71 protein-coding genes and 1 other annotated feature (1 of these 72 only partly in view) are annotated in these 55232 nt (G+C 47.6%); of the genes, 4 read left to right on the forward strand and 67 right to left on the reverse strand.

Annotation, left to right across the window (positions count from 1 at the left end; genetic code table 11):
* Window positions 1-474 carry the 5' portion of a stage II sporulation protein M gene (locus MKY48_RS30090; protein ID WP_339268294.1) on the reverse strand. It extends 135 nt beyond the left edge of the window, so 474 of the gene's 609 nt are visible here — the first part of the coding sequence; its start codon is at window positions 472-474; the stop codon falls past the left edge of the window.
* Between the two features lie 95 nt (window positions 475-569).
* Here MKY48_RS30090 and pdaB point away from each other — a divergent pair, with 95 nt between their 5' ends.
* Window positions 570-1373 (forward strand): polysaccharide deacetylase family sporulation protein PdaB, encoded by an 804-nt coding sequence (pdaB, locus tag MKY48_RS30095; RefSeq protein WP_076326205.1) that lies wholly within the window; start codon window positions 570-572, stop codon window positions 1371-1373.
* 44 nt (window positions 1374-1417) lie between these two features.
* On the opposite strand, the gene MKY48_RS30100 is transcribed toward pdaB, so the two are convergent.
* Window positions 1418-2011 carry a KinB-signaling pathway activation protein gene (locus MKY48_RS30100; protein ID WP_076326206.1) on the reverse strand — a complete coding sequence of 198 codons (594 nt, stop codon included), beginning with the start codon at window positions 2009-2011 and terminating at the stop codon, window positions 1418-1420.
* 245 nt (window positions 2012-2256) lie between these two features.
* Between MKY48_RS30100 and gerD the strand changes: the two genes are divergently transcribed.
* Complete coding sequence (gene gerD / locus MKY48_RS30105; protein WP_339268295.1) at window positions 2257-2961, forward strand: spore germination lipoprotein GerD; 705 nt, start codon at window positions 2257-2259, stop codon at window positions 2959-2961.
* 66 nt (window positions 2962-3027) lie between these two features.
* Here gerD and MKY48_RS30110 read toward each other — a convergent pair whose 3' ends face one another.
* From MKY48_RS30110 to cysE, 61 genes are all read right to left on the reverse strand, one after another.
* Window positions 3028-4122 carry an Mrp/NBP35 family ATP-binding protein gene (locus MKY48_RS30110; protein ID WP_339268297.1) on the reverse strand — a complete coding sequence of 365 codons (1095 nt, stop codon included), beginning with the start codon at window positions 4120-4122 and terminating at the stop codon, window positions 3028-3030.
* A gap of 64 nt (window positions 4123-4186) precedes the next feature.
* Complete coding sequence (gene cwlD, locus MKY48_RS30115; protein ID WP_339268299.1) at window positions 4187-4960, reverse strand: N-acetylmuramoyl-L-alanine amidase CwlD; 774 nt, start codon at window positions 4958-4960, stop codon at window positions 4187-4189.
* A 70-nt stretch (window positions 4961-5030) separates the two neighbouring features.
* Window positions 5031-6200, reverse strand: a complete 1170-nt coding sequence (sat, locus tag MKY48_RS30120) for a sulfate adenylyltransferase (protein ID WP_339268301.1) — start codon at window positions 6198-6200, stop codon at window positions 5031-5033.
* Window positions 6201-6257: 57 nt separating this feature from the next.
* A complete protein-coding gene (locus tag MKY48_RS30125; protein WP_339268303.1) occupies window positions 6258-6950 on the reverse strand; it encodes a phosphoadenylyl-sulfate reductase in 693 nt (230 codons plus the stop codon).
* A 190-nt stretch (window positions 6951-7140) separates the two neighbouring features.
* Window positions 7141-8790 carry an MDR family MFS transporter gene (locus MKY48_RS30130; protein WP_339268305.1) on the reverse strand — a complete coding sequence of 550 codons (1650 nt, stop codon included), beginning with the start codon at window positions 8788-8790 and terminating at the stop codon, window positions 7141-7143.
* A gap of 16 nt (window positions 8791-8806) precedes the next feature.
* Window positions 8807-9259 (reverse strand): MarR family transcriptional regulator, encoded by a 453-nt coding sequence (locus MKY48_RS30135; RefSeq protein WP_076326213.1) that lies wholly within the window; start codon window positions 9257-9259, stop codon window positions 8807-8809.
* A gap of 328 nt (window positions 9260-9587) precedes the next feature.
* Complete coding sequence (gene rpsI, locus MKY48_RS30140; protein WP_006212891.1) at window positions 9588-9980, reverse strand: 30S ribosomal protein S9; 393 nt, start codon at window positions 9978-9980, stop codon at window positions 9588-9590.
* Window positions 9981-10000: 20 nt separating this feature from the next.
* Window positions 10001-10438: a 50S ribosomal protein L13 gene (gene rplM / locus MKY48_RS30145; RefSeq protein WP_076326214.1), complete on the reverse strand. Its 438-nt coding sequence runs from the start codon at window positions 10436-10438 to the stop codon at window positions 10001-10003.
* A 309-nt stretch (window positions 10439-10747) separates the two neighbouring features.
* Window positions 10748-11530 (reverse strand): tRNA pseudouridine(38-40) synthase TruA, encoded by a 783-nt coding sequence (truA, locus tag MKY48_RS30150; RefSeq protein WP_339268307.1) that lies wholly within the window; start codon window positions 11528-11530, stop codon window positions 10748-10750.
* A gap of 451 nt (window positions 11531-11981) precedes the next feature.
* The gene (gene rplQ / locus MKY48_RS30155) at window positions 11982-12347 is read right to left on the reverse strand and encodes a 50S ribosomal protein L17 (RefSeq protein WP_071221011.1); all 366 of its coding nucleotides are present in this window, start codon (window positions 12345-12347) and stop codon (window positions 11982-11984) included.
* Between the two features lie 39 nt (window positions 12348-12386).
* Window positions 12387-13331, reverse strand: a complete 945-nt coding sequence (locus MKY48_RS30160) for a DNA-directed RNA polymerase subunit alpha (RefSeq protein ID WP_071221012.1) — start codon at window positions 13329-13331, stop codon at window positions 12387-12389.
* Window positions 13332-13465: 134 nt separating this feature from the next.
* Window positions 13466-13861 carry a 30S ribosomal protein S11 gene (gene rpsK, locus MKY48_RS30165; RefSeq protein ID WP_006212896.1) on the reverse strand — a complete coding sequence of 132 codons (396 nt, stop codon included), beginning with the start codon at window positions 13859-13861 and terminating at the stop codon, window positions 13466-13468.
* Between the two features lie 19 nt (window positions 13862-13880).
* Window positions 13881-14249, reverse strand: a complete 369-nt coding sequence (rpsM, locus tag MKY48_RS30170) for a 30S ribosomal protein S13 (RefSeq protein ID WP_006212897.1) — start codon at window positions 14247-14249, stop codon at window positions 13881-13883.
* Window positions 14250-14269: 20 nt separating this feature from the next.
* The gene (gene rpmJ / locus MKY48_RS30175; protein ID WP_003333770.1) at window positions 14270-14383 is read right to left on the reverse strand and encodes a 50S ribosomal protein L36; all 114 of its coding nucleotides are present in this window, start codon (window positions 14381-14383) and stop codon (window positions 14270-14272) included.
* Window positions 14384-14514: 131 nt separating this feature from the next.
* Window positions 14515-14730 (reverse strand): translation initiation factor IF-1, encoded by a 216-nt coding sequence (gene infA / locus MKY48_RS30180; RefSeq protein WP_006212898.1) that lies wholly within the window; start codon window positions 14728-14730, stop codon window positions 14515-14517.
* 2 nt (window positions 14731-14732) lie between these two features.
* Window positions 14733-15044, reverse strand: coding sequence for a KOW domain-containing RNA-binding protein (locus MKY48_RS30185; RefSeq protein ID WP_339268310.1), 312 nt, complete (start codon window positions 15042-15044; stop codon window positions 14733-14735).
* 4 nt (window positions 15045-15048) lie between these two features.
* The gene (map, locus tag MKY48_RS30190; protein WP_339291809.1) at window positions 15049-15801 is read right to left on the reverse strand and encodes a type I methionyl aminopeptidase; all 753 of its coding nucleotides are present in this window, start codon (window positions 15799-15801) and stop codon (window positions 15049-15051) included.
* A gap of 5 nt (window positions 15802-15806) precedes the next feature.
* Window positions 15807-16451, reverse strand: coding sequence for an adenylate kinase (locus MKY48_RS30195; RefSeq protein ID WP_009589204.1), 645 nt, complete (start codon window positions 16449-16451; stop codon window positions 15807-15809).
* 89 nt (window positions 16452-16540) lie between these two features.
* A complete protein-coding gene (gene secY / locus MKY48_RS30200) occupies window positions 16541-17839 on the reverse strand; it encodes a preprotein translocase subunit SecY (protein WP_076326217.1) in 1299 nt (432 codons plus the stop codon).
* Window positions 17839-18279: a 50S ribosomal protein L15 gene (gene rplO / locus MKY48_RS30205; RefSeq protein ID WP_006212903.1), complete on the reverse strand. Its 441-nt coding sequence runs from the start codon at window positions 18277-18279 to the stop codon at window positions 17839-17841. The genes secY and rplO overlap by 1 nt, the downstream gene beginning before the upstream one ends.
* 46 nt (window positions 18280-18325) lie before the next feature.
* Window positions 18326-18511, reverse strand: a complete 186-nt coding sequence (gene rpmD / locus MKY48_RS30210; RefSeq protein WP_076326218.1) for a 50S ribosomal protein L30 — start codon at window positions 18509-18511, stop codon at window positions 18326-18328.
* 12 nt (window positions 18512-18523) lie between these two features.
* Window positions 18524-19021: a 30S ribosomal protein S5 gene (gene rpsE, locus MKY48_RS30215; protein WP_009589212.1), complete on the reverse strand. Its 498-nt coding sequence runs from the start codon at window positions 19019-19021 to the stop codon at window positions 18524-18526.
* A gap of 26 nt (window positions 19022-19047) precedes the next feature.
* Window positions 19048-19416 carry a 50S ribosomal protein L18 gene (rplR, locus tag MKY48_RS30220; RefSeq protein WP_076326219.1) on the reverse strand — a complete coding sequence of 123 codons (369 nt, stop codon included), beginning with the start codon at window positions 19414-19416 and terminating at the stop codon, window positions 19048-19050.
* 111 nt (window positions 19417-19527) lie between these two features.
* The gene (rplF, locus tag MKY48_RS30225) at window positions 19528-20070 is read right to left on the reverse strand and encodes a 50S ribosomal protein L6 (RefSeq protein WP_076326220.1); all 543 of its coding nucleotides are present in this window, start codon (window positions 20068-20070) and stop codon (window positions 19528-19530) included.
* A gap of 29 nt (window positions 20071-20099) precedes the next feature.
* Window positions 20100-20498, reverse strand: a complete 399-nt coding sequence (gene rpsH, locus MKY48_RS30230) for a 30S ribosomal protein S8 (protein WP_006212908.1) — start codon at window positions 20496-20498, stop codon at window positions 20100-20102.
* A 33-nt stretch (window positions 20499-20531) separates the two neighbouring features.
* Entirely contained in the window at window positions 20532-20717 is a 186-nt protein-coding gene (locus MKY48_RS30235) for a type Z 30S ribosomal protein S14 (RefSeq protein WP_074961883.1), read from the reverse strand.
* 46 nt (window positions 20718-20763) lie between these two features.
* Window positions 20764-21306 carry a 50S ribosomal protein L5 gene (rplE, locus tag MKY48_RS30240; protein ID WP_076326221.1) on the reverse strand — a complete coding sequence of 181 codons (543 nt, stop codon included), beginning with the start codon at window positions 21304-21306 and terminating at the stop codon, window positions 20764-20766.
* 28 nt (window positions 21307-21334) lie between these two features.
* Window positions 21335-21691: a 50S ribosomal protein L24 gene (gene rplX, locus MKY48_RS30245; protein ID WP_076326222.1), complete on the reverse strand. Its 357-nt coding sequence runs from the start codon at window positions 21689-21691 to the stop codon at window positions 21335-21337.
* Between the two features lie 78 nt (window positions 21692-21769).
* The gene (rplN, locus tag MKY48_RS30250; RefSeq protein WP_006212911.1) at window positions 21770-22138 is read right to left on the reverse strand and encodes a 50S ribosomal protein L14; all 369 of its coding nucleotides are present in this window, start codon (window positions 22136-22138) and stop codon (window positions 21770-21772) included.
* 36 nt (window positions 22139-22174) lie between these two features.
* Window positions 22175-22441, reverse strand: coding sequence for a 30S ribosomal protein S17 (rpsQ, locus tag MKY48_RS30255; RefSeq protein WP_009589223.1), 267 nt, complete (start codon window positions 22439-22441; stop codon window positions 22175-22177).
* A 44-nt stretch (window positions 22442-22485) separates the two neighbouring features.
* A complete protein-coding gene (gene rpmC, locus MKY48_RS30260; protein ID WP_007132561.1) occupies window positions 22486-22683 on the reverse strand; it encodes a 50S ribosomal protein L29 in 198 nt (65 codons plus the stop codon).
* Complete coding sequence (gene rplP / locus MKY48_RS30265; RefSeq protein WP_009589221.1) at window positions 22673-23107, reverse strand: 50S ribosomal protein L16; 435 nt, start codon at window positions 23105-23107, stop codon at window positions 22673-22675. The genes rpmC and rplP overlap by 11 nt, the downstream gene beginning before the upstream one ends.
* 2 nt (window positions 23108-23109) lie before the next feature.
* Window positions 23110-23775, reverse strand: coding sequence for a 30S ribosomal protein S3 (gene rpsC, locus MKY48_RS30270; RefSeq protein ID WP_006212915.1), 666 nt, complete (start codon window positions 23773-23775; stop codon window positions 23110-23112).
* Between the two features lie 13 nt (window positions 23776-23788).
* A complete protein-coding gene (rplV, locus tag MKY48_RS30275) occupies window positions 23789-24121 on the reverse strand; it encodes a 50S ribosomal protein L22 (RefSeq protein ID WP_015737624.1) in 333 nt (110 codons plus the stop codon).
* 36 nt (window positions 24122-24157) lie between these two features.
* The gene (rpsS, locus tag MKY48_RS30280; RefSeq protein ID WP_023964919.1) at window positions 24158-24433 is read right to left on the reverse strand and encodes a 30S ribosomal protein S19; all 276 of its coding nucleotides are present in this window, start codon (window positions 24431-24433) and stop codon (window positions 24158-24160) included.
* A 71-nt stretch (window positions 24434-24504) separates the two neighbouring features.
* A complete protein-coding gene (gene rplB / locus MKY48_RS30285; RefSeq protein WP_076326223.1) occupies window positions 24505-25335 on the reverse strand; it encodes a 50S ribosomal protein L2 in 831 nt (276 codons plus the stop codon).
* A 29-nt stretch (window positions 25336-25364) separates the two neighbouring features.
* On the reverse strand, window positions 25365-25658 hold the full coding sequence (rplW, locus tag MKY48_RS30290) for a 50S ribosomal protein L23 (RefSeq protein WP_006212919.1): 294 nt from the start codon (window positions 25656-25658) through the stop codon (window positions 25365-25367).
* Window positions 25658-26281 (reverse strand): 50S ribosomal protein L4, encoded by a 624-nt coding sequence (rplD, locus tag MKY48_RS30295; RefSeq protein ID WP_076326224.1) that lies wholly within the window; start codon window positions 26279-26281, stop codon window positions 25658-25660. Before rplD ends, rplW begins: the two co-directional genes overlap by 1 nt.
* Window positions 26282-26307: 26 nt before the next feature.
* Window positions 26308-26931 (reverse strand): 50S ribosomal protein L3, encoded by a 624-nt coding sequence (rplC, locus tag MKY48_RS30300; protein ID WP_076326225.1) that lies wholly within the window; start codon window positions 26929-26931, stop codon window positions 26308-26310.
* A gap of 41 nt (window positions 26932-26972) precedes the next feature.
* Window positions 26973-27281 carry a 30S ribosomal protein S10 gene (gene rpsJ, locus MKY48_RS30305; RefSeq protein ID WP_006212922.1) on the reverse strand — a complete coding sequence of 103 codons (309 nt, stop codon included), beginning with the start codon at window positions 27279-27281 and terminating at the stop codon, window positions 26973-26975.
* 457 nt (window positions 27282-27738) lie between these two features.
* On the reverse strand, window positions 27739-28929 hold the full coding sequence (gene tuf, locus MKY48_RS30310) for an elongation factor Tu (RefSeq protein ID WP_076326226.1): 1191 nt from the start codon (window positions 28927-28929) through the stop codon (window positions 27739-27741).
* A 95-nt stretch (window positions 28930-29024) separates the two neighbouring features.
* Complete coding sequence (gene fusA / locus MKY48_RS30315) at window positions 29025-31106, reverse strand: elongation factor G (RefSeq protein ID WP_339268319.1); 2082 nt, start codon at window positions 31104-31106, stop codon at window positions 29025-29027.
* 48 nt (window positions 31107-31154) lie between these two features.
* On the reverse strand, window positions 31155-31625 hold the full coding sequence (gene rpsG, locus MKY48_RS30320; protein WP_006212929.1) for a 30S ribosomal protein S7: 471 nt from the start codon (window positions 31623-31625) through the stop codon (window positions 31155-31157).
* A gap of 53 nt (window positions 31626-31678) precedes the next feature.
* The gene (rpsL, locus tag MKY48_RS30325) at window positions 31679-32098 is read right to left on the reverse strand and encodes a 30S ribosomal protein S12 (protein WP_006212930.1); all 420 of its coding nucleotides are present in this window, start codon (window positions 32096-32098) and stop codon (window positions 31679-31681) included.
* Between the two features lie 140 nt (window positions 32099-32238).
* Window positions 32239-32490 carry a ribosomal L7Ae/L30e/S12e/Gadd45 family protein gene (locus MKY48_RS30330; RefSeq protein WP_006212931.1) on the reverse strand — a complete coding sequence of 84 codons (252 nt, stop codon included), beginning with the start codon at window positions 32488-32490 and terminating at the stop codon, window positions 32239-32241.
* A 168-nt stretch (window positions 32491-32658) separates the two neighbouring features.
* Entirely contained in the window at window positions 32659-36273 is a 3615-nt protein-coding gene (gene rpoC / locus MKY48_RS30335; RefSeq protein WP_076326228.1) for a DNA-directed RNA polymerase subunit beta', read from the reverse strand.
* 93 nt (window positions 36274-36366) lie between these two features.
* A complete protein-coding gene (gene rpoB / locus MKY48_RS30340) occupies window positions 36367-39912 on the reverse strand; it encodes a DNA-directed RNA polymerase subunit beta (RefSeq protein ID WP_339268322.1) in 3546 nt (1181 codons plus the stop codon).
* Window positions 39913-40260: 348 nt separating this feature from the next.
* The gene (locus MKY48_RS30345) at window positions 40261-40866 is read right to left on the reverse strand and encodes a class I SAM-dependent methyltransferase (protein WP_339268324.1); all 606 of its coding nucleotides are present in this window, start codon (window positions 40864-40866) and stop codon (window positions 40261-40263) included.
* Window positions 40867-41049: 183 nt separating this feature from the next.
* Window positions 41050-41412, reverse strand: coding sequence for a 50S ribosomal protein L7/L12 (gene rplL, locus MKY48_RS30350; RefSeq protein ID WP_009591984.1), 363 nt, complete (start codon window positions 41410-41412; stop codon window positions 41050-41052).
* A 68-nt stretch (window positions 41413-41480) separates the two neighbouring features.
* Complete coding sequence (rplJ, locus tag MKY48_RS30355) at window positions 41481-41984, reverse strand: 50S ribosomal protein L10 (protein ID WP_090914113.1); 504 nt, start codon at window positions 41982-41984, stop codon at window positions 41481-41483.
* Between the two features lie 58 nt (window positions 41985-42042).
* Window positions 42043-42201 (reverse strand) — a sequence feature (ribosomal protein L10 leader region).
* A gap of 69 nt (window positions 42202-42270) precedes the next feature.
* Window positions 42271-42963, reverse strand: coding sequence for a 50S ribosomal protein L1 (rplA, locus tag MKY48_RS30360; RefSeq protein ID WP_009591966.1), 693 nt, complete (start codon window positions 42961-42963; stop codon window positions 42271-42273).
* Between the two features lie 80 nt (window positions 42964-43043).
* The gene (rplK, locus tag MKY48_RS30365; protein WP_076326233.1) at window positions 43044-43469 is read right to left on the reverse strand and encodes a 50S ribosomal protein L11; all 426 of its coding nucleotides are present in this window, start codon (window positions 43467-43469) and stop codon (window positions 43044-43046) included.
* Between the two features lie 71 nt (window positions 43470-43540).
* Complete coding sequence (gene nusG, locus MKY48_RS30370) at window positions 43541-44074, reverse strand: transcription termination/antitermination protein NusG (RefSeq protein ID WP_006212939.1); 534 nt, start codon at window positions 44072-44074, stop codon at window positions 43541-43543.
* A 21-nt stretch (window positions 44075-44095) separates the two neighbouring features.
* Window positions 44096-44287, reverse strand: a complete 192-nt coding sequence (secE, locus tag MKY48_RS30375; protein WP_006212940.1) for a preprotein translocase subunit SecE — start codon at window positions 44285-44287, stop codon at window positions 44096-44098.
* A 24-nt stretch (window positions 44288-44311) separates the two neighbouring features.
* On the reverse strand, window positions 44312-44461 hold the full coding sequence (gene rpmG, locus MKY48_RS30380; protein ID WP_006212941.1) for a 50S ribosomal protein L33: 150 nt from the start codon (window positions 44459-44461) through the stop codon (window positions 44312-44314).
* A 573-nt stretch (window positions 44462-45034) separates the two neighbouring features.
* On the reverse strand, window positions 45035-45679 hold the full coding sequence (gene sigH, locus MKY48_RS30385) for an RNA polymerase sporulation sigma factor SigH (RefSeq protein ID WP_006212942.1): 645 nt from the start codon (window positions 45677-45679) through the stop codon (window positions 45035-45037).
* A 206-nt stretch (window positions 45680-45885) separates the two neighbouring features.
* Window positions 45886-46404 carry an NYN domain-containing protein gene (locus tag MKY48_RS30390; RefSeq protein WP_076326260.1) on the reverse strand — a complete coding sequence of 173 codons (519 nt, stop codon included), beginning with the start codon at window positions 46402-46404 and terminating at the stop codon, window positions 45886-45888.
* A gap of 5 nt (window positions 46405-46409) precedes the next feature.
* Window positions 46410-47162, reverse strand: a complete 753-nt coding sequence (gene rlmB, locus MKY48_RS30395; RefSeq protein ID WP_076326234.1) for a 23S rRNA (guanosine(2251)-2'-O)-methyltransferase RlmB — start codon at window positions 47160-47162, stop codon at window positions 46410-46412.
* 87 nt (window positions 47163-47249) lie between these two features.
* Complete coding sequence (locus MKY48_RS30400; protein ID WP_339268328.1) at window positions 47250-47693, reverse strand: Mini-ribonuclease 3; 444 nt, start codon at window positions 47691-47693, stop codon at window positions 47250-47252.
* Entirely contained in the window at window positions 47690-49096 is a 1407-nt protein-coding gene (gene cysS / locus MKY48_RS30405; protein WP_098749107.1) for a cysteine--tRNA ligase, read from the reverse strand. The genes MKY48_RS30400 and cysS overlap by 4 nt, the downstream gene beginning before the upstream one ends.
* 58 nt (window positions 49097-49154) lie before the next feature.
* The gene (gene cysE / locus MKY48_RS30410) at window positions 49155-49844 is read right to left on the reverse strand and encodes a serine O-acetyltransferase (protein WP_076326261.1); all 690 of its coding nucleotides are present in this window, start codon (window positions 49842-49844) and stop codon (window positions 49155-49157) included.
* A gap of 181 nt (window positions 49845-50025) precedes the next feature.
* Between cysE and MKY48_RS30415 the strand changes: the two genes are divergently transcribed.
* Complete coding sequence (locus tag MKY48_RS30415) at window positions 50026-50277, forward strand: hypothetical protein (RefSeq protein ID WP_339268331.1); 252 nt, start codon at window positions 50026-50028, stop codon at window positions 50275-50277.
* A gap of 240 nt (window positions 50278-50517) precedes the next feature.
* Here MKY48_RS30415 and gltX read toward each other — a convergent pair whose 3' ends face one another.
* From gltX to MKY48_RS30435, 4 genes are all read right to left on the reverse strand, one after another.
* The gene (gene gltX, locus MKY48_RS30420; protein ID WP_339268333.1) at window positions 50518-51981 is read right to left on the reverse strand and encodes a glutamate--tRNA ligase; all 1464 of its coding nucleotides are present in this window, start codon (window positions 51979-51981) and stop codon (window positions 50518-50520) included.
* Window positions 51982-52050: 69 nt separating this feature from the next.
* Window positions 52051-52539, reverse strand: a complete 489-nt coding sequence (gene ispF / locus MKY48_RS30425; RefSeq protein WP_076326238.1) for a 2-C-methyl-D-erythritol 2,4-cyclodiphosphate synthase — start codon at window positions 52537-52539, stop codon at window positions 52051-52053.
* Complete coding sequence (gene ispD / locus MKY48_RS30430) at window positions 52536-53231, reverse strand: 2-C-methyl-D-erythritol 4-phosphate cytidylyltransferase (RefSeq protein WP_339291810.1); 696 nt, start codon at window positions 53229-53231, stop codon at window positions 52536-52538. The genes ispF and ispD overlap by 4 nt, the downstream gene beginning before the upstream one ends.
* 77 nt (window positions 53232-53308) lie before the next feature.
* Complete coding sequence (locus MKY48_RS30435; protein ID WP_339291811.1) at window positions 53309-54397, reverse strand: PIN/TRAM domain-containing protein; 1089 nt, start codon at window positions 54395-54397, stop codon at window positions 53309-53311.
* A gap of 385 nt (window positions 54398-54782) precedes the next feature.
* Here MKY48_RS30435 and MKY48_RS30440 point away from each other — a divergent pair, with 385 nt between their 5' ends.
* Window positions 54783-55178: a DUF1573 domain-containing protein gene (locus tag MKY48_RS30440; protein ID WP_076326241.1), complete on the forward strand. Its 396-nt coding sequence runs from the start codon at window positions 54783-54785 to the stop codon at window positions 55176-55178.
* Window positions 55179-55232 lie beyond the last annotated feature (54 nt).

Consider the following 55232-nt stretch of genomic DNA (forward strand, 5'->3'; position numbering starts at 1 on the left):
GCCCGTCGCCGTGACACTTCTCAATACCAGCCCGCCAAAAGCAAGACCATATCCGCAAGCAATCACTATGACCGGGATCTCGATGATCCCGTGAGGCAGCAGCCCTTTCACAATCAGATCAAACAGACTCTCTCCGCTCTCCCCCACGACTTTCACTAAGAAACCAATCACCATACCATTGATGATCAAGAAGAAGAACGGTATCACACCAAGCAGCAAACCTGAGAACATGACCAACACACTCTTAATGCTGTTGTTAAGAAAGATAAAGACAAAGAAGCTCCATTCCGGATGATCGGAGGAACCGAGCTGCTGGCTAATCTCCCCTAATCCTTGAAGCTGACCTAGAAGGAATTGCTCGAAACCCTCTGAGCTTGCTCCCGCCACGATTCCGGCTATAAATAAGACCGTTGCCAAGAGCAATGCCTTCCGGATGGATATTAAATCTCTGAGAAAAATGCTAAAACGTAACATTCGAGAACCTCCTAAATTGGTATAACTCGCAAGTACGAGCATATGTTGAAAGTAAACAAGCTATTGCACACTGAAGGGAGAGGGGCGCACGTATTATGAATTCTTTTTATGTATTCAACGGCAGAAAGATTAAGCGGTTTTTCTTTGTCCTTGCCGCGGCGATCTTTGCAATCGGCGTTATTTATGTGGAGAGTGACAACATCTCGGTCTTCTCCGAGAACAACCCGTCAGCGATTTACAGCGTGTCTACGGACAAGAAACAAATCGCGCTAACATTTGACATCAGCTGGGGCGAAAAACGCGCAGAGCCTATTTTACAGGCTTTAAAAGACAATGGAGTTCAAAAAGCAACCTTCTTCCTGTCTGCCCCATGGAGCAAAACCCATCCCGATATTGTGAATGCCATTAAAGAAAACGGGTATGAAATCGGGAGCCATGGCTTCAAGCACGATAATTACAGCACACTCACCGATGAGGAAATACGCAAGCAGATTTCTTCGGCACATACTATTTTAACCGCAATGACCGGACAAGAACCCAAATTAATACGGATGCCTAACGGGGATTTTGACAAAAGAGTGCTCGGTATAGCCCAAAGTCTTAACTACACGGTGATCCAGTGGGATACCGACTCCAGGGATTGGAAGAATATCGGCGTCGACAAAATTGTGGACCGCGTCGTCTCCAAAGCGCATCCGGGAGACATCGTGCTAATGCACGCCAGTGACTCTGTGAAACAAACCCATGAAGCACTCCCTCTCATCATCAAGGAACTTCGTAATAAAGGGTATGAGTTCGTTACGGTAACCGATCTGCTTCAACAGGGCAGCACCCAAGGCACTGAGGTTCGTGATCACGCATCATTGCAAAAGAGCATCGAGGATGCCGGCGGACTATAGAGCCCTGTAATTGAATAATGCTTAACAAAAAAAGAGCTAAGGTGTTAGCTCTTTTTTTCGTCTTGTGTAACTTTATGAAGCGTCAGAATTTGGTATGCATTACAGATCAGCAATGGTACCACCATAAAGATTGTGGCATTGCTGACTCCAATTTGCAGTACACCGATAATCTCCACAATGGAAATCGCCATCATAAAGAAGAGGGTAGGAATCCATGCATTAGCATTTGTACTCTTCACTTTGAGATAAGCAACAACAACGGCAATCACCAAAATGGAAATACCCAAAATCAAATCTTGCTGCAAGCTAGTGGATCCGCCCACAAAGGTACGGAAGAACATCAGCTCCAGCAAGGCAAGAACGGCCAACACAATCTGAATGTATTGCCAAGTCTTCCTGCGGAATATGCCTATCCCCATATAATTCAAAGTCAGGTATGCAAAAAAGCCCATCTGGGAATATACGCTCACCAGTGCCCCAGAGCCCAACAAAATCAGCGGGTATATTAATAAATCGGCCATTCCCGTGAATTCGATCGCGCCATTAAACAACTGTAGGATCAGACCTACGATTAATGCCGCCACTGCCCCAACGAGCAGCGTTTTCAAAAACAATTTAGACCACTTTCGTAAGCTCAACTAACTTCCACCCCCACAGATCATTATTTTACCAACGTTCACAATAAAAAACCATTCTGAATCCGACATATTTCTGCAAATCCATCACATACTATGCGAAGAAACGTAAGAAAAACATCTGTCGGCGTACTTTCACATAAGACAAACCCGCATGCAGAGGATGTTTTTTTTACGATTATCGAATTTGTTCGGCTTCGCTGAAAACTTATAAATTCAATGATTTTGAAAAAAGGAGGACAACGGTAATGAAATGGCCGTTATTTCGTTTATGTATTATCGTCTTCGTTGCTGCCGTGATGCTTACCGCATGTGGTACAGAACAAAGCTCGTCCCCGCAGCTCGGATATAAAGAAATCAAATCCATGGTGGTCGACATTCTGAAAACCGACGAAGGTAAAAAAGCGGTAGAGGAAGCGATTAGCAGCGGATCCGGTTCCTCCGGTGGTGGCGGCTCGATGGGGATGCGGATGATGTCCGCCCAATCAGGGGATCAAATTCGGGTGGCTGTTAAGGATACACTGGTGTCGGAGGAGTATAAAAAAGAAATTGAAAAGATTATGACCGATCCGAAATTCGCTGGTGATTTTGCCAAAGCCATCAATTCCGAGAGCAAGCAGCTGCATATGCAGCTCATCAAGGACCCGACGTATCAAAAATCGATTCAGGATATGTTAAAGTCTCCCGATGTAATGAAATCGTTTCTTGAATTGACCAATACCCCGGACTATCGCAAACAGTCCATGACCGTGATGCAGGAAGCTATGCAGAATCCGCTTTTCCGCATGGAGGTAATGGAACTGCTCAAAACGGTTGTGAAAGACGAACTTCAGCCTAAAGTGGAGAAGAAAAAACAAGGCGAGGGAAAAGGACAAGAAGAGCAAGGCGGTGGTGGTGACGGTGGCGGCGGTGGCGACGGCGGTGGCGGTAATGAAGAAGGCAGTGGCAGCTAGGCCATTTTTCACAAACAAAACAAGCTCCCTACACAGGGAGCTTCTTTCATAATATATGGACCTCGTCTAAACGGATTCCCCAAGCTTGGCTGCAATTCTTGCAGCTATCTCATCGTAGATCCCTGCGCTCTCGGTACCTGCCTTATACACAGATGGGGAGAAATCCGGCTCTGAAGGGTGGTTATCCGGCGCTCCTAATGGAAGCTGCGCGAGGAGCTCGGTATGAAGCGTCTCGGCGAGCTTCCCTCCGCCTCCACGACCAAATACATAATCCTTCTCCCCGCCATGGGAGCAGACATAATAGGACATATTCTCCACGACGCCCAAGATTTCATGATCGGTCTGCAAGGCCATGGCACCCGCTCTGGCAGCAACAAAAGCCGCCGTAGCATGCGGGGTGGTTACAATGATCTCTTTACTCTGAGGAATCATCTGATGCACGTCAAGAGCTACATCGCCTGTTCCTGGCGGGAGGTCAAGCAGCATGTAGTCCAGATCCCCCCAAGCGACATCCGTGAAGAATTGACGCAGCATTTTGCCAAGCATCGGTCCGCGCCAAATCACCGGACTATTCTCGCGGATGAAGAAGCCCATGGACATTACCTTGACACCAAAACGCTCAACCGGATGGATGACGCCCTCTTCGCTTACGGATGGCCCCTCTTCAATGCCCATCATGTCCGGTACGCTGAAGCCGTAAATATCCGCGTCAATCAAACCGACCTTCTTGCCTTGGCGTGCCAAAGCTGCAGCTAGATTCACTGTAACAGTGGATTTACCGACGCCGCCTTTGCCGCTTGCAATCGCAATGAAATGAACGCCGGACTGCTCGCTAAGAAGCGTATTCTGCTCCATGCCGGCAGCATGCCCTTTTGTCAGCTTCTCGCGATCGTTAGCTTCCTCCTGGGCTGCTCCGCTAACGGCATTGTCTAGAGGACGCATGCGGATATGGATATCCTCCGCCCCCATAGCTTCAAGAATTTCTCTGATCTGCGCTTCCAGGGAAGCGCGTACATCTTCACTACTGTACGTCACGGATAATCGGACCGTGCGTTCCTTTACAACAATATCTCGAATACGCTGGAGCTCCATCAGGCTCTTCCCGGTTTCGGGATCGCGTAAAGGCTGGAGTATCTCTTGTACCGTTTCTCTAGTCAGCATATAAGCACCTCTGCTCTATGTAATGGAATAGACAATGTTTCGATATTTCCTGTCCATTATACCATTACTCTGCAGCTTGTGACGACTCGCTGGCGGACTCTCCGGAGGTATACCGCAAAATGCCATTATATACGGAAGCTGCGACCTTTCTTTGATACTTCTCATCACGCAGCAATTCGGATTCCTCGGGATGGGACAAGAAACCGACCTCTACCAGTGCAGATGGCATGCGTAGGGCTTGAAGCAAAAATACTTTGTCATCCGTTTTGGCCAGACGCTGCGTATTCTCCAGGTTATGTCTGATTTCAGCCTGAATCAATTCGGCGAGTTTTTTACTCTCCCCGTTATTCGGAGGAAAAAAGGTCTGCGCCCCTCTCCATCGATTAGATGGAATACTGTTCAGATGCATGCTGATAAACAGATCCGCTTTACTATCCTCGATCATCCGTACACGTTGTTTGAGGTCTTCCGTTTTCCGCTTGGAATACCCCTTTGTGCTTTCTGCAGCCAGGTCGTAATCTCCTTCTCTTGTCATAATGACGAGCGCACCTGCCTGCTGCAAATAATCACGCAAATACAAGGTGATGGCCAGGTTTACATCCTTCTCTATAACACCTTGTCGGCTTACCGCCCCGCCATCTGGCCCGCCATGTCCTGCATCAAGGGCAATGACTTTACCGGCAAGCGGTAAACTCCAGGTATTCGACGTTTTGGCAGAGGGGATTTCGTATGTCACAACGATAATGAGCAGTGCCAGAAGCACAGCTCCAATCAGGGTCTGCTTAATTCTCTTCAACGATATCCACAACGTAACCTTATCCGTTCTCCGCCTGGACATAACAAAACCACCTCGTCCCATGAGTTGTTCTACTCCATCATATGGGACAAGGTGGCTAATTATGCCTTGGTTATACCGTAATCTGCTCTTTCATCCCTTCGATCAGTACTTGCGCGACTTCCGGGCGCGTAAATTCCGGCGGCGGACACTGCCCTTCGCGAAGCAAGCCACGGACCTTCGTACCGGATAAAGTCAAATGATCTTCCTTAGGATGCGGGCATGTTTTGCTTGAGGCCATGTTTCCACAAGTGGTGCAGAAGAAGCTGTGCTCGAAGAACAGCGGGGTAATACCCAACTCTTCTGCAGTGAAATTTTTAAAAATTTCCTGTGCCTCATAGGTGCCGTAGTAGTCACCGACTCCTGCGTGATCCCGCCCCACGATAAAATGGGTGCATCCATAGTTTTTACGAACCATGGCATGGAATATGGCTTCCCTAGGACCCGCGTAACGCATGGCAGCCGGAAATACGCCCAGGAAGGTGCGATCGGCGGGATAGTAGTTCTCCAACAAGATCAGATAGCTCTTCATTCGCACATTGGCAGGAACGTCATCCGATTTGGTCTCTCCTACAAGCGGATTGAGGAACAGTGCATCTACGATTTCCATTGCACTCTTCTGAATATATTCATGTGCACGGTGAACCGGATTACGTGTCTGAAAGCCTACAACCGTATTCCAGCCCTTGGCTTTGAACTGTTCGCGAGTCTCTGCCGGATCAAAATAAAACTCGCCAAACCGTTCCGGTTGTGGACGATTCAGTACTTGGATCGGTCCGCCTACATAGGTCGAAGGACGTTCAAAGAGCTTCTTCACGCCTGGATGCTCCGGATCATCCGTCTTAAATACTTGAACAGCCTCGACTTGCTGATCCACCTGGTAGACGCTCTCTACATCGATAACGCCATAGACGACACCATCTTCTTCGCCTACAAGTGCCGCCTTCTCGCCGACGACAAGTTTAGCCGCTGTAAACTCATCAACAGCCAGTGTAACCGGTATGCTCCAGACCGTACCGTCCGATAAACGCATAGAGGAAACCACAGACTTGTAATCCTGCTCGTTCAAAAATCCTTGCAATGGCGAAAATGCCCCGACCCCGATCAAATCCAGGTCCGAGATGCTCCAAGCGTTTACAGGGATCTTATGAAGAGTGTCGACCTGTTTCAATAAATCTTCACGCTCTGCTCCTTGGGCTACCCGCTGTACCAGCGTGCCGCCATGAGGGAGTATGGCTGTCATGAATAATTCCTCCTTCTTATGCTGTAACTGTACGATCTTAAGTCAATCATGATTGGTTTATTTATGAAGTCCGCATTCCGTCTTCTCATGGCCTGACCAGCGTCCAGCACGTGGATCTTCTCCTGGCATCACCTGTCGTGTGCAATATTCGCAGCCAATACTCGGATAATTCTGATCATGCAGCGGGTTGTAGATGATATCGTTAGCTCGGATGTAGTTCCACACATCCTCGCTAGTCCAGCCTGCGATCGGATTGAACTTCACCAACCCGAACTTGGTATCGTACTCAATCTTCTTCGAATTAGCTCGGGTAGGCGCTTGATCTCTTCGTATCCCTGTAATCCAAGCCTCATATTGAGACAGAATCCGAGTCAATGGTTCTACCTTTCGGATGTTGCAGCACTCAGTGGGGTTGACGCTCCATAATGCTTCACCATGCTGAGCCGCTTGCTCTTCCGGCGTAATGAGCGGAGAGACCCGCACGAATTCCAGGCCGTAACGTTCGGCCATACGATCCCGCGTTTCGTATGTTTCTGTGAAATGAAAATCGGTATCCAGGTAAAAAATATCCGTCGACGGGCTAATCTTTTGAATCATATCCACCAATACCACATCTTCTGCTCCAAAGCTGCAAGCAAACGTTATATTGGGAAATGTCTTGATCGCAAATGCGATGACTTCCTCAGCTGATGCATGCTCAAGCTCTTCTGCTTGCACTCGGATCAATTCCTCTTTCTCCAGCAAATTCATGATTGGATGCCTCCCCCGATATTAATCCCGATAATCCTACTGAAATAATATGAATTAAATACAGTATAAAACATTCCTAATAAATGTCAACCATCAAATCGATACCATGAAAAACGAAAAAACCCTTCCTGCATAAGCAGAAAGGGTCTTCTGTCTCTTCGATTTCCAAACATTTTGACAAATACCAATCTTAGTCTGTTGTTGCCACCGATACCTCTTTAACTTTAGTAGCAGCTCCGGCACTTTTCCCTTCCGAATCCTCGGGTTTGGGAGCAGGTGTCTGATTCGACGTCCGCAGCGGAATCTCCTTCAAGAAGAATACGAGCAGCAATGCAACGACGAGCACTAACGTGCCTGTGAGAAACACCATCGATAATGTATTTCCAAGTGCATCGCGGATACTGTCGATCATTTGCACGAATAAAGGCTGTACATCAGCAGGAAGACTTGCCTGCGTCTGCTCGATCAGCGGTTTATTCATCAGTGTCTGTGGATTAGCGAAGGAGAGCATCTTCTGGGCTAGCTGCGGATCCACAGCGCTAAAATCCGGTGCATTAGCCGACTGAAGAGATTCCTTCAGGTTCTTCGTCAGGTTATTCGACATAACCGTACCCATAACCGCGATCCCGATTGTACCGCCAAGATTACGGAACAATTGGGATGAAGCCGTTGCTACACCAAGCTCATTGTGGGGTACCGCATTCTGCGTAGCCAGCGAAAATACAGGCATACCTAAACCAAGACCAATACCGAAAATAATGGTACTAACCACAGTGAGCCAGATGTTGTCCATGAACACCATAATTCCCATGCCGACCATCATAATTGGAACTCCAAGAAGTGCGTAACGTTTATACTTACCACTCTTAGCAATAAGCTGACCTGCTACGGCACTCGTACCCATCATGAAAATCGACATAGGTATAGTTACATATCCCGCATAGGTTGGTGAAATGCCAAGTACACCTTGAACGTAGAAGGAAATATAAATCATGGCGCCCATCAGACCGAAGTTCATAAAAAATCCAATCAGATTGGAAACTGTAACGACACTATTTTTGAACAAACTAAGCGGCAGTACCGGTTCCTTCGCTTTCATCTCAACAAGGATAAAGATGAGGGCTGATACGACCGAAGCCGCTATGAGGCCGATAATTTGCGGTGATCCCCAAGGATATTCCGTACCTGCCCAAGAGAAGGCGAGCAGTAAAGGAACGATAGACGTTGTAAGGAACAGGGAACCCAGATAGTCAATGGACTGACCAGGTTTGCGCTCGACCTTGGGAAATAACGTCCAGATCATGATAAAGGCTACTACACCCAGCGGCAGGAAGATCCAGAATAACCAACGCCATTCGATATTATCGACCAGGTAGCCGCCCAGCGTAGGACCAAGGACACTGGAGAAACCGAATACCGCTGTCATCAGCCCCATCCACTTGCCACGTTCCCGCGGTGGGAACAAGTCACCGACCGACATAAATGCGGTTGACTGAATAATACCGGCACCAATACCTTGAATACCACGATAAATAATGAATTGGTACACGTCTGTTGATGTACCCGTTAGGAAAGCCCCTAACATGAAAAATAATATACCTATCAAAATAAACGGCTTACGTCCGAACATGTCGGACAGCTTACCTACCAGTATGGTTGCGATCGTTGATGTTAACAAATAAATATTGATGGTCCATGTGTAATAATCCATGCCATCCAGAATGGCGATAATCCGCGGCATTGCGGTGCTCGTTATCGTCTGGTTAATGGCTGCGAAGAACATCGCAGCCATGATTGCTATCATAATTGAAACTTTACGTTTAAGCGTTAAATGCTCCATGCTATATGCTCCACCTCTACCCTTTGTTGTGATTGTCTTTATCTAGGTTTGACAGCATCAAGGAGAAGATTCTTCTCAAATGCCGAATGTCTTCCTCAGCGAGGATATTAAAAAAACCCTGAATCATTTCCTTCTGATCCTTCTTCACTTTCCTAATTACATCCAGACCCGGTTCCAAGAGTGTAATGTTGACAACTCTCCGGTCATCCTCAGCACGCTCTTTCTGTAAGTATCCTTCCGCAACCAATTTGTCTGTTAGACCAGTTATAGCCGGCGGTGTCAAAGACAAAGCTTCGGCAAGCTCCGATACCTTCAGAGGCCCCCTCAGCTTTAATACATACAGCACCTGAAATTGAGGAAAGCTTAAATTGTATTTCCCGGCACTCGACTTGTTCCACTCTTGAGAAATGTTCTTCAGCAGTGCCCGGAACATCGACGACACCTTGAAAATCTCTTCATTGCGATCCAACCATATCCCCCCTTCTCTGCTTCTGTGCTCCGAAAATTACTTATTTAATTAATGTTTAAATATTAATTATTTAAGTTGTTAATTAATTCGCAATTAATAATATATCTCTATTTACATATGAAGTCAAGTGGTTAACGATGTAAGTTCATCCATATGTTCATCCTTCTATCCGCAGGTTGTGCACATGGTGTGCACAACCTGTTCAATTGTGGCGACCGAATTCCACATGTGTTGTCAATGATGTGCATATCTTTGTGGACAAACTACGTTCGGATAGCATAAAAAAGCCCTTGACCATAATGGCCAAGGGCTTGGTAAATCGTAAATATTAACGTTTGGAGAACTGAGGAGCGCGACGAGCCGCTTTAAGACCGTATTTTTTACGTTCTTTCATACGTGGGTCACGAGTCAGGAATCCAGCTCTTTTCAGAGAAGGACGGAATTCTGGATCTGCTTTCAGAAGAGCACGGGAGATACCGTGACGGATTGCTCCAGCTTGACCGGAGATACCGCCACCGTGAGCGATGACAAGCACGTCATATTTGCCCAGTGTTTCTGTCAGATTCAAAGGTTGTTTAACGATCAGTTTGAGTGTTTCCAAACCGAAATATTCATTAATATCACGTTTATTGATGACAATGCGTCCTTCACCCGGTACGAGGCGTACACGTGCTACCGAGTGTTTACGACGACCTGTCCCATAGTATTGTACTTGTGCCATGAAACTGTCCTCCTTTTTAATTAACCGCGAAGTTCGTAAACTTCTGGTTTTTGTGCTTCATGTGGATGTGCTGTGCCTGCATATGCTTTCAGTCTCAGCTTCATTTTCTCGCCCATGCGAGTTTTAGGAAGCATGCCGTGAACCGCGCTTTCGATTACACGCTCTGGGAATTTCGCAATCAGGTCTTGAGCTGTAGTTACTTTCAATCCACCTGGATGCATGGAGTGACGATAGTATTTTTTGTTCTCCATCTTTTTGCCAGTGAGGTGGATTTTCTCGGAGTTGATAACAACCACGAAATCCCCTGTGTCAACATGTGGAGTGAATTGAGGCTTATGTTTGCCGCGGATCAGAGCCGCAACTTCACTTGCCAAACGGCCAAGCGTCTTGCCTTCGGCATCAACGATGTACCATTTGCGCTCAACTTCATTTGGCTTCGCCATATAGGTGGTACGCATGTATAGTTCCTCCTTGTATTCGTCCGAAAATCATCATTAATTTTCATTATTTATCTTCGTTCATGTTTAAAGCATTGTCATGTTATTGCAGTCTTGCATTCGGCATTTTCTTAACCGGGGCTGTGGGAGAGCCGTTAAGAAAACACAACTTATATAATACAGGATTACGCCCACATCCGCAAGTGTTTTTTGGTTTTCCACCTTACACCATGCGTGTTATTCAAACAAGCCGCCTATCACAGCCATAAGGAATTTCTTCTTTTTGTTGTGATAGCCCTTTCCGTGGTCTGATATCAACGGTCATTGAGATTAATCGTTTCCGGTGATATCATACTCCACTTCCCATAACATCAGGCCCTTGCCCATGGCTGTTGGACCGGCTGCTGCCCGGTTTTTGGCTTCCAGTATGACCAACATGTCATCCGGATGGCGCTTGCCTTCCCCTACCTCAATCAACGTCCCCATAATGATCCGAACCATATGCTGCAGAAACCCGTTCCCTGATACGTACGTATGAATGACTCCTTGATCTCTCGTACCCGGACGGCACATGGACGTGTCCTTCTCGATCCAAGCATCAAAAATAGTACGAACGTGGGACGGCTTCGTCGACTTCCGTGACGCAAACGTTGTATAGTCATGCGTTCCGATCAGATGAGAAAGTCCCTGCTCCATCGCTGCGATATCCAGTTTCCCATGATGGTGGATCTGGTACCGCCGGTTGAATAGATCCGGATATTGGTTTGCATTGATGGTAAAACGATAGGTTTTGCGTTTCGCTGCGTGGCGGGAATGGAATTCCATGGGTACCTCCATCGCATCCGAAACCACGATATCTTCCGGCAGCCAGGTGTTTAATGCCATACACCAACGCTCGACGGGAATTGGAGAAGCAGTGTAGAAATTGAATACTTGGGCACGAGCATGCACCCCAGCATCTGTCCGGCCAGAAGCCGTAATCTTGAGCTGTTCACCAGACAAACGGCGGATCGCTTCCTCCAAATAATCCTGAATCGTGTGGCCACCGGGCTGGGTCTGAAAGCCGTTATAATCGGTACCGTCGTAACTGACCTTCATCAGAAGATTACGCATTGCTGACCTCCTGAGTGCTTTCATCGAAAAACACTGCGCCAACGAAAGCCTGTACACATTATAAGAAAAACTTCTATCGACGTACTTTCACAGATGACAGACCGCATTTAGCGGAAGTTTTTCTTGCGATAACAGGAAGTCACAAGCTTCGAAGTTTATACTTTCTGATATCTTAAGAAAACCTCTATCGGGGATTTTACTGATAACTTATAATTCTATATCCATCAAAAAAGAGCCCCATAGGAGCTCCTTTTCATCATGTTAAGCCGAACCCTTCGAGTCAGCCACATGACTAGAAGGTCCCCGTTATTATTGCCCATGGAGTAGTCGAGACGAGTCGAACCAGATGATCGACTATATCTCGCACCACTTCCCGTTCATGGCTCTAAGAATAAACATCTACAGAGCCGGGCATACATAACTACAGTCACTTCAATGGAACAAAGCTAATTTACGCGCGATCTACCAGTTCCAAGTAAACCATTGGAGCTGCGTCACCACGACGAGGACCCAATTTCAGGATACGAGTGTATCCGCCTGGACGCTCGGAGTAACGAGGAGCGATTTCGGAGAACAATTTTTGGATTGCATCTTGTTCACCGTCTACTGTTTCACGACGCACGAATGCAGCTACTTGACGACGAGCGTGAAGATCACCTTTTTTTGCTTTTGTGATCAACTTCTCAGCGATCGAACGAACTTCTTTCGCCTTGGCTTCAGTCGTTTGAATGCGCTCATATAAGAAAAGGTCGGTTACCAGGTCACGGAACAACGCTTTACGCGCACTGGAATCGCGGCCCAACTTTTGGTATGCCATGTGTTTTTCCCTCCTTTGCTAAGCTAAGCCGAATCTATGCTATTCTTCCGTACGAAGTCCCAGGCCCAACTCTTCAAGCTTCTCTTGAACTTCCTCCAAGGATTTGCGTCCGAGGTTCCGAACTTTCATCATATCCTCTTCGGTTTTCGTGGTCAGCTCCTGTACCGTATTAATGCCGGCACGTTTCAAGCAGTTGTAGGAACGAACGGAAAGATCCAGCTCTTCGATCGTCATTTCAAGTACTTTTTCTTTCTTGTCTTCTTCTTTCTCAACCATGATCTCTGCATCCTTCGCTTCGTCGGTCAGACCTACGAAGAGGAACAGATGCTCAGTCAAGATTTTCGCGCCGAGACTAACAGCTTCTTCCGGGCGGATGCTGCCATCCGTCCAAATTTCAAGCGTCAGTTTATCGTAGTTGGTTACTTGACCAACACGCGTATTTTCCACGCCGTAGTTAACACGGCTAATCGGAGTATAGATCGAATCGACGGGAATGACGCCGATAGGCTGGTCATCGCGTTTGTTCCGATCCGCCTGGACATAGCCACGACCGCGACTGGCAAAAATACGCATATGAAGTCTTGCACCAGGGCCGAGCGTTGCAATATGAAGATCTGGATTCAGAATCTCCACATCACTATCCGCACGGATGTCACCAGCAGTAACAACCCCTTCACCCTCCGCATCAATCTCGAACACTTTCTCTTCATCGGAATGAATTTTCAGAGACAAAGCTTTCAGGTTCAGGATGACCTCGGTCACGTCTTCCATGACACCCGGAATCGTGGAAAATTCATGCAGTACGCCATCGATTTGAATCGATGTGACTGCTGCGCCCGGTAGTGAGGATAACAAGATGCGGCGAAGCGAGTTCCCCAGCGTCGTGCCATACCCTCTCTCCAGAGGCTCAACTACGAATTTCCCATAGGTTCCATCTTCATTGACATCAACGGTCTCAATTTTCGGCTTTTCGATTTCAATCACGCAAGTACCCCTCCTTCAAACGTCGCTCCTATATGAAACTGTCATCTTATCCAGTAATCCATGTAGTAGTATGCCTAAACAACCATTATTAGCAGATTGCAACGGATTTATACCACATTAACAGGATGACTTCATTATACGCGACGACGTTTTGGTGGGCGGCATCCGTTATGTGGAATTGGTGTAACGTCTTTGATCAGGTTTACTTCGAGACCTGCTGCTTGCAGAGAACGAATTGCTGCTTCACGACCAGCACCAGGACCTTTAACCATTACTTCCACCGCTTTCATACCGTGTTCCATAGCCGCTTTGGCAGCTGATTCAGCAGCCATTTGCGCAGCGAACGGGGTCGACTTACGGGAACCTTTAAATCCAAGGCCGCCGGAGCTTGCCCAAGAAATCGCGTTTCCGTGAGGATCCGTAATCGTTACGATTGTATTGTTGAATGTGGAGCGGATATGAGCCACGCCACTTTCAATATTTTTGCGGTCACGACGTTTAGTACGTACGACTTTTTTTGGTTTAGCCATTGTCTATTATCCCCCTTTCTTATTTCTTCTTGTTCGCTACGGTACGACGAGGACCTTTACGTGTACGAGCATTCGTTTTAGTACGTTGACCACGAACAGGCAATCCACGACGGTGACGAATACCGCGGTAGCAGCCGATCTCCGTGAGACGTTTAATATTTAAGGAAATTTCACGACGCAGGTCACCTTCTACCTTAACCATACCGTCGATCGTTTCGCGCAATTTACTGACTTCATCTTCTGTCAAATCACGGACACGAGTGTCTGCATTGATTCCAGTTTCTTTCAATACTTTCTGGGAAGTCGTTTTACCGATTCCGAAAATGTAAGTCAAGGCGATCTCAACGCGTTTGTCACGTGGTAAATCCACACCAGCTATACGAGCCATTTTACGCTACACCCCCTTCTTTAACCTTGTTTTTGTTTGTGTTTCGGATTTTCACAGATAACCATTACGTTCCCTTTGCGGCGAATGACTTTGCATTTTTCGCAAATAGGCTTTACAGAAGGTCTTACCTTCATGCTAATTACCTCCTCCAAGTTTTACGTTGTAAAACCAGCTTCGAAACTAAAGTAGTTTGTTACCGCTGCTGAGTTTTACGTCAGTAAAACCGCTTCGCAGCTTTCCTTGATTCCCCAGGGGAACCTTAAATCTATTTACGGTACGTGATACGACCTTTGGTCAAATCATACGGCGAGAGTTGTACAACCACTTTGTCTCCTGTAAGGATACGGATAAAGTGCATCCGCAACTTTCCGGAAACATGAGCGAGAATCTGATGACCATTCTCCAGCTCGACTTTAAAGGTAGCATTCGGCAACGGCTCAATGACCGTTCCTTCGACTTCAATGACATCTTCTTTAGCCACAGTTAGTCTCCTTTCTGATCTGCTTTGGATTTATCGGATACAAACCGGTCCAGTGCGAAACGCAGTTTACCGTTTGTAACCCGACCGCTTTCTTGCAAACTGTTTACCACTTCACTGCTAATGTAGGATTGAGGTTCAAGATGAAGAACGTTCTTCTTCTTGGCCCCGTCAAACTTGCGTTTGTCCCCATCCGCGATCCACACGAACCTGCTGTCCTCAATCGAAACGATAACGGCATACTGTCCGGCATCTCTGCCTTTCAGTATCTTAACAATCTGACCGGGTTGAAGCGTGAGTTCATTATTCAATTTCATCACCCTATTCCGGCAGCTTCGTCAAAATTTCCATGCCATCCGGCGTGACTGCTACTGTATGCTCGAAGTGAGCACATAGTGAGCCGTCTACCGTTACAACCGTCCAGTTGTCTTCCAGCGTCTTGACATTTCGCTTACCCGCGTTGACCATCGGCTCGATCGCGAGCACCATGCCCGGTTTGAGTCTTGGTCCACGGTCAGGGATGCCATAGTTCGGAATTTGCGGATCCTCATGCAGTTCGGTACCCACACCATGACCAACGTACTCCCGGACGACAGAGAAACCTGCATCCTCGATATGACGCTGTATGGCATGAGAGATTGTAAACAAGCGGACATCGGGTTTGATTAGCGCAAGTCCAGCATAGAGCGATCCTTCCGTTACGTCCAGCAGACGCTGGGCCTCTTCGGAAATCTCTCCTACCGCGTAGGTCCATGCCGAGTCACCATGGTAACCCTGGTACTGTGCACCGATATCAAACGTAACGATATCACCCTCGATTAATTTGCGTTTGCCTGGAAATCCATGCACCAATTCTTCGTTGACTGATGCGCAAATGCTGGAAGGAAATCCGTTGTAGCCTTTAAAAGATGGCACAGCGCCTTGGCTTCGAATGAACTTGTCGGCCATATGGTCAAGTTCCCCGGTCGTAATGCCCGGTTCTACATGAGCGGCAAGGAGTTTGTGGCATTCTGCCACGATCCTTCCTGCTTCTCTCATCAAGCTCAGTTCCGTTTCGGATTTACAAATGATCATTATACTTAACCTCTCAGTATAGACGCAATTTGTGATGAAACCGCGTCGATTTCCTGATCACCATCGATTTGACGCAAAAGACCTTTGTTCTCATAAAACGTGAGGAGTGGTGCTGTTTTGTTGATATATTCGTCTAAACGAATGCCGACGCTCTCTTCGTTATCATCGGAGCGCTGGTACAATTCGCCGCCGCATTTATCACAAATGCCTTCCTGTTTAGGAGGATTAAAGATCACATGATAAGTCGAACCACAGTTTTTGCAAATCCGGCGGCCAGTAAGGCGAGCCAGAAGCTTTTCCCGATCAACTTTCAGGTTGATGACGTGATCGAGACCAGTATTCAAGCGGGCGAGAATGTCATCCAGCGCTTCCGCTTGCGAAAGGGTTCTTGGAAAACCGTCCAATAAAAAACCTTTTTCGCAATCGGACTGCTGCAGACGCTCTTCCACAATACCAATCGTTACGTCATCCGGTACCAGCAGACCTTGATCCATGAATTCCTTCGCTTTAATCCCGATGGGAGTTCCTTGTTTGATCGCGAGACGAAATGCATCGCCCGTTGAAATATGAGGAATACCGAATTCATTCACGATGTTTTCTGCTTGCGTCCCTTTTCCTGCCCCAGGAGGACCCATGAATAAGATGTTCACCTTACGTCACTCCCTCCCCTTGATTGACTAGCAAGAACAACACAATAGGCGCCGGGAAGCGATACAGACCACTCGCCGGAACCTATCGCCTATTTATTGATAAAACCTTTGTAGTGACGTTTGATCAGTTGGCTTTCGATCTGCTTCATCGTATCCAGTGCAACACCGACGACGATCAAGAGTGAAGTACCACCGATCTGAACCGTACGAGGAAGACCTGCAAGTGATCCAAAGAACACCGGAAGTACGGAGATCACGGCCAGGAACAACGCTCCTGTCATGGTCAGACGGGTCATAACCCGAGTCAGATACTTCTCGGTAGCTTTACCAGGACGAATGCCCGGAACATAGCCGCCGTTCTTCTTCATATTATCAGCCATTTGGTTCGGATTCATCTGCACGAAGGTGTAGAAGAACGTGAAACCAATGATCATGAGTACATACAGTACCATTCCAAGCGGGCTGTCATAAGCCAGGTTCGCCGTAATCCACTTCGCCCAATTCATGTGTGCCCAGAAGCTGGCTAGGATAACCGGGAATTGCAGCAATGACATCGCAAAGATTACCGGGATAACGCCTGCACCGTTAATCTTGAGTGGAATGTGTGTGTTCTGTCCGCCGTACATTTTGTTTCCTACAACACGCTTCGCGTATTGAACCGGAATTTTACGGATACCTTGCTGAATGAATACAACACCGGTAATGATCAAAATCAAAATCAGAAGGATGATAACACCCTTCAGAATGTTCATAAACACTTGACCATCCTGAATGAAATTCGATTCAATCGTTGTCCGAATGTGCATTGGAATACCAGCAGCGATACCACCAAAGATTATGATCGAAATACCGTTACCGATTCCGCGTTCCGTAATCTGTTCGCCGAGCCACATCAAGAATGATGTACCTGCGGTGAGCACAATTGCGATCACGACAAAGTCGATAGTTGTTGCTCCAGGCACCATATCCATGCCATACAGGCGGTTAAACCCGACAGACATACCGAACGCCTGAATCAATCCCAATATTACCGTACCATAACGAGTAATCTGAGCCAACTGCTTCTTCCCGTGTTCCCCTTGTTTGTTCCATTCCGCAAACTTTGGAATGACGTCCATCGACAACAACTGCACGATAATGGACGAAGTAATATATGGAAATATCGAAAGGGCGAAGATCGAAAACTGCGATAGTGCGCCCCCCGAGAACGTGTTAAGAAGACCGAACAACTCATTGCCTGCCTGATTCGTCTGGGTAAAAACATCTTTGTTAACGCCGGGAACTGGAACAAATGATCCAATACGGAAGATGATCAGAACGAATAAGGTGAACAAAATACGCTTGCGAAGGTCATCCACACGCCATATATTTTTCAGGGTCTTAAACATTAGATCACCTCGGTTTTACCGCCGGCAGCCTCGATCTTCTCTACCGCAGATTGAGAAAACTTATTAGCTTTTACAGTCAAAGAAACGGTAACTTCACCGTTGCCAAGAATTTTGATTCCGCTCTTTGTATTGTTAACAATACCGCTCTCAACCAAAACTTCTGGAGTCACTTCAGTACCTGCTGCAAAGCTGTTAAGTTCTTCGATGTTCACAATCGCGTACTCTTTCCGAGTTGGGTTTACGAAACCGCGCTTCGGAAGACGACGGTACAATGGGTTCTGTCCACCTTCGAAGCCTGGACGTACACCACCGCCGGAACGAGAGTTTTGTCCTTTGTGACCGCGACCCGATGTTTTACCCGTACCACTACTAGTACCGCGTCCAACGCGCTTGCGCTCTTTGCGGGATCCAGGTGCTGGGCTCAGCTCATGTAACTTCATCGTTCGTTGCACCTCCTTAATATGTCCGGGAATACGTTGCCCGGGATTAACCTTCGATTTCTTTAACAGAAACCAGGTGATTTACTTTCTTGATCATTCCGCGAATTGCAGCATTGTCGCTTTGAACCACGGAATGGTTGAGTTTACGAAGTCCGAGTGTTTTCACGGTTGCACGCTGATCCTCTGGACGACCAATCACGCTGCGTACGAGGGTGATTTCAAGTTTAGCCATGAGATTCCCTCCTTAACCCAACAGCTCTTCGACGGATTTGCCGCGAAGCTTGGCAACATCTTCAACACGCTTCAGGCGGGACAATCCCTCCAAAGTCGCATTGACCATGTTCATGGAGTTCGAAGAACCTAGAGATTTTGTCAAAATGTCGCCTACGCCAGCCAGTTCAAGTACTGCACGAACCGGTCCGCCAGCGATAACTCCAGTACCTTCAGATGCCGGCTTCAACAATACTCGGCCTGCTCCGAAGTGACCTGTTACGAGGTGAGGAATAGTTGTTCCAACAAGTGGAATGTGAATCAGGTTTTTCTTAGCATCTTCAATACCTTTGCGGATTGCATCCGGTACTTCGCCTGCTTTACCGATACCTGCTCCTACCCAACCTTTGCCATCACCGACAACTACCAGTGCGCTAAAGCTAAAGCGACGTCCGCCTTTTACAACTTTAGCAACGCGGTTAATGTTTACTACTCTTTCAGTCAGTTCTAAAGTGTTAGGATCTACACGCAAGTCGTTTACCTCCTTTTGAAAATATCTTAGAATTCAAGGCCTGCCTCGCGAGCTGCCTCTGCAAGTGCTTGAATACGTCCATGATACAAGTATCCACCGCGATCGAATACGATCACTTTGTAACCTTTGTCTGCAGCACGTTTTGCAACGAGTTCGCCGACTTTACGAGCGGATTCAACGCTTCCGCCGTTCTTGATATCAGTAGCCAATTCTTTATCCAACGTAGAAGCTGATGCCAAAGTCACGCCAGCCACATCGTCGATCAATTGAGCATAGATGTGTTTCGAAGAACGGAACACGTTCAGACGTGGACGTTCTGCTGTGCCTTGGATTTTCTTACGGACACGCAGGTGTCTTTTCAGACGAGCTTTGTTCTTGTCTTGTTTCGTGATCATGTTTCCATTTCCTCCCTTCAGTTTTGCCTTAAGAGCTTCGCTTTTAGACGCATCGGGTAAGTATGGGAGAAGAAGTAAGTTATCCACCAGGTGAGACCCCGGTTAGCTAACTTATTTCTTCTTACCAGCTTTACCTTCCTTACGGATAATGCGTTCACCTTCGTATTTAATACCTTTACCTTTGTATGGCTCAGGCTCACGTACGGAACGGATCTTAGCTGCGTATGCACCTACGCGCTCTTTATCGATACCGCGAACGGTGATTTTTGTGTTTGTTGGCACTTCGAATTCGATACCAGCTTCCGGTGTAATTTCAACTGGGTGGGAGTAACCCACGTTCAGAACGATTTTATCTCCGGTTTTGCTTGCACGGTACCCGACACCTACCAACTCAAGGTTTTTCGAGAATCCTTCAGTTACACCGTTGACCATATTTGAGACAACGCTGCGGGTCGTGCCGTGAAGAGAGCGATGTGTTTTGTTGTCGGAAGGACGAACAACATTGATCTCGTTGTTTTCTACTGTAATTTGCATGTCTTTATGCAGTTCACGAGTCAAGGTACCTTTAGGTCCTTTTACAGTGATTACAGTGTTATCCAGTGTGACTTCCACACCGTTAGGAATAGCAATTGGTTTACGACCAATACGGGACATTCATTACACCTCCTATCTTGTGACGTTGATTACCATACGTAGCAGAGAACTTCTCCGCCAGCTTTGGATTGACGAGCTTCTTTGTCGGTCATAACTCCCTTAGACGTGGAGATGATCGCAATACCCAAACCACCAAGTACGCGAGGTACTTCGTTGCTCTTCGTGTAAACGCGAAGACCTGGTTTGCTGATTCTTTTCAGACCTGTGATTACACGTTCGTTGTTGGAACCATATTTCAGGAATACACGAATGATCCCTTGTTTATTGTCTTCCACAAACTCTGCATCACGGATGAAGCCTTCACGCTTCAAAATGTCAGCGATTTGTTTTTTAATCGTCGAAGCAGGCATTTCTACTGTTTCGTGGCGAACCGTGTTCGCGTTACGAATACGAGTTAGCATATCTGCAATTGGATCGGACATAGTCATGTAGGATAAACCTCCTTCCCGTTTATAAACTTCTTACCAGCTTGCTTTTTTCACGCCAGGAATCTGGCCTTTATAAGCTAATTCACGGAAACAAATTCTGCAAATTTTAAACTTCTGCAGTACCGAATGTGGGCGACCACAACGTTCACAACGGGTATATGCCCGTACTTTATATTTCGGTGTACGTTGTTGTTTAACTTTCATCGAAGTTTTTGCCACTTAGCCTGACACCTCCTAAATAGTTTCGGAGAAAAGGACAACCGTCTTATTTCGCGAAAGGCATGCCCAGTTGAGCAAGCAGTTCACGGGATTCTTCGTCGGTTTTAGCAGTCGTTACGATAACGATGTCCATACCGCGAACTTTATCCACTTTGTCATACTCAATTTCAGGGAAAATGAGTTGCTCTTTCAGACCGAGCGTATAGTTACCGCGTCCGTCAAATGCTTTCGTGGACACGCCTTGAAAGTCACGTACACGTGGAAGTGTAACGTTGAACAGCTTGTCGAGGAAGTAGTACATACGCTCACCGCGTAGTGTTACCTTCACACCGATAGGCATGTTCTCACGCAGTTTGAATCCCGCGATGGATTTCTTCGCACGGGTGATAACCGGTTTTTGACCAGCAATCAGCTGCATGTCGTTCACAGCGGAATCAAGCACTTTCGAGTTAGCTACAGCGTCACCTACACCCATGTTGACGACAACCTTCTCGATTTTTGGTACTTGCATTACTGTCTTATAGCTAAACTTCTGCATCAGAGCAGGAGTTACTTCGTTCAAAAAACGTTCTTTCATTCTTGCTGCCATGATTCAAGGACCTCCTTTCTAAACCGTCTTATTTATCGATAACTTCTCCGGATCTTTTTGCTACGCGAACTTTTTTACCGTTGTCCAGTACTTTGTAACCGATACGGGTTACTTTTCCGCTCTTCGGATCAACGTGCATAACGTTCGATACATGGATCGGAGCTTCCTTCTCGATGATACCGCCTTGTGGGTTCATTTGGTTTGGCTTCTGGTGCTTCTTGATCATGTTCACACCTTCAACCAAAACACGATTTTCACGAGGGTACGCTGCGATGACACGGCCTTTTTTGCCTTTGTCTTTACCGCTGATGACGATAACAGTATCATCCTTTTTCACGTGCAGTTTGTTGCTATGGGATTCCAGATCTTTTTTCACTTTAGGCATTCGTTACACCTCCTATGACTAGCCAGTTCAACTATTTATCGGGTTCCCGAAAAGTTACGTCACTTTTTGGGGTGTTATTTAGATTACTTCCGGAGCCAAGGAAACGATTTTCATGTAGTCTCTTTCGCGAAGTTCGCGAGCAACTGGTCCGAAAATACGAGTTCCGCGTGGGCTTCTGTCGTCTTTAACAACAACAGCTGCATTCTCGTCAAATGAGATGTAGGATCCGTCTTTACGACGTACAGAACGTTTCGTACGAACGACTACCGCTCTTACTACATCACCCTTTTTGACAACGCCGCCTGGTGTTGCTTGTTTGACGGAACATACGATCAAATCACCGATTTGAGCTGTACGACGACCAGTACCACCCAATACGCGGATACACATCAGTTCCTTCGCACCGGAGTTGTCAGCAACAGCTAAACGTGTAAATGGTTGAATCATTTAAATTTCCTCCTTCCATCAAAAACTGATCATATCTTAGATGATAACCGCTTTTTCAACCACTTCTACCAATCTCCAGCGCTTGTCTTTGGAGAGAGGGCGAGTTTCCATGATTTTAACGGTATCTCCGATTTGAGCTTGATTGTTCTCATCATGCGCTTTAAATTTTTTCGTGTATTTAATGCGTTTGTGATACAAGTCATGCTTCTTATAAGTTTCAACAGCTACAACAATGGTTTTATCCATTTTATCGCTGACAACTTTACCAATTTGCACTTTACGAGCATTGCGTTCTTCGCTCATTTGTTAGCCTCCTTCCTGAATTCAGAACAGTGAGTTCCGTTTCATTAACTAATCCCAAGTTCTCTTTCACGGATAACGGTTTTAGCACGAGCTATTTCTTTGCGAACGTCACGGATCCGAGTCGGGTTGTCAAGCTGGCCTGTGGCCAATTGAAAACGGAGGTTAAAGAGTTCCTCTTTAAATCCGGCGATTTTTTGCTCGATTTCTGCAGTGGTTAAGTTGCGCAGTTCATTAGCTTTCATTTGCTTCACCACCCACTTCTTCTCGTTTCACAAACTTCGTTTTAACAGGCAGCTTGTGAGCGGCGAGACGCATCGCTTCGCGGGCGATTTCCTCGGACACGCCTCCAAGTTCAAACATGATCTTGCCTGGTTTTACAACGGCAACCCATTTCTCTACGTTACCTTTACCGCTACCCATCCGCACTTCGAGAGGCTTTTGAGTAATCGGCTTATCTGGGAAAATCTTGATCCATACTTTACCGCCACGACGAATGTAACGAGTCATCGCGATACGAGCAGCTTCGATCTGACGGTTCGTGATCCAGCCTGGTTCTGTAGCTTGCAGACCGAATTCGCCGAAGTTCAGTTCAGTACCGCCTTTAGCTTGACCTCTCATATGGCCGCGCTGTTGTTTGCGGTGTTTTACACGTTTTGGTACCAACATGATTAGTTGCCTCCTTCCTGAGCAGCTTGTTTCTTAGCCGTAGGAAGAACCTCTCCACGATAGATCCATACTTTCACGCCGATACGGCCGTAAGTCGTATGCGCTTCTGCTGTACCATAGTCGATGTCTGCACGAAGCGTATGAAGTGGAACAGTTCCTTCACTGTAGCCTTCCGTACGAGCAATCTCGGCTCCGCCAAGACGTCCGCTGACCGATGTTTTAATCCCTTTAGCTCCAGAGCGCATAGTTCTTTGAATCGCTTGTTTCAGTGCACGACGGAAAGACACACGACGTTCCAACTGTTGTGCAATGCTTTCAGCAACAAGAATAGCGTCCAGTTCAGGGTTTTTAATTTCAGAAATGTTGATGTGAACTTTTTTACCGCCGGCAATTTTAGTCACTTGTCCGCGCAGTACTTCTACTTCGGAACCACCTTTACCGATAACCATACCAGGCTTCGCAGTGTGGATCGTCACGTTCACACGATTAGCCGCTCTCTCGATTTCGATACGAGATACAGCGGAGTCTTTCAATTTATTTTTCAGGTATTCACGGATTTTCACGTCTTCCAGCAAAAGATCACCGAAGTCTTTGCCTGCATACCATTTGGATTCCCAATCACGGATAATACCGATACGGAGTCCTACTGGATTTACCTTTTGGCCCACACGTTTTCCCTCCTTATTTTTCAGCTACCACCAAAGTAATGTGGCTGGTGCGTTTATTGATCCGGCTTGCACGTCCCATCGCACGCGGGCGGAAACGTTTCATAGTCGGTCCTTGGTTGACATAAGCTTGCGTCACAACCAATTTAGTTACATCCAAAGAGTAGTTATGCTCAGCGTTTGCGATAGCCGAGTTCAAAAGCTTCTCAACAACCGGAGATGCAGCTTTCGGAGTGTGACGAAGAATTGCGATCGCTTCGCCCACTTGCTTACCGCGGATCAAGTCAACAACGAGTTGAGCTTTACGAGGAGCAATACGAATCGATCTAGCATGTGCTTTTGCTTCCATATGTTTAACCTCCTCTCAAACAAAGAGCTTCATTAATTATCTTCTTGTTTTCTTATCATCTTCATGACCTTTGTAAGTACGAGTTGGAGCGAACTCACCCAACTTGTGTCCTACCATGTCCTCTGTTACATATACAGGTACATGTTTACGGCCATCGTATACTCCGAACGTGTGACCGATAAATTGCGGGAAAATAGTGGAGCGGCGGGACCAGGTTTTGATCACAGCCTTTTTGCTTGCGCTGTTCATGTCCTCCACTTTTTTGAGCAGATATCCGTCAATAAAAGGTCCTTTTTTCAAACTACGGCTCATATTGAAATCCTCCCTTCACCAAATTGTCTCGTTACCTTCGAGCCTGTCACGAAGTTATGCACAATCGCGCATTACTTCGTGCGGCGGCGAACGATATATTTGTCAGAAGCTTTACCTTTTTTACGTGTTTTGTAACCAAGGGTTGGTTTACCCCATGGAGACATAGGCGATTTACGTCCGATTGGAGCGCGGCCTTCACCACCACCGTGAGGGTGATCGTTAGGGTTCATTACCACACCACGTACTTCAGGACGTTGTCCAAGCCAGCGGCTACGACCAGCTTTACCGATTTTGATCAACTCATGGTCTTGGTTACCCACAGAACCGATGGTTGCACGGCAAACTTTCAGGATGCGACGAACTTCACCGGAAGAAAGACGAACAGTTACGTACTTATCTTCTTTACCGAGAAGTTGAGCTTCTGTACCAGCAGCACGAACCAATTGTCCGCCTTTACCTGGTTTCAATTCGATGTTGTGGATAACGGTACCTACTGGAATGTTTTCCAGTGGAAGTGAGTTACCAATCTTGATGTCAGCACCTACTCCAGATACTACTTGGTCTCCAACTTTCAGACCTTTAGGAGCGATGATATAACGTTTTTCACCATCTACATAGTGAATCAGAGCGATGTTGGAAGTACGGTTCGGGTCGTATTCGATTGTAGCAACGCGACCTGGAATGCCGTCTTTATTCCGTTTGAAGTCGATGATACGGTATTTACGCTTGTGTCCGCCGCCATGGTGACGAACCGTAATTTTACCTTGGTTGTTACGGCCAGCTGTTTTACTCAGCGGAGCCAGCAACGATTTCTCCGGCTGATTCGTGGTGATTTCTTCGAAAGTCGACACGGACATGTTGCGTCGAGCCGGGGATGTCGGTTTATACTTTTTAATAGGCACTGAATTTTCCCTCCTTACTTAAGAAATTCTTATTCAACCGATTCAAAGAACTCGAGCGGTTTGCTGTCTGGAGCCAAAGTCACGATCGCCTTTTTCCATTCGGTTGTGTAACCGGAATAACGGCCATAACGCTTTGGTTTAGCAGGGACACGCATCGTATTCACGTTCGATACTTTAACTTTAAAAATAGATTCGACAGCTTGCTTGATCTCGGTCTTGTTAGCGCGGATATCCACTTCAAAAGCATATTTCAGCTCTGCCATGTAGTCAGCCGTACGTTCCGTGATCACCGGGCGCTTGATTATATCGCGTGGGTCTTTCATTACGCGAGCACCTCCTCTACCTTCTGAACTGCTTCCTTCGTAATGATCAGTTGATCGTACGACATTACGTCAAGAACATTAATGCCGTCAGCCGCTACGAATTTCACACCAGGAATATTACGTGCGGAAAGGGCTACATTATCATCATAGCTTGGAGCAACGATTAGAGCTTTACGGCCTATTTTCAGGTTGCTAAGGATGTTAGCAAACTCTTTCGTTTTCGGCGTATTCAGCGTCAATTGATCCAATACGATAATTGCGTTGTCAATCACTTTGGAAGACAATGCGGATTTGATAGCCAAACGACGAACTTTCTTAGGAAGTTTAAACGTGTAGCTGCGCGGAGTTGGTCCAAATACCACACCGCCGCCTTTCCATTGTGGAGAACGGATCGAACCTTGACGAGCACGGCCAGTACCTTTTTGTTTCCAAGGCTTACGTCCGCCGCCGCGTACTTCAGAACGTCCTTTTACTTTGTGGGTACCACGACGAAGGGAAGCGCGCTGCAACAATACTGCACTGTGCAGTACGTGTACGTTCGGCTCGATGCCAAACACAGCTTCATTCAATTCTACTTCGCCAACTTGGCTACCGCTGACATTATAAAGTGCTACTTTAGGCATTCTTTGTTCCTCCTTTCTTTAGGCGATTATTTCTTCACCGTTTCTTTGATTTGAACGAAACCTTTTTTAGGTCCAGGAATGGAGCCTTTAACAAGGATTACGTTACGCTCTGTGTCGACTTTGACAACCTCGAGCTTTTGAATCGTAACCGTCTCATTGCCCATGTGACCTGGCAGGCGTTTTCCTTTAGGAACACGGTTTGCCTGGATCGAACCCATGGAACCTGGTCTACGGTGATAACGGGAACCGTGAGACATTGGTCCGCGGCTTTGGCCCCAACGTTTGATTACACCTTGGAAACCTTTACCTTTGGAAATACCCGTTACGTCAACAAATTCGCCTTCTGCGAAGACATCAGCCTTCAGCTCTTGTCCAACCTCGACACTCGCGAGGTCAACACCGCGAATTTCGCGAACGTAGCGCTTAGGCGCAGTGTTTGCTTTTTTCGCATGGCCTGCTTCTGGTTTGTTAGATCTGTTCTCTTTCTTATCAGAGAAACCGACTTGAATCGCTTCGTATCCGTCGTTTTCCAGATCTTTCTTTTGAAGAACAACACAAGGACCTGCTTCGATAACCGTTACAGGAATTACAACACCCTCAGGGGTAAACACTTGAGTCATTCCGAGCTTTCTACCTAAGATACCTTTCATGTTGACACCTCTTTTCTCTTCTCTAATTCATTATGCAATGCTTACAGTTTGATTTCGATATCTACACCGGACGGCAGGTCCAAGCGCATCAAGGCATCCACAGTTTGTGGAGTCGGGTTCACGATGTCGATCAAGCGTTTATGTGTACGCATTTCGAACTGTTCCCGAGAATCCTTATACTTGTGCACCGCACGGAGAATGGTAATTATTTGTTTCTCAGTTGGAAGCGGGATCGGACCGGATACACCAGCACCCGAACGTTTTGCTGTCTCAACAATTTTCTCAGCGGATTGATCAAGAACTCTGTGGTCGTATGCTTTCAAGCGAATACGAATTTTTTGCTTTGCCATTTTATTCCCTCCTTCTATCGCCCAATTTGGTATCGGACATACTCCGCGAAAATTTTCCAACCACCCACCTCATGGCAAAGGGGCCGGGTGTGTCGGTAACCTCTCACATCATCGCAACGTCGCAGAACAACATTCACTATTATATATAAAAGATAGGCGTATTGCAAGCACTAATTCATAATTAATATGTATTTACATCTTTAACCGAAGGTTGCAGAACTTGGCTAATAGATTTCATCGCTTTTCGCATATCATATTGTAACGCACTCTCTATTCTATATAATAGAAAGTTTCGAATTAAATAACTGATATCCATCAGAGAATGTAATCAGATTATTGGGGCTGATCCCTAAAGAAAAGAGCCTGATCCAAAGGATCAGACTCTTTTATCTGGACATCACATTGTTGCTCGTTACAATACACTGTTGCTATATTCAAGGCTATTCGTAAGCCTTAATTATTTAATGATGGAAGCAACGGAACCAGCACCTACGGTACGGCCGCCTTCACGAATGGAGAACTTAGTTCCTTCTTCAATCGCGATTGGGTTGATCAGGTTAACCGTTACAGTGATGTTATCACCAGGCATAACCATTTCAGAACCCTCTGGCAAGTTGATCACACCAGTTACGTCCGTAGTACGGAAGTAGAACTGTGGACGGTAGCCAGTGAAGAAAGGCTTATGACGTCCGCCTTCTTCTTTGCTCAGTACGTATACTTGAGCTGTGAACTCTGTGTGTGGTTTAACGGAAGCAGGCTTAGCAAGTACTTGACCGCGCTCGATTTGAGTACGCTCAACACCACGAAGCAATGCACCGATGTTGTCACCAGCTTGTGCGGAATCCAGCAATTTACGGAACATCTCAACGCCCGTAACAACGGATTTCTTAGTTTCTTCAGCGATACCAACGATTTCGATCTCGTCACCAACTTTGATCGTACCACGCTCTACACGACCTGTAGCAACGGTACCACGACCAGTGATGGAGAATACGTCCTCGACAGGCATCAAGAAAGGCTTGTCAGTGTCGCGCTCAGGCAATGGGATGTACTCGTCGATTGTTTTGAACATTTCAACGATTTTTTGTGCCCATTCGCCATCTGGGTTTTGCAGAGCTTCACGAGCGGAACCACGAGTGATCGGAGTGTCGTCGCCTGGGAAGTCATACTCGTTCAGCAGGTCGCGAACTTCCATCTCAACCAATTCCAAGAGCTCTTCGTCTTCAACCATGTCGCATTTGTTCAAGAATACAACGATGTAAGGAACGCCTACTTGGCGGGACAACAGGATGTGCTCGCGAGTTTGCGGCATTGGGCCGTCAGCTGCGGATACAACCAGGATTGCTCCGTCCATTTGAGCTGCACCAGTGATCATGTTTTTAACATAGTCAGCGTGACCTGGGCAGTCAACGTGCGCATAGTGACGAGCGTCAGTTTCATACTCTACGTGGGAAGTAGAGATTGTGATACCGCGTTCGCGCTCTTCTGGAGCTTTGTCGATTTGATCGAAAGACATTGCAGCACCACCGTAAGTTTTGGACAATACAGATGTGATTGCAGCTGTCAAAGTTGTTTTACCATGGTCAACGTGACCGATAGTACCGATGTTAACATGGGGTTTCGTACGTTCGTATTTAGCCTTTGCCATTTGAACAATTCCTCCTTAAGGGGATATATATGTTGGGCCGGAAGCGGAGTTAACGGGATGTTGGTCCCGCCTCCTATCCAGCAGGTAAAACGTTATTACTCTCCGCCTTTGATCTTGGACACAATTTCATCGGAGATATTCTTAGGAACTTCTTCGTAGTGGGAGATTTCCATGGAGAACACACCGCGTCCTTGTGTACCGGAGCGAAGGGTAGTGGAGTAACCGAACATTTCGGAAAGAGGTACTTTCGCACGGATAATTTGAGTACCACCACGGGAGTCCATACCTTCGATACGTCCACGGCGGGAGTTCAGCATACCCATTACGTCGCCCATGTATTCCTCAGGCACGGTAACTTCAACTTTCATAATAGGCTCGAGCAGGACAGGCTTACACTTGTCTTTAGCTGCTTTCAAAGCCATGGAACCGGCGATTTTAAACGCCATTTCATTGGAGTCAACATCATGGTATGAACCGTCGACGATTGTTGCTTTAACGTCAACAAGCGGGAAGCCGGCGAGTACACCGTTCTTCATTTGCTCTTCAATACCTTGTTGAGCTGGACCAATGTATTCTCTTGGTACAGAACCACCGACAACCTTGCTCTCGAATTGATTACCGCTACCTGCTTCCAGAGGTTCGAACTCAACCCATACGTGACCGTATTGACCACGACCACCGGACTGACGAACGAATTTACCTTCAACGCGAGCTGGTTGACGGAATGTTTCGCGGTAAGCTACCTGTGGTTTACCCACGTTGGTTTCTACTTTGAACTCACGACGCATACGGTCGATGATAATGTCCAAGTGAAGCTCACCCATACCTGCCAGGATCGTTTGGCCTGTTTCTTCATCAGTATGTGCACGAAGAGTTGGATCCTCTTCAGTCAACTTACCGAGAGCTACACCCAATTTATCTTGGTCAGCTTTTGTTTTAGGCTCAACTGCGATTTCGATAACCGGATCAGGGAAGTTCATGGACTCCAAGATAACCGGGTCCTTCTCATCACATAGTGTATCACCTGTACCCGTATCTTTCAAACCTACGGCAGCTGCGATATCTCCGGCGAATACTTCGGAAATTTCTTGACGGCTGTTCGCATGCATTTGAAGGATACGACCAATGCGCTCACGTTTGCCTTTAGTTGCATTCAGTACGTAAGAGCCGGATTGCAGTACACCGGAATATACGCGGAAGAATGTCAGCTTACCAACATAAGGGTCCGTAGCGATTTTGAATGCCAAAGCCGAGAACGGCTCTTCATCGGAAGAATGCCGGATAGCTTCAGTTCCATCTTCATGGGTACCCTTGATGTCTGGAACATCAGTTGGAGCCGGCAAATAATCGATTACGGCATCAAGCATCAACTGAACGCCTTTGTTACGGTAAGAAGATCCACAGATAACTGGGAAGATCTTAACTTCGACAACACCTTTACGCAGAGCAGCTTTCAACTCAGCTATGGTGATTTCTTCACCTTCAAGATATTTCATTGTCAAGTCTTCGTCAAGTTCTGCTACCTTCTCAACAAGCTCGTTGCGAAGCTCTTCCACTTGATCCTTGAATTCTGCTGGAATTTCGGTTTCTTCGATGTTTTGACCAAGGTCATCCTTATACATAAAGGCTTTTTCCTCGATAACATCGATGATGCCAATGAAATCATTCTCTGCACCGATCGGAAGCTGAATCGCTACCGCGTTCGCTTGCAGACGCTCTCTCATATCTTTAACTACGTTCAAGTAGTCGGCACCGATAATATCCATTTTGTTTACGTATGCGATCCGCGGTACACCGTAACGGTCTGCTTGTCTCCAAACCGTCTCCGACTGAGGTTCTACGCCCTCTTTCGCACTGAATACACCTACTGCCCCATCCAATACACGAAGGGAACGTTCAACTTCTACTGTGAAGTCAACGTGCCCCGGGGTGTCGATAATATTAACGCGGTGACCCTTCCAAGAAGCGGTAGTCGCGGCGGAAGTAATGGTAATTCCGCGCTCCTGCTCTTGCTCCATCCAGTCCATAGTAGCGGAACCCTCATGGGTTTCACCGATTTTATGAGTACGGCCTGTGTAGAACAAAATCCGCTCTGTTGTGGTCGTTTTACCAGCATCAATATGCGCCATGATCCCGATATTACGTGTATTTTTCAAGGAGAACTCTCTTGTCGCCATGCGAATAGTCTCCCTTCAAAATTAAAGTGTAAAATTAGTTGCTGAATCCTACCAACGGTAGTGAGCAAACGCTTTGTTCGCTTCAGCCATTTTGTGTGTATCTTCGCGTTTCTTAACGGAAGCGCCTGTGTTGTTGGAAGCATCGATGATCTCAGCCGCCAAACGCTCTTCCATGGTTTTCTCGCCGCGGTTGCGGGAGTAGTTTACGAGCCAACGTAATCCAAGGGATGTACGTCTCTCTGGTTTAACTTCGATTGGAACCTGGTAGTTAGCACCGCCGACACGACGAGCTTTAACTTCCAATACTGGCATGATGTTCTTGATAGCTGCTTCAAACACTTCCATCGGATCATTACCAGTACGTTCCTTGATGATGTTGAACGAATTGTAAAGGATGCTTTGAGCAACACCTCTTTTACCATCCAACATGATGCGGTTGATCAGACGAGTTACCAGCTTGCTGTTATACACTGGATCTGGCAGCACGTCTCTTTTAGTTACTGGACCTTTGCGTGGCATGGATATCCCCCTTTCTTCAGTCATGAGTCATGTTACGAAAACATGAGCATCAATTAGCTTTTTGCTTTAGGACGCTTCGTGCCGTATTTGGAACGAGCTTGCATCCGGTTGTTTACACCAGCGGTATCAAGTGCGCCGCGAACGATATGGTAACGTACACCCGGAAGGTCTTTTACCCGTCCACCGCGAACCAATACAACACTGTGCTCTTGCAAGTTATGTCCGATACCCGGAATGTAAGCCGTCACCTCAATGCGGTTCGTCAAGCGAACACGAGCATATTTACGAAGTGCGGAGTTCGGTTTTTTCGGCGTCATTGTGCCTACACGAGTGCATACACCGCGTTTTTGCGGAGCGCTCAAGTCGGTCTCCTCACGTTTCAAAGCGTTAAAACCTTTTTGAAGAGCTGGAGATTTCGATTTGTAAACTTTAGCTTGACGGCCCTTGCGAACCAGTTGGTTAATTGTTGGCATGCTAGCCACCCCCTTCCCGTATTTATCATCCTAATTACAACCCCGTTTAAGTCCACAGACCCAGGCGGTTCATAAAAGGACAAATGAAAAGTTTTTGCCGAGAGAAGTAACGCCTTCTCCAACAAAAACGATTTCTCAAATCATGATTTCAAGACAGCTACCATAGCTGCACCAACTTCAATACCGCATGCTTCTCCAAGCTCTATCATCGTGGGTACATAGTTGATATGCACACCATTCTTATCACACTCGGATACGACTTTTGAAATCAAACGTTGGTCGCAATCTTCAGCCACATAAACCTCTGCAGCCAAACCGGATTCAACGGCCTTCATCGTTTGTTTGGTGCCAATCTTGATGTGTGCATCCTGTAATCCTTTATCATTAGACACAAGTCATTCCTCCAAAAGAACAGGGAACAAAGAAACTATTCACGCACCTTTGCTATATTAGCATCTGCCCTAAGCGATGTCAAGCTATTAAATCAGGAAAAAGAAACATTGGGACGGAGAAATTCAGCATCTTACGACGCGAAAATCTCCCCGTCACCTGACTGTCTCTTAATCTATAGAAGCTGTTTCGAGTTCCTGACTTTCGTCATTCACATCGTTTTGTCCCGCGAACTTCACGCTGCGATAACGGTTCATACCCGTTCCCGCAGGGATCAGTTTACCAATGATAACATTCTCTTTCAGACCAAGCAGTTGATCGACTTTACCTTTGATTGCAGCGTCAGTCAACACGCGAGTTGTCTCCTGGAAGGAGGCCGCTGACAAGAACGAATCGGTTTCGAGAGATGCTTTTGTAATCCCGAGGAGAACCGGTTTGGCAACTGCTGGTTCTTTCCCGGAGAGAATAGCGTCTTTATTGGCTGTCTCGTATTCATGCATATCCACGAAGGAGCCTGGCAACAGGTTCGTATCTCCCGCATCAACGATACGGAATTTACGCAGCATCTGTCTGATCATAACTTCAACGTGCTTATCGTTAATTTCTACGCCTTGGTTACGGTATACGCGTTGTACTTCCTGAAGGATGTAGTTCTGCACACCACGGATACCTTTGATGCGAAGCATTTCCTTCGGATCAATGGAACCATCGGTCAGTTCATCCCCGGCTTCAATGTGCTTGCCTTCGCTTACGCGCAGACGGGAACCGTAGGTAACTGCGTAAACCTTAGTTTCAGCTTCACCTTGAATTTCGATTTCACGACGGTCCTTCGTTTCGCGGATTTCTTTAACCACACCATCAATCTCACTAATGGTCGCTTGACCTTTAGGATTACGGGCTTCAAAGAGCTCCTGGATACGCGGAAGACCTTGTGTAATATCATCACCGGCAACGCCGCCTGTATGGAACGTACGCATCGTGAGCTGTGTTCCCGGTTCGCCGATGGATTGAGCTGCGATAATACCAACCGCTTCACCAATCTCAACATGCTTACCAGTAGCCAGGTTACGACCATAACATTTTTTGCAGACGCCATAACGTGCACGGCAGCTCAAGATGGAACGAATTTGCAGTTTCTCAACACCAGCTGCTACGATTTCCTCAGCTTTGTCGGAATCAATCAATTCGTTGCGATTCACGATGATCTCTTTCGTTTCCGGATGACGAACGGTTTCAAAGGCATAACGTCCCTCAATACGGTCATAGAGATCCTCGATAACTTCTTTACCGTCCTGAATACGGCTAACAGTAAAGCCTTTATCCGTGCTGCACTCATCTTCGCGAACGATAACATCCTGGGCCACGTCAACAAGTCGACGAGTCAAGTAACCGGAGTCAGCGGTACGAAGCGCTGTATCGGCAAGACCTTTACGCGCACCGTGCGTGGACAGGAAGTACTCGAGTACCGTCAGTCCTTCACGGAAGTTCGATTTGATTGGGAGTTCGATGATACGACCCGACGGGTTCGCCATCAGACCCCGCATACCACCGAGCTGAGTGATCTGTGATTTGTTACCCCGCGCTTTGGAATCCACCATGAGCATGATGGAGTTAAAGCGGTCCATCGATTTCATGAGTACATCCGTAATATCGTCTTTGGTCTTGGACCAGATATCGATAACACGGTCATAACGTTCTTCATTCGTAATCAAGCCGCGGCGATATTGGTTCGTTACCACTTTAACCTTCTCGTCGGACTCTTTCAGAATTTCATTCTTCTCGTCAGGTACGATAACGTCGGATACCGCAACGGTTACGCCTGCACGAGTAGAGTATGTGAAACCGATCTGCTTGATTTTATCCAAAATCACAGAGGTTTCGGTTGTATGGTACGTTTCAAAGCAGCGTGCAATGATGGAACCCAGATATTCCTTACCAACAGCACCGCTGATTGGCAGTTCTTGGATCACTTTTTGAATATCTGCACCCTTCTCATATACGAAATACTTCTCAGGCGTACCTTGCAGCAGGTTCGTACGAGTCGCTTCATTGATATAAGGGAAGCTGGCAGGGAAAATCTCGTTAAAGATAATCCGGCCGATCGTCGTAACCAACATCGCATTCTGCTGTTTTTCCGTAAAGCATGTTTTGCCCAGGGCTTTAACCGGAATCGCTACGCGTGCATGCAGACCAGCTGCTTCACGCTGATAAGCGGAAACCGCTTCGTTCACGCTGCCCAGAATCATGCCGGTACCTTTCTCTTCCTTGTTATCCATCGTGAGATAGAAGGAACCCAGTACCATATCCTGAGAAGGCGTAACAACTGGCTTACCGTCTTTCGGATTCAGAATGTTACCCGATGCCAGCATCAAAAGACGCGCTTCAGCTTGAGCTTCGGCAGACAAAGGAACGTGAACCGCCATTTGGTCACCGTCAAAGTCAGCGTTATATGCTGTACATACGAGCGGATGAAGACGGATCGCATGGCCCTCAACCAGAATCGGTTCAAATGCTTGGATACCGAGTCTGTGAAGCGTCGGTGCACGGTTCAGAAGAACCGGATGCTCTTTAATAACCTCTTCGAGCACATCCCATACTTCTGGACTTACACGTTCTACTTTGCGCTTCGCACTCTTGATATTATGTGCAAGGCCTTTGTTGACCAATTCTTTCATAACAAACGGCTTGAAGAGCTCAAGCGCCATTTTCTTAGGCAGACCGCATTGGTACATTTTCAGGTAAGGACCTACAACGATAACGGAACGACCAGAATAGTCAACCCGTTTACCGAGCAAGTTCTGACGGAAACGTCCTTGTTTACCTTTCAGCATGTGGCTGAGGGATTTAAGCGGACGGTTACCAGGACCTGTGACCGGACGACCGCGACGGCCGTTATCGATCAGTGCATCGACAGCTTCCTGCAGCATGCGCTTCTCGTTCTGTACGATAATATCCGGCGCACCGAGATCCAGCAATCTTTTTAGACGGTTGTTCCGGTTAATAACGCGACGGTACAGATCGTTCAAGTCGGAGGTCGCAAAGCGTCCACCATCAAGTTGAACCATCGGACGAAGCTCCGGTGGAATGACTGGCAGCACATCCATGATCATCCACTCCGGATTGTTGCCGGAGTTACGGAACGCCTCAATCACTTCCAGGCGTTTGATGGCCCGGTTGCGGCGTTGACCCTGTGCAGTGCGCAGTTCTTCTTTAAGGAACTCAAGCTCTTTGTCAACATCGATGTCTTGAAGAAGCTTCTTAACCGCTTCAGCACCCATGCCTGCTTGGAATCCGTAGCCGTACTTTTCACGGTAGCTGCGGTATTCCTTCTCGGACAACAGCTGCTTCTTCTCCAGCGGTGTATCTCCTGGATCGGTTACAACATAAGATGCGAAGTAAATGATCTCCTCAAGAGATCTTGGGGACATATCCAGAGCCAGACCCATACGGCTTGGAATCCCTTTGAAATACCAAATATGCGATACAGGAGCCGCAAGCTCGATATGGCCCATCCGTTCACGACGGACTTTAGCGCGTGTTACTTCAACGCCACAGCGATCGCAGACTACTCCCTTATAACGGACACGCTTATACTTACCGCAATGACATTCCCAGTCCTTCTGCGGACCGAAAATCCGCTCACAGAACAGGCCTTCTTTCTCCGGCTTCAATGTACGGTAGTTAATCGTTTCAGGCTTCTTCACCTCTCCGCGAGACCAAGAGCGAATTTTTTCCGGTGAAGCAAGACCGATTTTCATGTACTCAAAATTGTTAACGTCCAACAAGGAGCAACCCTCCTCAACCTAGTCCTATTTATGTGCTATACGACCATAACACCACCGCCGACCTATAAGCCGACGGGGGTGAATGATTGACCGTTATTCCACTCCGACTTCAGTGCCTTCCAAGTTAAGGCTCAGTTTATCACCTTGAGCATCGTCTTCGTCATCGAGTTCTTTCATCTCGATTTCCTCTTCATTCTCGCTCAGGATTTTGACATCCATACCGAGAGACTGAAGCTCTTTAATCAATACCTTGAACGATTCAGGAACACCCGGTTCCGGAACGTTCTCGCCCTTGACGATGGATTCGTAGGTTTTCACCCGGCCGACCACGTCATCCGACTTGACGGTAAGAATTTCTTGCAGCGTATAGGCAGCACCGTAAGCTTCAAGTGCCCATACTTCCATCTCACCGAAGCGCTGTCCACCGAACTGAGCTTTACCACCCAGCGGCTGCTGTGTAACGAGTGAGTATGGTCCCGTAGAACGGGCGTGAATTTTATCATCAACCATGTGCGCGAGTTTGATCATATGCATGACGCCGACGGTAACTTCACGTTCAAAACGTTCACCCGTCCGTCCGTCGTACAATACGGTCTTACCATTGCGCTGCATGCCTGCTTCTTCCATCGTATCAAACACGTCATACTCGCTTGCGCCGTCAAATACCGGTGAAGCCACGTGAATGCCGAGCTGGAGCGCGGCCATACCCAAGTGAACCTCGAGCACCTGACCAATGTTCATCCGTGATGGAACCCCTAGAGGGTTCAACACAACTTGAACCGGTGTGCCATCTGGCAGGAACGGCATATCTTCTTCAGGCAAAATACGGGCAACGACACCTTTGTTACCGTGACGTCCGGCCATTTTGTCACCTTCGGAGATTTTACGTTTCTGTGCGATGTAAACGCGAACCAGTTGGTTAACGCCCGGCGGCAATTCGTCACCGTTCTCACGTGTAAACACCTTCACATCCACAATGATCCCGTCACTACCGTGAGGAACGCGCAGCGAGGTATCGCGCACTTCGCGAGCCTTCTCACCAAAGATCGCATGCAGGAGACGCTCTTCCGCCGTCAGTTCGGTTACACCCTTAGGCGTTACCTTACCCACGAGGATGTCTCCGGCGCTGATTTCGGCACCGATGCGGATAATTCCGCGCTCGTCAAGGTTCTTCAGCGCTTCTTCCCCTACGTTAGGAATATCACGCGTAATTTCTTCTGGTCCGAGCTTCGTGTCACGAGCTTCGGATTCGTACTCCTCGATATGAATCGAAGTGTACACGTCCTCTTTGACCAGTTTCTCGGAGAGAAGAATCGCATCCTCGTAGTTGTAACCTTCCCAAGTCATGAACGCCACAACGACGTTGCGGCCCAGTGCCAATTCGCCCATCTCCGTGGATGGACCGTCTGCGAGAATATCACCTTTTTTGATGACATCGCCGCGTTTAACGATTGGACGCTGATTGATGCATGTTCCTTGGTTCGAACGCATAAATTTGTGTAATTTATGTTTAATAAGATCGCCTTTGACTTCTTGTCCGTCGACATTTTCCACACGGCGGACCCAGATTTCATTAGCGGATGAACGTTCAATAATCCCGTCATGTTTGGACACAATACATACACCGGAGTCTTTTGCAGACTTGTGTTCCATTCCAGTTCCGACCAGCGGAGCTTTAGGAATAAGAAGTGGAACAGCCTGCCGCTGCATGTTGGATCCCATCAGCGCGCGGTTGGAGTCATCGTTCTCAAGGAACGGAATGAGCGCCGTCGCTACCGACACTACTTGCTTCGGCGAAACGTCCATGTAATCTACACGGTCGCTCGGCATAGGAAGGATGTTATCGGATTGCTTGTTATAACGGACGATAACCATTTCGTCAGTGAAGGTACCATCTTCGTTAAGCTCGGCGTTCGCCTGGGCAACGATATAGTTATCCTCTTCGTCTGCAGTCAGGTAATCGATTTGGTCCGTTACTTTACCGGTCTTCGGATCCACCCAACGATACGGAGCTTCGATGAAGCCATATTCGTTGATGCGCGCAAATGTCGACAAGGAGTTGATCAGACCGATGTTCGGTCCCTCCGGTGTCTCGATTGGACACATACGGCCATAGTGACTGTGGTGAACGTCCCGCACTTCAAAGCCCGCACGCTCACGCGTCAAACCGCCGGGTCCGAGAGCTGACAGACGACGTTTATGCGTCAGTTCCGCAAGCGGGTTGGTCTGATCCATGAACTGGGACAGCTGGGAGCTGCCGAAGAACTCTTTAATCGATGCGATAACCGGACGTATGTTGATGAGCGCCTGCGGCGTAATCACATTAGCATCCTGAATCGACATTCTTTCACGAACGACACGTTCCATCCGGGACAAACCGATACGGAACTGATTTTGAAGCAATTCGCCTACGGAGCGCAGACGACGGTTACCCAGGTGGTCGATATCATCCGTGTTGCCGATTCCATGCAGCAAGTTGATGAAGTAGCTGATGGAAGAAATGATATCTGCCTGCGTAATATGCTTCACGGATTTATCAATGTTTGCGTTCGCGATGACCTTCACGACTTTTGCATCCTCGATTGGAGAGAATACGTCGATCGTTTGCAGCGGGATATCCTCGCTGTCCATCACGCCGCCGGTAACATGATAATTCTTAAAGCCCACGCTCTTCTCAAGGTAAGGCATGATCTCGTCCAAAAGACGGCGATCTACGGTTTGACCAGCTTCCGCAATGATCTCACCCGTATCGGTGTCTATCAAACTCTCTGCCAAACGTTGATTAAAGAGACGGTTCTTAATATGAAGCTTCTTGTTGATCTTGTAACGACCAACGTTAGCCAAATCATAACGCTTCGGATCGAAGAAACGGGCAACGAGAAGGCTCTTCGCATTCTCCAGTGTTGGCGGCTCGCCCGGACGAAGACGTTCATAGATTTCGATGAGCGCTTTTTCCGTAGAGTCGGTGTTGTCTTTATCCAGCGTATTTTGAATATATTCATCATTGCCCAGAAGATCCAGAATCTCGGCATCTGTACCAAAACCAAGTGCACGTAAAAGTACCGTTACAGGGATTTTACGGGTACGGTCGATCCGGACATAGATAATGTCCTTCGCGTCCATCTCCAGTTCAAGCCAAGCGCCGCGGTTAGGGATAACTGTTGCAGTGTACGTCGTCTTACCGTTTTTATCCACTTTTGTGCTGAAATAGACGCTGGGAGAGCGAACCAACTGGCTGACAATAACCCGTTCGGCACCATTGATAATGAATGTTCCGGTTTCCGTCATTAACGGGAAGTCTCCCATGAACACTTCCTGCTCCTTGACCTCTCCGGTCTCCTTGTTAATGAGCCGGACTTTCACGCGGAGCGGCGCCGCATAAGTAACGTCGCGTTCTTTCGCGTCATCGACGGTGTATTTCGGTTCTCCAAGGCTGTAGTCAATGAACTCTAGTACCAAATTACCTGTGAAATCCTGAATCGGCGAGATGTCCTGGAACATTTCGCGGAGTCCTTCCTCCAAAAACCATTCATAAGATTTTTGTTGGATTTCAATCAGGTTCGGAACTTCGAGTACCTCGTTAATACGAGCATAACTCCGCCGAGTGCGTCGACCATATTGAACAAGATGTCCTGCCAACTTAAACTCACCCCTCATGTCTACTCACTTTAAAAATTTCATTGCGAACCTCTGTTTGTAACACTATAATGGAACATACAGAGGACACTCCCATAAATAGAGAAAAGCCCTTATCGAATACCTTTTCGAAAAAAGAGCAGCTTATCCATGGTTATGATAATCATCTCATATCCTGTAGATTTGCCCAAAATGTACATATTATACGTCAATATGATCGACTTTATGCATCTTTCCACACATTAAGTCTTGACATTTCAGCCAACTAAAGACAAAGAGACCATCCTAATACTGACATTTTATAATAATACCATACCAGCAAACCCAAGTCAACAGCCTAGTCGAACTATTTTAAGAAGATTTAGTCGCTCTGAATATCCGGTATCCTTTATCCTTCGTTACTTCCTCAACCTGATGAAATAAACTCTCCAGTTTCGCTTTCGCTGAAGGTGCGCCTTGCTTCTTCTGAATCACAACCCACAGTTGCCCATTCTCACGCAAATGCTTCCACGATTCTTCGAATATAGCATGTACCGTCTCTTTCCCGGCACGGATCGGCGGATTGGTTAGAACCACGTCAAATTGCTGATCCTGAACCGCGGCAAACAAATCGCTCTCCAAGATGGTCACATTGGATATACCATTACGTTTCGCATTCTCCTTGGCTAATTCGACAGCGCGACTGTTGATGTCGATCATCGTCACATGTCCTTGCGCAGCCATTCTTGCCGCCGACAGACCGATCGGACCATATCCACAGCCTACATCCAACACTTCAACATGCTGGTTAAAATCCATAGCCTCTATTAATACCTTGCTGCCATAATCCACGCCACTCTTAGAGAATACGCCCGCGTCACTGATAAAGTTGAAAGTCTGCCCCCGAAGCTCCGTCTTTAACTCCTTACGGTCATGAGCAATTTCCGGCTGATTCGAGTAATAATGTTGATTCGGCATCATTTCCTCCGTCTTGAATCAAAGTCTACCCGCCTAAGATATTTCACTCTTAAGCGCTCTTATTTCAGTATAACCTTAGTTGCGGAGAATCAGTACCTTGTGGTCTCCCCGCCACAATAACAAACCCCTTGAACAAATATTCAAGGGGTTTGATTCTTGCTGACGTGAATCTCAAGAAGCTAATTACTTAACTTCTACGGATGCGCCTGCTTCTTCCAATTTAGCTTTAACAGCTTCTGCTTCTTCTTTAGCTACTTTTTCTTTCAATGGTTTTGGAGCGTTGTCAACCAGTTCTTTTGCTTCTTTCAAGCCAAGACCTGTGATTTCGCGAACCACTTTGATTACGTTGATTTTGGACGCGCCTGCGCTAGTCAGGATTACGTCGAATTCGGATTGCTCTGCTTCAGCAGCTGCACCAGCGCCACCTACAACAGCTACTGGAGCTGCAGCAGTTACACCAAATTCTTCTTCGATTGCTTTTACAAGATCGTTCAGTTCCAGAACAGACATACCTTTAATTGCTTCCAAGATTTGCTCTTTGCTCATTTAAGTTGAACCTCCATTTATTATTAAGATTTTATAGTTGTTGTTACACAGCTTCAGCAAGACAAAGCTTATGCGCCTTGTTCTTCCTTCTCAGCAACAGCTTTAACTGCAAGCGCGAAGTTGCGCACTGGAGCTTGAAGCACGCTGAGGAGCATGGAGAGGAGACCTTCGCGGGACGGAAGTTCTGCCAGAGCTTTGATTTCGCTCTCTCCGATTACACGGCCTTCTACTACGCCGCCTTTCAATTTCAACGCGTCGTTTTTCTTAGCAAAATCATTAAGGATTTTTGCTGGAGCGACAGCGTCATTGGTACCAAATGCAACAGCTGTTGGACCAGTCAGGACTTCGTCCAGATCAGACAGCTCTGCTGCCGCAGTTGCACGGCGAAGCAGTGTGTTTTTCAGTACTTGGAACTCGACGCCAGCTTCACGAAGCTGTTTACGAAGTTCAGTTACTTGCGCAACGTTCAGTCCGCGATAGTCAGCAACTACTGTCGATACGCTTTCGCGCAGTTTAGCAGCAACGACATCAACCGCTTCTTGTTTCGCTTGGATCACTTTTGCGTTTGCCAATGATTACACCTCCTGGTTGTATTAGTAGCGTAAGAGCACCAAGCTCTCCGCTCTTCCTACGGGCACTAAAAAAGCCTCCGTAGAATCACGAAGGCCTGATGAATCATCATTTGGCCGGTGTAACCGGACAAATTGTTGACGTTCTATCATAACACCTCGGTAGGAAATTAAGCCTGCTTAGGGCACCTACTGTCTACGGTAAGCATATTCAACTTTAAGGGTCAGTCTCAAAGACTCACAACTGTTACATAATATCAAACTTCATTGACCAAAGTCAATGGTAATATTATCTGTAAACGGTTGTGTTCACGCGAGCGCTTGGTCCCATAGTCGAGGAAACAGCGATACCTTTCAGGTAAACACCTTTAGCAGCAGCTGGTTTCGCACGATTCAATGCATCGATGAGAGCTTTGAGGTTCTCATTCAATTGAGCTGCATCGAAAGACACTTTACCGATTGGCGCGTGAATTTGACCTGCTTTGTCCAGACGGTACTCGATTTTACCGGCTTTGATTTCTTGAACAGCCTTAGCAACATCGAATGTAACCGTACCAGCTTTAGGGTTAGGCATCAGGCCTTTACCACCGAGCAGACGGCCAAGTTTACCGACTTCACTCATCATATCAGGTGTAGCTACGCAGACATCAAACTCGAACCAGCCTTGTTGAATTTTGTTGATCATGTCTTGATCGCCAACAAAATCAGCGCCAGCCGCTTCTGCCTCTTTCGCTTTTTCACCTTTTGCAAATACCAGAACGCGTTGTGTTTTACCTGTGCCGTGAGGCAAGACAACAACACCACGAACAGCCTGGTCTTGTTTACGTGGGTCTACACCCAAACGTACAGCCGCTTCAACAGTTTCGTCGAATTTGGCAGTTGCAGCCTTCTTCACAAGCTCTACAGCTTCCAAAGGCTCATAAGTTGCTTCGCTGTCAATCAGCTTCGCAGCTTCAACGTATTTCTTACCGTGTTTAGCCATGTTTGTTTTCCTCCTTTGTGGTGTTAGCGGAAATTCCTCCCACATAATCCGAACCTCGTTCGGTTTCAATCGAGAGACAATTAGTCTTCGATTGTGATACCCATACTACGGGCAGTACCTTCTACCATCTTCATTGCAGCTTCAACAGATGCAGCGTTCAGGTCAGGCATTTTTGTTTCAGCGATTTGACGAACAGCGTCACGCTTAACAGTAGCCACTTTCTTCTTGTTAGGCTCGCCGGATCCTTTTTCGATCTTAGCAGCCACGCGAAGCAGAACAGCAGCCGGTGGAGTTTTAGTGATGAATGTAAAGGAACGATCTTCAAACACCGAAATTTCAACCGGAATGATCAGACCAGCTTGATCAGCAGTACGTGCGTTGAATTCTTTACAGAATGCCATGATGTTGACACCCGCTTGACCCAATGCAGGACCTACTGGAGGAGCCGGATTCGCTTTACCTGCAGGAATCTGCAGTTTCACAATCTTGATAACTTTCTTAGCCATGGTTGACACCTCCTTGCATCAATAGTGGTAGCGGACGCTTTGACACGCCCTCCCACAAGAAACCCGAAGAATTAAATCTTCTCCACTTGAGTATAATCCAACTCCAGCGGGGTTTCCCGTCCAAACATGTTGACGTGAACTTTCAACTTGCTCTTTTCAGCCAAAATCTCTTCCACGGAGCCCACAAAATTCGCAAAAGGACCAACCTTGATACGAACGGATTCCTTGATGTCGAATTCGATCTTCGGTTTCGGCTCTTCCATGCCCATATGCTTCAGAATCTGTTCTACTTCTTCTGGAAGCAAAGGCGTCGGTTTAGAACCGGACCCTGTCGAACCAACAAAACCGGTCACTCCTGGTGTATTGCGGACAACATACCAAGAATCATCGGTCTGAATCATTTCGACCAAGACATATCCCGGGTAAACTTTACGCATGACGGTTTTTTTCTTGCCGTCTTTGTTTACGATTTCTTCTTCCATCGGAACAAGAACGCGGAATATTTTGTCCTCCATGCCCATGGACTCGACACGTTTTTCCAAATTGGCTTTGACTTTATTCTCATACCCAGAGTAGGTATGAACTACGTACCATCTTTTTTCCATATCAAGCCACCTGGGACCCTTCTAAATTATCGCTTCGATCACAGCGGAAATACCGATGTCTACAACCCAAAAATAAATCGTGACAAACACTATGGTGCCGAGAACAATTAAAGTATAGTTCGTCAGTTCTTTACGATTGGGCCAGCGAACTTTTTTAAGTTCCGCCCAGCTTTCAGAGAAAAAGGAAAACAGAGACTTGAAACCACGTTTCACGCCGACTACACCTCCAAAAGAAAACTATCTGGTTTCGCGATGAGGAGTTTGCTCGTTACAGAACTTGCAAAATTTCTTCATCTCCATGCGGTCGGGGTGATTTCGCTTGTTTTTGGTGGTTGTGTAGTTTCTTTGTTTGCAGCTTGTACAAGCCAAAGTGATAATTACCCGCATGATGTGCACCTCCCGAAGACGTCCTTCTTTGTCAGAAGAATCGATATTGATCCTAGTAGAAACAACCTTGTTCTCATCGAAACTCGGTTATTTCTGCGAGATGAATAAAACCGTTGTTCCAAAAACTGTAACAACGATCCATTCATAAAACACGCGAATTTAGGCCTACCTAAAACACTTTATCACAAGGGTAGCGCCATTTCAAGCCTTTTTCTCTCTGATTGTGGGCTGCAATAAATGCCATTGCCAGCTAGACCAGGGAATTCGTCCCCGGAATATTGTAAACACCTCGCTGTAAAAAACTGTGGCGTTTCACAGTCTTTGTCCATCCTGCATAGCATTTAGTCTATATCCAGTATGTTCAATCTTTCAACAGATGAAACACCAAATATTACACATTTTGCTTTTGCGAAAATGGACATCCTTGATTATCGTCCTATCCTGTCTGCCAACTAAAAATAATGGCGACAAAGTACACGGAGATCCTTCGCCGGCCATCCTGATTTAAAAAGCAATCAGGCAATTAAAAAAAGGCTCTGATTGAGCCTTCTGCTTCTTATCCGACACTTGCTATTAATTATCCCTGACTTCCAGATAACGTTCAAGCTTGCGCTTTACCCGCTGGAGTGCATTGTCAATCGATTTTACATGACGCCTTAAATCTACCGCAATCTCTTGATAGGATCGACCGTCCAAATAGAGCATCAGGACTTTCCGTTCCAGATCGCTTAAGATTTCTGACATCTTGTCTTCCAGGCCGACAAATTCCTCTTGATTAATAATCAGTTCCTCCGGATCGCTTACCGCAGTGCCACAAATGACATCCAACAGTGTACGGTCCGAATCCTCATCATAAATCGGCTTGTCCAATGAGACATACGAATTGAGCGGAATATGCTTCTGTCTCGTAGCGGTCTTAATTGCCGTAATGATCTGTCTAGTAATGCAGAGCTCGGCAAAGGCCTTGAACGAAGACAGCTTATCCCCTTTAAAATCACGAATTGCCTTGTACAGCCCGATCATGCCTTCCTGGACAATATCTTCCCGGTCAGCACCAATCAGAAAATAGGAGCGGGCTTTAGCACGTACAAAATTCCGGTATTTATTGATCAAATACTCCAGCGCCCCGCTATCACCCTCGCGGACCGCCTCGACAATGTCTTCATCACTTATCACATCATACCCTGACAACATGACTTCCTTGAGGTCCACACTCAATAGAATCCCTCCGGCCCGGAACGCACGGTAGCCCGTCACTCTCTTGAAATATATGACAAGTATATATGATGTCTACTAGACCGTCAACTACGTTCTACCTAAAATAGACCGATAATAACATTTAATGTAAACTTTTTTCGTAGATTCATATACCGTTTTCATTCTCCAAATGAGCCGACCTTTCGTCCCTATTGTGTAAAACAGTTCTATTCCCTTCGCCAGCGCTCGAACATCTGTCTCACATCCGGCGGCAGCTTCCCGTCAAGTGTATTCCGGCTCTTGGTCTGCTCTTTCGTTATTTTCTGCTTCACTTCGCGCTCGCTCTGTTCCACTTCGTTTAGCAATTCCCGGGCGGACAACCTGAGTGCTCCCCGAGCAAAAATCACATGCTGCTCAATTAAATCGCTGGTCGCCACATAAATTTTTCGCCGGCGGTGGCTGAACTCTCCGACTAGTCGTTCAATGCACTCATCTGCGGTTTCTTTTTCCTTAGTAAAAAACACCTGAACCTTGCCTTGCGTGTAGGATTTCCCCAGCCCAGGGACCCGGTATGCGTCAAAAATCACCACGACTCTGAGGCCGGAATACGCCTGGTAATCCGCTAATTTCTCCAGCAGCAGGTCTCGCGCATCATGCATGCTGCTATTGGCGAGCTTCGCAAGATATGGCCAGCCGCCGATCATATTATAACCGTCGACCAGCAGCACATCCCGCCAATCGGCCATCATTGCTAACCTTGAAGGCGGCGACGGCGAAGCACTTCGTACATAACGACACCTGCGGCAACCGAGGCGTTAAGCGAGTTGATTTTTCCGGCCATCGGCAGTTTCACAAGCACATCACATTTTTCACGGATCAGACGCCCCATTCCTTTACTCTCATTACCGATAACGATAGCAACCGGCCCGTCAAAAACCTCAGTGTCATACAATTCCTGAACAGCATCAACGACCGTCCCGACAACCCACACGCCCATTTCCTTCAGTTGATCGATGGTTTGGCCCAGATTGGTCACTCTGGCTACGGGTACATACTCTACTGCGCCAGCAGATGTTTTGGATACCGTTGCCGTTACTTGTGCGGATCTGCGCTTAGGCAGTATGACGCCATGAGCACCCGTGCAGTCTGCCGTACGGAGAATCGAGCCCAGATTGTGCGGATCCTCGATCTCGTCAAGCAGCAGCAAGAAAGGCGGTTCGCCCTTTTCCTCCGCAACCTTCAGCAAATCTTCCACTTCCACATAGGCATACGGTGCCGCTTGGGCAACCACGCCTTGATGCTGTACCCCTGGAACCATCTGATCCAGCTTGCGTTTGTCCACATGCTGAATGACAATGCCCAGTTTCTTCGCTTCCGCGATGATCGGCAGGGTCAGATGTTTTTGCGCATTTTCGGCAATCCATATTTTATTGATCGTACGTCCTGATTTGAGCGCTTCCGTTACGGAGTGCTTACCAGCTACTACTTCCTCTTCTTGCAACATGTAGGTCTCCTCCTGCATATCAGCCGGCGTCCCCTTTGAGAAACACCGGCTGTATCGTTTCAATGTTGATCTCTATTGCCTGACGGTCTATTTAACAGACCCCTCAATAAACTCGATGCTCTTCCCAATGAGCTCGCGGAGACGATCCTGCTCCCCCGTATAATATAAATACCCAACGAGCGTCTCAAATGCCGTTGCATGCCGATATTCGAGCACGTCGGCATTTTTGGGGATGCTGCCTGATTTGGCATTGCGTCCTTGACGCACAACATCGCGTTCTTCTTCCGTCAGCTCCGGATCCAGATAAGCCAATATTCGGCTCTGTGCCTTCGCCGACACAAATCCTGTTGCTGTCCGGTGCAAGTGATGGGGGCGGAGATTCGCTCTTGATATCAAAAACTGCCGCACCGCCACCTCATAAATGGCATCTCCGATATAGGCAAGCACGATGGGCGGGATTAACCGGGCCGGCTTCGACGGCGGAAAATCGAACCAGCCTACCGCGGGATCATGATGCTCAGGCCCGCTCATTTACGCCGCCAGCGCATACCTTGCGCCGTATCCTCAAGCACGATGCCTTCGTCCGCCAGCTTGTCGCGGATTTCATCCGCTCGCGCCCAGTTTTTATTCTTCCGGGCTTCGATACGTTCGGCAATCAGAGCTTCAATCTCCTCATCCAGCAATTCATCCGTGCCTGTATTTACGATGCGCAGCACGCCGTTCATTTCGTTGAAAGCACGCAGCACTTCATGCAGGTCAGCCGCAGGAATCGAGGCTTCCTTCAGCAGCTGATTCGCCTCGCTGGCCCATTGGAACATGGCGGTGATGGCATCCGGCGTGTTGAAATCATCCTGCATTTTCTGGTGGAATTCGACAAGGACGGCCGATATTTTATCCGCAACTTCCTGGCTTACGTTATCGTCCTTCGAACCGATCGCGGTACTCAATCGATGCTCGACATTAGCCGCCGCATTCGCCAGACGTTCCACGCTGTTCTGTGCCTGCTCCATCACCTCATCGCTATAATTCAGCGGGTTGCGGTAGTGGGTGGACAACATGAAATAGCGGACAGCTTCTTTTGTATATTGTTCACGAAGTTCCTTAACCAATACACCATTACCTAGCGATTTCGACATTTTCTCGTTATTGATGCGGATATAACCATTGTGCATCCAATAGTTCGCCAACGGTTTGCCTGTCAGCGCCTCGGACTGCGCCACTTCGCATTCATGGTGCGGAAACTGGAGGTCTTGACCGCCGCCATGGATATCCAGCGTATCCCCGAGATAACGACGGGCCATGGCGGAGCACTCAATATGCCAGCCCGGGCGGCCGTCGCCCCAAGGGCTGCTCCAGTAGATCTCTCCGGGCTTCGCAGCTTTCCATAGCACGAAGTCCTCCGGGTTTTCTTTCCGCTTATCCACTTCAATCCGGATACCAAATTGCAGCTCATCGAGATTTTGCTGGGACAGCTTGCCGTAATCGTCAAATTTGCGGGTCCGGTAAAAGACATCTCCCCCGTTCTCATAAGCAAAGTCGCGGTCAATGAGCTCCTGGATAAATTCAATAATGCTCTCCATATTGTCCGTTACCCGCGGATTTAATGTCGCTCTCGGTATACCGAGACCGTCCAGATCTTCGTAATAGGCGTTAATAAACTTATCCGCGACCTCCGGAACGGTAGTACCGGTTTGCTCCGCTTTCCGGATCATTTTGTCATCTACATCCGTAAAGTTCACCACGTAATTCACATCATTACCCTGATTCTCAAAATAAGCTCGAACCACGTCGAAAAAGATCATCGGACGGGCATTCCCGATATGGATATAATCGTACACGGTAGGACCGCACACGTAGATCTTTACCTTTCCAGGTTCCTGAGCAACAAACGTTTCTTTCATACGGGTTAACGTGTTATAGATTTGAAGTGCCATAAGGTATCATCTCAATCCTTTCATTCCATCGCTTATTGTTCCTTCACGGCTTGCGGGTTTACTCTTCTTTGGCCGAAGACACAACGACCTCGGATACCATGCCTTTAGGCTGGTTTCGTTTGCTCTCATGAAGCTCCGCCCGGAGCTGATCGATCTCCTTCTGCATTGAACGCAGCATATCCACAATCGGATCGGGCAGATTCGTGTGATCCAGCCGGTCGCGCACCCGCTCCCCGTTCTGTTTCACAATTTTTCCCGGATTGCCGACAACGGTGCTGTTTTGGGGGACTGGTCTTAGTACGACTGCATTGGAACCAATGTTACAGTTATCCCCAATCGTAAAGGAACCTAGCACTTTCGCCCCCGATCCGATGACCACGTTGTTGCCGATGGTCGGGTGCCGCTTGCCTTTCTCCTTACCGGTTCCACCAAGCGTAACCCCTTGGTAGATCACCACGTCATCCCCAATCTCACAGGTCTCTCCAATGACAACCCCCATCCCATGGTCTATGAACAGCCGATGCCCGATACGGGCTCCCGGATGAATCTCAATCCCTGTCATAAACCGGCTGAACTGGGAGATCAACCGGGCCAGCGTATACCATCGCCGCTTAAATAATGCATGAGCTACCCGGTGCGCCCACAGTGCGTGAAGCCCCGAGTAGGTGAATACCACTTCAAAAAGTCCCCGGGCAGCCGGGTCATTCTCGAACACTGTCCGAATATCCGATTTCATCTGTTTAAACATGAACGCTCCCTCTTTCCCCTCTTCCAATCGCGCATGCAACTTGCCATCCATCGTTATTCCTGTAAATAAAAAACGCCCCTGCAGCTTATCGCTGCAGAGGCGCTAGACCGCGGTTCCACTCTGCTTAGAACCGGCACAAGCCTCCTCCCTTCGTCAGGGACGGATTCTACCGATTCTCTTCATGTCATTAACGGCAGACGACCGGCATGATCTAACGATTGTGTTCGCTTCAACCATGCAGCTCACAGGTGCATTTCCGCTGCAGGCGACGGGACAACTCTCAGCCGGCAAATTCAAGTGGTCCTTGTCTTCTGCCGATTGTCCTCTCTGGAACGTGCCTGTTTTACGCGTACTTCTCCTGATCGTAGCTTTTGTACGTTTATATTTGTTGATCTATGTGAAGGAAACAACGCTCTATAGAACGCTGCGCTGACGGATTGTGCTTCCGATCGCTGTTGCCTTCCGATTTCTTTAACGATATCACATAGGTGGAAATCGGAAGACAAAGGCGAACGCTTCGCTTCTACAGCACAATTCCGTCCTCTCCGCTGCTTCTCCGTATGAGTTGTTGCTACCTAACCTAGATCAAAGAATATTTCACTTATAGTTTGGTGTAATTATAACTGATGATATACGGGCTGACAAGGAACGTTTATTCGAAGAAGCGCCCGAATTATGCGCCCTTGATCTGAGAACGCAAACGGTCAAGCACACGATCCTTACCAAGCAGCCAAATCGTCTGGTTCAGGTCCCGGCCATGAGTTTGTCCCGTCAAGGCTACGCGGATCGGCATAAAGAGCTGTTTGCCCTTAAATCCGGTCTCCTTCTGGACTTCCTTGATCAGTGCCGCAATCTTCGGAGCGTTAAACTCATCCGACTGCTCGATCTTCGCAAGGAATGCCGACAATACGGCGGGCACCTGCTCGCCGCCCATCACTTCAATCCCTTCGGAATCCAGCTCCAGATGTGTGCGGAAGAACACTTCCGACAGATCCACGATATCCGAAGCAGCAGTCAACTGCTCCTGATAGAGCGCCACGAGCGCGCGTGCCCATTCCTCTTGCTCGGCCGTAAGCTCGGACGGCAAGCGACTGGCTTTCTGCAAATGCGGAATGGCTAGATCGGCAATCCGATCCGGATCCGCATTCTTGATATACGTGTTGTTCAGATGAGCCAGCTTGTTTGTATCGAATACCGCCGGGCTCTTGGATAATCGATGCTCATCAAAGATCGAGATCAACTGCTCTTGGGAGAACACTTCCTCTTCCCCTTCCGGAGACCAGCCAAGCAGCGAGATGAAGTTGAACAGCGCTTCAGGCAAATAGCCAAGCTGGTCATACTGCTCAATGAACTGAATAATCGATTCATTACGCTTGCTCAGCTTCTTATGATCCTCGCCCACGATCAGGGTCATATGTCCGAACTGAGGCGGCTCCCAGCCAAAGGCTTCATAGATCATCAGCTGACGCGGCGTATTGGAGATATGATCCTCCCCGCGGAGCACATGGCTGATCTTCATCAGATGATCGTCCAAAGCTACAGCGAAATTGTAGGTAGGAATGCCGTCTTTTTTAACGATGACGAAGTCGCCCGTCTCTTTGCTGTTAAACGAAATCGTGCCCTTCACCATATCATCGAACGTGTAGATACGATCTTCTGGAACGCGGAAGCGGATGCTGGCCACACGACCTTCAGCCTCAAGTGCCTGACGCTGCTCTTCCGTCAAATCCCGGTGCTTCCCGGAATAGCGCGGTGTTTCGCCGCGAGCCATCTGCTCTTCCCGCTCCTGCTCCAGCTCTTCCTCCGTGCAATAGCAGCGGTAAGCAAGCCCGCGATCCAGAAGGTCCTGCCAATATTCTTTATAAATATCAAGACGCTCGGTCTGGCGATAAGGTCCGTACTCGCCTCCGACATCCACGCTCTCATCCCAGTCCATGCCCAGCCACTTCAAGTATTTCAGCTGGCTTTGCTCTCCGCCTTCTACGTTGCGTTTCACATCCGTATCCTCGATGCGGATAATGAATTTCCCGTTGTTCTTGCGGGCAAATAAATAATTGAATAATGCCGTTCTGGCATTGCCGATATGTAAATGTCCCGTTGGACTCGGTGCATAGCGCACGCGGACTTCTCCGGTCATTGTAACCCCTCCGCTTCCCTATTCTTTCAAGATTCCTCGCTCAAAAAACTCCCTTATTGAACACATACTTCAAGATGATAGCATACCTTTTACGAGGCAGACAACCGATTGCGCGGCGATACCTTCGCCCCTGCCAGCAAACCCGAGCTGCTCGGTGGTGGTCGCCTTCACATTAACCTGATCCACCTCGGCATCCAGCGCTTTGGCGATCACTTCCGCCATTTGCGGAATATATGGCGCCATCTTCGGCTTCTGCGCAATAATTGTAGAATCGATATTACCAAGTCTATACCCGCGTTCCTTCGCCATGACCCATACCTGCTCCAAAAGCTTCAGGCTGTCGGCGTCTTTAAAGGCAGGATCATTATCAGGAAAATGACGACCAATATCGCCAAGCCCAAGCGCTCCCAAAATCGCGTCCGTTACGGCGTGCAGCAGCACGTCGGCATCGGAGTGCCCGAGAAGTCCCTTGTCATAAGGAATCGTGACGCCTCCTATGATGCACGGCCTTCCTTCTACGAGCTGATGTACGTCAAACCCCTGTCCTACTCGAATCATCCCATGTCCTCTCCCTTACGTTTCTGTAAAAAAGCTGCATATTCCAGATCCTCCGGTGTGGTAATCTTAATATTGCTGTATTTCCCCTCCACCACGGTTACCGGATGTCCTGCTCGCTCCATCAGCATGGCATCGTCAGTGCCTGTAAACCCATCCTTCGCAGCAGCCTCATGTGCAGACAGCAGGTCGGAAAGACGAAAAGCCTGTGGGGTCTGGACGGCCCACAGACTTTGACGGTCCGGGGTGCCTGTAATCAGCCCCTTACCGTTCACCTGTTTAATCGTATCCTTCACGGGGACCCCAAGTACCGAGGCGCCCTCACGGATTGCCGCATCGCGGCAGACTTCAATTTCCTCTTGCGTTACAAACGGCCTTACGCCGTCATGTATCATTACCCACTCTGAAGAAATTTGCTTGATGCCCTGGTATACGGACTGCTGCCTCTCGCTTCCCCCGGGGATTACAGCGGACACCTTGTTCAAACTGTATTCCTGAATCCAGGATTCGCAGCGAGGGACATCCTCCATCCCCGTCACAAGCACAATTTCCTGCAGCCATGGTATCCGGCTGAATGCTTCAAGCGTATGAACGATAATGGGCTTTCCATTCAGAGCCAAGTACTGCTTGCTCTCCCGGGTGCCCATCCTCGTTCCTTTTCCCGCCGCTACAATAACAGCGCCGAAGTTACTCATCAAGCACCAAACTCCTGTCTCACCCAACACGTCCCAAACGGACGAATAGCGGATATGTATATCCCCATCATACCCCTTTACTGGGCTTTTTCCAACAGTTTTGGTTTCGCGAAGATCATCCGGCCCGCTGAGGTTTGCAGTACGCTGGTAACGAGCACCTCCATCATCGTGCCGATGTACTCGCGACCGCCTTCCACGACGATCATCGTGCCGTCATCCAAATAAGCGACGCCTTGACCATGCTCCTTGCCGTCCTTGATAATCTGTACCAGAATTTCCTCCCCTGGCAGAACCACCGGTTTCACCGCGTTGGCGAGATCATTAATGTTCAACACCGACACGCCCTGCAGCTCACAAACCTTATTTAAGTTAAAATCATTCGTAACTACTTTGCCTTGAAGCACTTTGGCCAGTTTCACCAGCTTGCTGTCGACTTCGGATATTTCCTCAAAGTCCCCTTCATAAATGAGCACCTTGACGTCCAGCTCTTTCTGGATTTTGTTCAAAATATCAAGACCCCGCCGGCCGCGATTTCGCTTAAGAAGGTCTGAGGAATCCGCAATATGCTGAAGCTCCTCCAGAACAAACTCAGGTATGACAATCGTTCCTTCGATAAATCCGGTCTTGCAAATATCTGCAATTCTCCCGTCAATGATGACACTCGTATCCAAAATTTTATGTTCCTCTATGCGCCGGCCCTCAGGCTCAGCAGCTTGACTCCACTTGCCCGACATCCATAGAGAAGCCAGTTCATCCTTCTTTTCCAGTCCAATGCGAAACCCGATGTAACCACCGAGCAGCGTAATGCCAACCTGGAGCAGCTGCCCTACTTGTCCGAGCAAGGACAACCCTGGTGACAGCAATACAGACAGCAGCAGGCCGCTCAACAGTCCGGCAGTACCCGCAGCCAGCTCATTCATCGGAATCCGGGAGAACGAAGAGATCAGGCTGTGCAGCCATCTCGTTACCCGATCCGCTGACAGCACGCCGATCATGCCAAACAATAATCCTCCAAGCACCGCGAAGGCTCCGCTTCCCGCTGCAAATAAACCTTGTCCAAAAATAGGCGAGAGCTCTAAGAAAGACCGTTCCATTGTATGATATAACGTATACCCGCCCCATGCTCCGCATAATACTGTAAATGCTAAAATAGCTTTTTTTACCATGAGCTTCCGCACACCTCCTTTTTATACATAAATATCTTTGCTTCTATTTTCCAGTATGGTCCAATTTATAAAGTCGTAATCGTGCCGCCCCATCTTTTTTAAGATAAAAGTTTTCAGTGAATCCAAATGAATTGGATAATCGTAAGAAAAACATCCTCAAATATGCAGTCTATCTTCTGTAAAAGTGCGCCTATTGACGCTTTTTTATCCTATTTCCATATCCCCATATCCTACCGGTTTTGCCTACCCCCATCAGGCTTTGACGTGTACTTACATCAACCTCACAAATGGAATTGACCGCCTTCGGACACCTGAAATTGGTTGAAATCGCCTGAAGTAGTGGAATATAATGAACTCAATTCATAATATCGAGGTGGATGTATAAATGAGCGCTCCTAGTTTACAGGCTTTTCAGGACCAAGTTTCCGAATTGTTGCTCCGTCACCGCAGTCTCTTGGATGTTCTGTCTAAAAATGGTCAAAGCAATGCTTCAGTCAACCGGGCCGTAACCAAGGCCATCACAGAATGCGGATGCATCGAGCTCCACGCCACGAAGCAATCCTTCGATATGGGCGCTGATCTCGAATCAGCCCGGGAATTAGCTGGCACGCACGTCGAAGGCCATCTGTGCGAGAATTGCCGTGAAGCGGTAAGCACCGAGCTTGGCCGCAACCTATTTTATATGTCTGCTCTTGCGAATCTTCTGGACATTCAACTGGATGAGGTTGTTGACAAGGAGTCGCAGAAATGCTCCACATTGGGTATTTTCAACCTGTCGTAAAGCCGCTAACATGAAAACGGTTCGTAACGGCAAGGTACTCCATGCATACAAAAA

Source organism: Paenibacillus sp. FSL W8-0187, assembly GCF_037969755.1.
Classification (GTDB): domain Bacteria; phylum Bacillota; class Bacilli; order Paenibacillales; family Paenibacillaceae; genus Paenibacillus_AQ.

Coding starts and splice junctions, on each gene's coding strand:
- pdaB (WP_076326205.1), top strand. CDS start 570: ATGAATTCTTTTTATGTATTCAACGGCAGAAAGATTAAGCGGTTTTTC.
- gerD (WP_339268295.1), top strand. CDS start 2,257: ATGAAATGGCCGTTATTTCGTTTATGTATTATCGTCTTCGTTGCTGCC.
- MKY48_RS30110 (WP_339268297.1), bottom strand. CDS start 4,122: ATGCTGACTAGAGAAACGGTACAAGAGATACTCCAGCCTTTACGCGAT.
- cwlD (WP_339268299.1), bottom strand. CDS start 4,960: ATGTCCAGGCGGAGAACGGATAAGGTTACGTTGTGGATATCGTTGAAG.
- sat (WP_339268301.1), bottom strand. CDS start 6,200: ATGACAGCCATACTCCCTCATGGCGGCACGCTGGTACAGCGGGTAGCC.
- MKY48_RS30125 (WP_339268303.1), bottom strand. CDS start 6,950: ATGAATTTGCTGGAGAAAGAGGAATTGATCCGAGTGCAAGCAGAAGAG.
- MKY48_RS30130 (WP_339268305.1), bottom strand. CDS start 8,790: ATGGAGCATTTAACGCTTAAACGTAAAGTTTCAATTATGATAGCAATC.
- rpsI (WP_006212891.1), bottom strand. CDS start 9,980: ATGGCACAAGTACAATACTATGGGACAGGTCGTCGTAAACACTCGGTA.
- rplM (WP_076326214.1), bottom strand. CDS start 10,438: ATGCGTACCACCTATATGGCGAAGCCAAATGAAGTTGAGCGCAAATGG.
- truA (WP_339268307.1), bottom strand. CDS start 11,530: ATGCGTAATCTTCTGATGAAGGTCAGTTACGACGGTACCGATTATAAC.
- rplQ (WP_071221011.1), bottom strand. CDS start 12,347: ATGGCATACCAAAAGTTGGGCCGCGATTCCAGTGCGCGTAAAGCGTTG.
- rpsK (WP_006212896.1), bottom strand. CDS start 13,861: ATGGCTAAACCAAAAAAAGTCGTACGTACTAAACGTCGTGACCGCAAA.
- rpsM (WP_006212897.1), bottom strand. CDS start 14,249: ATGGCTCGTATAGCTGGTGTGGATTTACCACGTGACAAACGCGTTGAG.
- rpmJ (WP_003333770.1), bottom strand. CDS start 14,383: ATGAAGGTAAGACCTTCTGTAAAGCCTATTTGCGAAAAATGCAAAGTC.
- MKY48_RS30185 (WP_339268310.1), bottom strand. CDS start 15,044: ATGAAATTGAATAATGAACTCACGCTTCAACCCGGTCAGATTGTTAAG.
- map (WP_339291809.1), bottom strand. CDS start 15,801: ATGATCATTTGTAAATCCGAAACGGAACTGAGCTTGATGAGAGAAGCA.
- secY (WP_076326217.1), bottom strand. CDS start 17,839: ATGTTTAAGACCCTGAAAAATATATGGCGTGTGGATGACCTTCGCAAG.
- rplO (WP_006212903.1), bottom strand. CDS start 18,279: ATGAAGTTACATGAGCTGAGCCCAGCACCTGGATCCCGCAAAGAGCGC.
- rpmD (WP_076326218.1), bottom strand. CDS start 18,511: ATGGCTAAACTTGAAATCACCCTCGTACGCAGCGTGATTGGTCGTCCA.
- rplR (WP_076326219.1), bottom strand. CDS start 19,416: ATGATCACGAAACAAGACAAGAACAAAGCTCGTCTGAAAAGACACCTG.
- rplF (WP_076326220.1), bottom strand. CDS start 20,070: ATGTCCCGTATTGGTCGTAAACCAATTGCTATTCCTAACGGTGTGGAA.
- rpsH (WP_006212908.1), bottom strand. CDS start 20,498: ATGACTATGTCCGATCCAATTGCAGATATGCTAACTCGTATTCGTAAC.
- rplE (WP_076326221.1), bottom strand. CDS start 21,306: ATGGCAGCAAGAATGAAAGAACGTTTTTTGAACGAAGTAACTCCTGCT.
- rplX (WP_076326222.1), bottom strand. CDS start 21,691: ATGCCTAAAGTGAAAAAAGATCTGGAATCCCATAGCAACAAACTGCAC.
- rplN (WP_006212911.1), bottom strand. CDS start 22,138: ATGATTCAACCATTTACACGTTTAGCTGTTGCTGACAACTCCGGTGCG.
- rpsQ (WP_009589223.1), bottom strand. CDS start 22,441: ATGAGCGAAGAACGCAATGCTCGTAAAGTGCAAATTGGTAAAGTTGTC.
- rpmC (WP_007132561.1), bottom strand. CDS start 22,683: ATGAAAGCTAATGAACTGCGCAACTTAACCACTGCAGAAATCGAGCAA.
- rplP (WP_009589221.1), bottom strand. CDS start 23,107: ATGTTGGTACCAAAACGTGTAAAACACCGCAAACAACAGCGCGGCCAT.
- rplV (WP_015737624.1), bottom strand. CDS start 24,121: ATGGAAGCAAAAGCACATGCTAGATCGATTCGTATTGCTCCTCGTAAA.
- rpsS (WP_023964919.1), bottom strand. CDS start 24,433: ATGAGCCGTAGTTTGAAAAAAGGACCTTTTATTGACGGATATCTGCTC.
- rplW (WP_006212919.1), bottom strand. CDS start 25,658: ATGAAAGACCCACGCGATATAATCAAGCGCCCGGTGATCACGGAACGT.
- rplD (WP_076326224.1), bottom strand. CDS start 26,281: ATGCCTAAAGTAGCACTTTATAATGTCAGCGGTAGCCAAGTTGGCGAA.
- rplC (WP_076326225.1), bottom strand. CDS start 26,931: ATGAAAGGTATCTTAGGTAGAAAGCTCGGAATGACTCAAGTGTTTACC.
- rpsJ (WP_006212922.1), bottom strand. CDS start 27,281: ATGGCAAAGCAAAAAATTCGTATTCGCTTGAAAGCATACGACCACAGA.
- tuf (WP_076326226.1), bottom strand. CDS start 28,929: ATGGCAAAGGCTAAATACGAACGTACGAAACCCCATGTTAACATCGGT.
- fusA (WP_339268319.1), bottom strand. CDS start 31,106: ATGGCGACAAGAGAGTTCTCCTTGAAAAATACACGTAATATCGGGATC.
- rpsG (WP_006212929.1), bottom strand. CDS start 31,625: ATGCCACGCAAAGGTCCAGTAACTAAAAGAGACGTGCTGCCAGATCCA.
- rpsL (WP_006212930.1), bottom strand. CDS start 32,098: ATGCCAACAATTAACCAACTGGTTCGCAAGGGCCGTCAAGCTAAAGTT.
- MKY48_RS30345 (WP_339268324.1), bottom strand. CDS start 40,866: ATGCCGAATCAACATTATTACTCGAATCAGCCGGAAATTGCTCATGAC.
- rplL (WP_009591984.1), bottom strand. CDS start 41,412: ATGAGCAAAGAGCAAATCTTGGAAGCAATTAAAGGTATGTCTGTTCTG.
- rplA (WP_009591966.1), bottom strand. CDS start 42,963: ATGGCTAAACACGGTAAGAAATACGTTGAAGCTGCGAAGCTGATTGAC.
- rplK (WP_076326233.1), bottom strand. CDS start 43,469: ATGGCTAAGAAAGTTATCAAGATTGTGAAACTGCAGATTCCTGCAGGT.
- nusG (WP_006212939.1), bottom strand. CDS start 44,074: ATGGAAAAAAGATGGTACGTAGTTCATACCTACTCTGGGTATGAGAAT.
- rpmG (WP_006212941.1), bottom strand. CDS start 44,461: ATGCGGGTAATTATCACTTTGGCTTGTACAAGCTGCAAACAAAGAAAC.
- MKY48_RS30390 (WP_076326260.1), bottom strand. CDS start 46,404: ATGGCCGATTGGCGGGATGTGCTGCTGGTCGACGGTTATAATATGATC.
- rlmB (WP_076326234.1), bottom strand. CDS start 47,162: ATGTTGCAAGAAGAGGAAGTAGTAGCTGGTAAGCACTCCGTAACGGAA.
- MKY48_RS30400 (WP_339268328.1), bottom strand. CDS start 47,693: ATGAGCGGGCCTGAGCATCATGATCCCGCGGTAGGCTGGTTCGATTTT.
- cysS (WP_098749107.1), bottom strand. CDS start 49,096: ATGGCACTTCAAATCTATAACACGTTAACCCGTATGAAAGAAACGTTT.
- cysE (WP_076326261.1), bottom strand. CDS start 49,844: ATGTTTAAACAGATGAAATCGGATATTCGGACAGTGTTCGAGAATGAC.
- MKY48_RS30415 (WP_339268331.1), top strand. CDS start 50,026: ATGTCATTAACGGCAGACGACCGGCATGATCTAACGATTGTGTTCGCT.
- gltX (WP_339268333.1), bottom strand. CDS start 51,981: ATGACCGGAGAAGTCCGCGTGCGCTATGCACCGAGTCCAACGGGACAT.
- ispF (WP_076326238.1), bottom strand. CDS start 52,539: ATGATTCGAGTAGGACAGGGGTTTGACGTACATCAGCTCGTAGAAGGA.
- ispD (WP_339291810.1), bottom strand. CDS start 53,231: ATGAGTAACTTCGGCGCTGTTATTGTAGCGGCGGGAAAAGGAACGAGG.
- MKY48_RS30435 (WP_339291811.1), bottom strand. CDS start 54,397: ATGGTAAAAAAAGCTATTTTAGCATTTACAGTATTATGCGGAGCATGG.
- MKY48_RS30440 (WP_076326241.1), top strand. CDS start 54,783: ATGAGCGCTCCTAGTTTACAGGCTTTTCAGGACCAAGTTTCCGAATTG.